Source organism: Methanoculleus sediminis, from assembly GCF_001017125.1.
In the GTDB taxonomy this organism is placed as follows: Archaea; Halobacteriota; Methanomicrobia; order Methanomicrobiales; family Methanoculleaceae; genus Methanoculleus; species Methanoculleus sediminis.
In genome coordinates, this window is the sequence record NZ_JXOJ01000002.1 from 604,279 (window position 1) to 660,482 (window position 56,204).

A 56,204-nucleotide genomic window follows, 5' to 3' on the forward strand; every position below is an offset into this window, starting at 1 on the left:
AGGAAACGCCGGACGGAGAGAGGGGCGCTCGCCCTCGAGACGATCGAGGCCGAACCGCTCGTTGAGGACAACCGGGTCCTGGGCCTCGTCGTCCAGGAGCAGAACCGCGCCCGGTGCCTGATCGAGGAGTTCATGGTCGCGGCGAACGGAACCCTGACGGTGTTCCTGAACGCCGCCGATCTCCCCATGATCCACCGGGTCGTCCGCACCCCGAAGAACTGGGACGGAATCGTTGCCGAGGCGACGGAGCGCGGCGAGACCCTGCCCGCCGAACCGGACGCCGAGGCGCTCACCCGGTTCCTCATCCGGCAGAAAGCAGCCGACCCCGACCGCTTCCCCGACCTCTCGCTGACGGTGGTGAAACTGATGGGGGCGGGCGAGTACGTGGCCTTCCGGCAGGGCGACGAGCCGATCGGCCACTTTGCTCTCGCCGTCACCGACTACACCCACGGCACCGCCCCGAACCGGCGCTACGTCGACCTCATCATCCAGCGGCTGGTGAAATCCGTCTTCGACGGCGAGCGCGACCAGCCCTACACGCCCGCCGAACTCGACGAACTCGCCCGGCAGCTGACCGACCGGGAGAAGGCGTCGCAGAAGGTCGAGCGCTACGTCCGGAAGGCCGCGGCCGCGGTCCTCCTCCAGAAGCGGATCGGCGAGACGTTCGATGCGTTCGTCACCGGCGCCTCGGAGAAGGGGACGTACGTCCGGCTGATCGACCCGCCGGCCGAAGGAAGGATCGTGCTGGGCGAGCAGGGGCTCAGGGTCGGCCAGAGGGTGCGCGTCCGCCTGATGGAGGCGGACCCCTACAAAGGCTTCATCGACTTCGGGCGCACCCGGTGAGGGATACCCCTCTAAAGATCGGCACGAAAAAGAGGAGATTTATCGAACCCGGCCCAGGTGGACGTCCACCTGCGGGAAGGCGATCTCGATTCCGGCCCCCCTGAACGCCCCGACGACGTCGCGGTTCAGGTCCCACTGGACGCCCCAGAAATCCGACGTCTTCGCCCATGCCCGGAGAGCGAGGATCACCGAAGAGTCGGCCAGTTCGGTGACGATGACCACGGGTTCCGGCGACGAAAGCACCCCTGCGTGGGCTGTCATCAGATCGGTGGCGACCCGGATCGCCTTATTCAGGTCGCTGTCGTAGGCGACGGCGACCCTGACCTCGACGCGGCGGGTCTCCATCCTGGTGGAGTTGATCACCGGGCTCCCCCAGACGAGGGCGTTCGGGATGGTGATGTAGGTGTTGTCGGGCTTCAGCAGCTCGGTCGCCATGATACCGACCGAGGTGACCGTCCCGGATATGCCGTTGACCTCGACGAACTCACCCCTGTCGATGGGGCGGAACGCCGCCAGCCAGACCCCGGCGGCGAGGTTGGTGACGGTGTCCTGGAGGCCGAAACCGAGGATGAGCCCGATCACCGCCGAGAGCCCGAGCACCACGGAGGAGACGTCGAACCCGAGCGTCGCGAGGACGACGAGGGCGAGGATCACGTAGAGCAGGACAGAGAAGAACCGGATCAGGAACTCGATGACCAGACCCGGCAGGTTCGAGGCCCGGGAGAGCATCTTCGTGAAGACGGACGTGAGCACCTTCACCACGATCCATCCGATGATCGCGACAAGCACGGCGAGAACAACGCTTTCGAGCGTGATGTCGGAGAGCGGAACGGTGAAATTGAGGATTTCTGCGATCTCCATGCATCAAGATGGCACGGGAGGTCAGATATACCGAACCCTCCGGATGGAGGAAAGGAGGGAGGATGCGGTTTACCCGCACCCCGCAAAAGAGCTGAACCGGGCATAAGCCCGGTGCCCCCGCGCGGGGCGGCCGGATTCAGTACCCGAGCAGCTCCCGGATCAGGACCAGGGTCACCCTCCCGTCGGCATCCTCGCGGTCGAGGATCACGTGCTTGCCGATGTAACTCCCGGTATTGTAGGCGTGCTGCGCACGCTGGTTCTCGAGGGGCAGGCAGTACTCCCGGCACCGCCGGAGGGCATCGTCGACGGTCGGCACGATCTTGTTCGTCCCGGAGACGAGGATGAGGTGCGCCGCCGCGTGAGGCCACGCCCCCATCCGGCTCCCGGTCTTGTCGCACCCGACGATCTCGCCCGAGGCGGCGATCGCCTGCACCCCGGAGAGGAAGTAGTCCGCGGCGACGCTTTTCCGGCGGAGCGCGTGCCGCTTCCCGGTGTCGTTCTCGGCGGTGATGACCGCGTGGTAGTCCCGCCATCCCTTCGGGTTCTCTTTGAGCACCCGGTCAAACCCCATCTCGACCAGGGTCGTCGAGTAGCCGTTCATGACCTCGGCTCCTTCGGGCAGCAGATCGACGACCGTCCGGAGGGCATCTCCCGCCGTATCGACGAGAATCACCCTTACATTCCGGGCCTCGATCGCCTCGACCGTCTTCTTGAGCGTCGCTTCGTCCGGCGTCCGGCTCCACCGCTCCGCATCGACCCCGGCATCGGCCATCAGGTTGGCCGCACTGTATTCCGTGGCCTTCGCCATCTGCTGGGTAACATTCGCCATTCAATCACCTCGCGGTCGGGGGATGCGATCCCACATATACTTCTCGATGAACAGGGCCGTACCGGTTTCACGGCAAGGAAGGTTCCGGCGTGTTTTTTTGGTATTCCATCCCACAAGAGACTATGAAAAGATGTTACCTCGTCGTCATGGCCTTCCTCCTGGTGCTCGCGGCCGGATGCAGCGGTCCTGCCGAAACAGAAGCCGTGGAAGAGAACGTGACCACGGAAGACCTCGCGGGCTTCGTCCGGGAGGCCGCCGACTATGCGGCGAGCGCCGGAGAAGACGCGGCCTTCGCTGAATTCAACAACGAGGCGGGCAGGTTCTCGCGGGGAGCCCTCTACGTATTCGCTTACGATTACAACGGGACGCTCCTTGCCCACCCCTACGAGAAGGATGCGATCGGCACCGACCGCGGAAACTGGATCGACGTCCGGGGGCTGCCGGCGATCCGCATCGGTGCGGCTACGGCGGCAAACGGCGGCGGGTACATCGCCTACCTCTACCCGGCACCCGAGAACGGGTCGATCGACGAGACGGCGGGAGATACCTACATCCCGAAGATCGTCTACGTCGCCCCTGCCGGTGAGACGTGGTGGGTGGCTTCGGGCGTCTACCTCTCCGGCGCGGCCGGGCCCGGAACCGAGCCGTATCCCGAACCTGTCTCCGCGATGGTCGGCCTCGTCGAGCGCGGTGCCGCCTACGGCCGCGAGCAGGGGGCGGAAACGGCGTTTGCCGAGATCTCGAACGCCTCCGGGATGTTTGTCGATCCGGAAGGGCATTACCTCTACGCCTACGACTACAACGGGACGCTCCTTGCCCACCCCCACCTGCAGGACTCGATCGGCACGAGCCTGATCGGGCGGCAGGACCCGTTCGGGATGGAGAACATCCGGGCGCTCAGGGATACCGCAGAGTCGGGAGGAGGGTTCATCGTCTTCGTCTGGCCGAACCCCGAACAGGAGAACCGCGACGAACTCAAGATCGGCTACGTCCTCCCGGTCGACGATACCTGGTGGGTCGGCTCCGGGGTCTACCTAAGCGAGATCACGGGAGAGAGCGCACCCCTCCCCGGCACCCTGAAAGATCAGGGGGCCTGACCGGCCCCCACCTCTTCGCTGTCCCATACGAGGGTGCTCTTCATCTCGGTCATGATCACCCTCGACCCCGGGGGAACCCGGATCGCGTCGCCGATATCCTCGGGCGTTTGTGCCCAGACGACCTGGTGCCTGAAATCTCCGTCGGGCAGCAGCACCACGACGCTGTAGGTGTTCATGTTCTCCTCGGGAGTGCCCTCTTCCTCTCCCGGGGCTACGCGGTAGCACGTAAACGTGACCGGCCCCGATTCTTCCCCCATCTTCTCTTCGACTTCGCCTCTCATACGCGTTCCTCATCACCCGGGTGAGCGCCGGGCTCTCGGGGTTTCGAACGCCCCTCCCCGGACTGCGGGAGACCGCGCCCTCCGCCCGCCGGAAAACCCGCCCCTCTCCCGGGAGCCACCTCCTCTGGTGCCCTCCTGATAATAAGCTTGCCCCGTGCCGCAGCCTTCGCGTGCGGGGGATGGGTGGTGTGCCGGCGGCGTCGAAAAAAAGTATACCAGGGTTCTTACGCTACGTGAAGGAACTCTTCAACCAGTTCCCGGATCGCTTCGTTGTTGCCGTAGAGCCTCTCGCTCAACCCCCGGTCGTCGAACGCCTTCAGGGTAGAGATCCTGCTCTCGATCATGCCCGCCGGGAAGATCCCGTTCTCCTCGAAGACCGCCCGCTTCGCCTCGAGCGCCTCGGCGGACTCGACGCAGGAGGCGGGAAGCTGCCGGAACTCGGCAAGCCGCTCCTTGAACTCGGGGCGGAAGATGTTCCCGCTGACATAGAGTCTCTCGGCCGCCTCGAGCGCGCCGGGCATCTCGATGCCGCGGAGCGCCGCCACGATAAGGCCGGCGACGATCAGGTAGGGATCCGCCGAGCCGTCGGCGACCCGGTACTCGAACGTCTGCTTTGAGGGGCGGTTCGGCGTAAGGCCGTTCTCGCCGGGGTTGGCGTCGCGGGTCATGCCGTCGGCGCCGACCCAGCCGAGAGGCACCCGGACCACGACCGAGCGGTTGCGGTCGCCCCAGCAGACCGTCGTCGGGGCTTCCTGGTGGGGGACGAGACGGAGGTAGGAGGTCGGGATGGTGTTCCCGAAGGCCGTCAGGGCGTCGGAGGCGTCGAGGATACCGGCGATCATCTTCCGGGCGAGCGGGCTCAGTCTGCCCTCCTCGACCAGCAGGTTCCTGCCGTCCTTCTCGACGAGCATGTGGAAGTGCATCCCGCTTCCCGCCTTGCCGACGGTGATCTTCGGGGCGAAGCTGATCTCGACGCCGTACTGGTTGCCGAGCATCCGGAGAACCCACTTCGCGACGATCAACTGTTCGACCGCCTGCTCCACCGGCATCGGCAGGAACTCGATCTCGTGTTGCTCGTAGTAGGCATCGTCGTTATAGAAGCATCCGACCTCGGAGTGGCCGTACTTGATCCTGCCGCCGGCGCGGGCGATCAGCCGCATCGCCTCGTCCCGCAGGTCCGCGAACTTGACGAAGGGTTCGGCCGAGTGGTAGCCCTTCTGGTCGCGGCCGGGGTAGAGATCGTCCCGCGGGCTGATGACGTAGTACTCGAGCTCGCCGAGGGTCTTGAAGGTGTACCCGGTCCGGCGGGTGAACTCCTCGTCCGCCTTTCGGAGCACGTATTCGGGCGCGCTCTCGAGAGGCTTCCCGTCGCTGTCGTAGAACGAGCAGAGGAACTCGAGCGTCGGCACCTCGGCGAACGGGCTTACGAACGCCGTGCGGTACCGGGGGATGACGTAGAGATCGCTGCTCCCCGCCTCGATGAACGAGAAGAGGTTGCTGCCGTCGACGCGTTCGCCGTCCGAGATGATGGTATCGAGATGTTCTTTCGAAGAGATGACGAAATTGAGGGTCTTGAGCTTGCCGTCCTCGGCGGCGTATCGGAAGTTGACCATCTCAATTCCGTTCGCCTCACAAAACCGTATGATGTCCTCTTTCGTAAAATCAGCCGGATCCTTCTTGAGAAAACGTACCAGCTCGTTGGGGTTCATCAGGATCTCAGAATCTTTCATATTTTTTTAACGTTGGCTTCGACCGTATAAAAAAGAGTGTTCTCCTCTCCGCATCCGTTCGGGCGAGGGCATCATGCTCCCGGATATGGGGGGGATGCATCACCGGATCGAAGACAAAAACGACCTCTTGAGGGTTGAAAAAGGCAGCACGATCATCTCACAGTAGCCGCGCGACTGATAACGGCTCCGTTCCATCGCTAGCCCGCCCTGTCCGGCCTTTCGGGGATCTCCCACACCATCATCGGGACTTTCGGGATGGCGGCACCGGCCTCCTCTCCCCGGAACCCGGCCGCCTCCGCGAGCACCGCAAGACCAAGCCGGGCGTTCCTCTCCGCATACCCAAACGAGACACGGTCAATGGTGTCGTCCGGGGTATGGGCCGGGCCGTGCTCCTCGCAGTGGGTTGTCACGGCCGGGTAGCCCCGTTCCCGGAAGGATACGTGGTCCGAAGTGCAGGTATGGACGTTCTCGGTCAGGGTGAAGTTCGTGCCGTAGAGTGTGTTATAGTCGGCCATGAGTGCCGCGATGCCCGCCGATCGCTCGTCGTAGACGATGTCGAGGACCGAACGGTTCAGCGGATCGTAGCAGGACGAGTCGTAATTGAGGTAGAGCACGACCGGAACCGCCGCATCGGCCGCGTAGTCGATGCTGCCGAGTCGTCCGACCTCTTCGGCGTTCCAGAACGCGAACTGGACCGTCCGGTCGAACGAGTGCCCGCTCATCACCCGGGCGAGTTCCAGGACGATCGCGACGCCGCAGCCGTTGTCGGTAGCCCCCGGCGCCCGGGCGGGGTCTGATGACGTGCTGTCGTAATGCGCCCCCACCACCACGACTCCGTCGGAGGAGTCGCCGCTTCCCGGGAGCGTGGCGACGATATTATTGGGTTCGCCGCCCCCGGGCTCCACCTCGAGCCCCGTGATTGCGGCAAGCCTCGCGGAGAGGTACGCACCCGCGTCCCGGTTCCCGTCGGTGCCGTATGCCCGGGTCGAGAAATTCTGCAGGTCGTAGGTCGTGTCCCGGAGTTCGGACTCATCGATCTCTGCGAGCATCGCAGCGAGCCCGGGGTCGTACTCCCCCCCGGGGGTGCCGGTGGCGGCTGCCGGGGCGGCTGCAAGGAGAACCGCTACGCCGGCGAGCAGCAGAACTGAGAACGGCATCCCCGGGGAGCGGGCGTGCCACCGAGTGTATGTCCGGTGCGCTGAATCCCGTTTCATGCATGATCACGCAGAAGACACCGGAAGGAGGGGTAGAGGTATATACTTTCCGCCGGAAGACGAGAGCGTTATGATCCGATAAAGAGGGGCTTCCGGACTCGGGTCGGCGGATTTGCGCCCGGGAACCCGGATATGAAGACGCGCCTCCCGGGGCCAGGTATATATTGCACGGCAACGAGATCAGTCTCTCAACCCGGCCTTAGAAGGATCGCTACAGGAGCAGATATGCCCGACCGACCATCAGCAAGCGACGAGTCGACCCTCTTACGATGGATGCGGCTTGAGATCGGCAGGATCAACGACGGTGTCGTCGCGGAGCGCAAACGCCTCTCCCGGCTCCTCGCGGAAGAACACCCGTCATCCGTCACCAAGGGCGGGAACCGCTACGACTTCGACCGGGACGTCCTTCTTCACCTGGAGCAGGCACTCCCGGGCGAGTTGCAGCGACGGCTCCGGCTTCCGATCCTCTTCTACTTCGACTCCACGGTTCCGGACAGTTTCTTCCTCGCGGACGAGGCCGCCGTGCAGGCTCTCCAGGACCTCGGGGAGATCAGTTCCCTCCGCAGAATGCAGGGCGGGAGGCTCTGGATCGCAAAACCCCTCGCCTACGCCGTCGTGAACAGGTACCCGACGGTCATGCAGATCGTAATGGGGTAGGGGAATAATCCCCCACGGAGAACAGGATGATCATCTCTCCGGCACCCGACAGGGTACCCGCCGCCCGGTGGCCGACGACGGGATACGCGGCCGGCGAGGTGCTTGCCGGCCGGTCATCCACGTGCAGGCCCTCATCCATCGGCGAGACCGCTGGAGACGGCCGATCCTGTGTTCCAACGACGATACAGGCTATTAACCCGCCGACAACCAGTGCCTGAATGGCGACGGTCAATACTGTGGCCATCTTCTGCTGGGAGATTCTATCACCCCGCGTGCCGGTAGCGGGAATCTTATTTAAATTTTGTTAATTTTATACATCCGAATGATATGTAGTGGTACATATATCCCCTTGAGGTAACGGAAGGACGGCAACCGGCGGCCCGGGCTGTCCACGCACGGCGTCAACCGGAACGGCCTGAAAGCGGGTCGGAATCGCTCTTCTTCGCGACCGTCCTCCGGAACCGCTCAAACACCGGGCGGGTGACCTCGTCCATCTGCCGGTCGAAGTAGTCCACCCATTCCGCGACGAGGGCGATCTGCTCCTGCTGCGCGGAGAGGCGCTCCTCGAGGTCGTCGAAGGCCTTCCGGAACCGGCCGGCCTCCTCGACTCTCAGTTCGCGCTCCCGCTCGAGATCCTCTGCCAGGCGGGCGATCCGGCGCTCCTGCCGGGCCAGCGTATCCCGCATCACCTGAAGCTCGATCACCACCTCGGGCGGAAGCGGAGCGGCGGCCCGGTCGATCTCTTCTGCCGGTTCTTCCGGTGCAGCCGACTTCCTGCCGGACTTGACCTCTTCGACGATCTCATCGGACGAGAGCCCTCTCCCGGAGAGTTCCGCGAGTTCCCGGACGATCTTCACCGCCTTCTGCGGAAAGAGCCTGACCCGCCCGATCGTCCGGTAGGTAAAGAGGCTGTCGTAGGTCTGGATGAGTGCCCGAACATCCTGCTCCGAAAGTCCGGTGAGGTGCGCAATATCACCGATCTTCAATTCCTTCTCGTTCATGCTGCCGTCCTCCGCGCCCGCCCGCTTCCCGGGGCGGGAGCCCTACGTAACTCTTTGTCGTCATCAGGTATACGTACGTGCCGGATCACGTTTTTTCCCGCCGGCGTCCCAGTACTGATACATGAACCGGGGAGAGAAGGAGAGCACCGTGGATGGAACGACCGTCATCCGCAAGCCGGTGCGGTCCGCCCGCCTCCAGGTGCGGCCGGACGGAACCCTCCGCGTGGTCGCCCCCCCGGCGTTCGACGTCGAGGGATTCCTGCAGCGCAACGCGGCCTGGATCGAGAAGCGGCGCCGGGAACTGGACCGGCTGGCCGCCGACGGGCGCGGGCGGGAGGACCTGCTCCTCCTGCACGGGCGATTCTGCCGCCTGGTTCCGGCTGCGCGGTTCGCGATCGACGAGACTCGCGGGACCGTCGCCTGCCCGTCCGTCCCCGCTCTCCGGAGAGGGCTCTCCCGGACGCTGAAAGAGGAAGTCCTCGGCCGGCTGGAGGCCTACCCGGATCTCGTCGGCCGTAGAGAGGGACGGATCGCCGTGAAGATGCAGAAGACACGGTGGGGAAGCTGCTCGGCGCTCGGCAACCTCAACATCAACCTGCGCGTCGTAGCTCTCCCGGAGACGCTGCGGGAGTACGTCGTCGTCCACGAAGCCGCCCACCTCCGCGAGCAGAACCACTCCAAACGGTTCTGGCGTCTCGTCGGCGATCGTTACCCCAATTACCAGGCTGCAGAAGCCGAACTGCGCCGCTACTGGATCATCCTCGAGCGGAACCGGATATGGGGGACGCTCCGGGACATGCGGTGAACGGGGTATCAGGAGTACTTCCGCCAGAACATGGAAAGTCTCCTCGACTCACCCCACCGCTCGTCGAGCTGGTCGATGATCCCGTTGATCCGCTGCACCTGCTGGCGGATCTTCTCCGTCGTCTCGGCATCGTCGAGCAGTTCGGCACGCCCCATGATCGCCTGGAGCGGGTTCCTTATGTGGTCGGCGAGGAGAGCGAACTGCTCCATGTTCCGCTCGATCTGAGCGTAGGCTTTCGATTTCAGATCTTCGACCTCCCTCTGGGCGGTGACGTCTCTCGCGACGGTGACGACCCTCGCGACCTCGCCGTGCTCGAATATCGGGATCCGCATCTCCCGCAGAATCATGGTCCGGTCGCCCGATCTGATAGATCGCTCCGATGTCAGCGACCGACCGGTCCGAATGACCCGCTCGTAGAGTTGCCGTGTCGCGGGAGGGAGGAACGGCACGACAGCGAAGAGATCCTTCCCGACAACGTTTGTTTCGAGCCCGAGGTCTTCGCACCAGGCGATGAAGGCGTCGTTCGCGAGAAGAAGGGTGAGACGGGTATCGACAACGGTAACGGTGTCGGTGATGGCGTCGAGGACGATCTGGTAGAGACCCTCCGACTCCCGGAAGACGTACTCTGACTGCTTCCGGTCGATCGCGCCCGCGATGATATGGACGGCCGCAGAAAGAAGCGCCACGTCCTCGTCCGCAAAACGGGCGCCGTCGCCGTCCATATCAAACCCGAAAAAGCCGACGGCCGCTCCGTTCAGCCGGAGCGGGATCATCAGGGCCGCGGTAGCGCCGTGCCGCTCCAGGAACTCGCGCTCTCCCCTCTCCGGCCGCCCGTCTCCGGACACCCCGTTCACGATCACGGTCTCGCCTTCGAGAACCCGCACGACCCACCGGGGCGGATCGCCCTTGAAGAGGTTGCGGGACTCGCCCCGCAACGGAGCCTGACCAGCCCGGCACCATTCGTGCGTCGCGCCAAGCAGCGTCCGCGGGTCGTTGAAGAGAGCGAGATAAACCCTGCACGCCCCGCACGCGCGGCCGAGATCCTCGAGCGAGTCGTCGATCGCCGGATCGATCCCTGCCGTGTCCATGAACCGGGCGGGCATCGCCGCGACGGCCTGCTCGAGGCTGCAGCGGCGGCCGGGTGCATCTTTGCGCTTCGCATCGGCCTCGATACAGGAGAGGAGAAGCCAGACGTCGGCGGTTTCGGGGTCACGGACGGTGCTGAGCGTTATCCGGGAGGGAAATGAGGATGCATCCCTCCGCCGGGCGGCAACCGTCCCGGTCCACTGCCCGGCAAAGAGAGCGCGGTCGATGCAGTCCCGCCCCTCTTCGGGGGAGAGCCAGAGGCGGGTCACCGGTTTTCCGACCACTTCTGATAGGTCGTAGCCCCACATGGCAAGCAGCGAAGCGTTGGCAAAAGCGATACAGCCCTGCCGATCGACGATGCAGATCCCGGAGAGCGAGGTCTCGATAACCTGTTGCAGCATCGCAGCGGTGACGTCGGGCACCGTCTCGGGAGTCCTGCCGGCCTCCAGGCGGCTCGTCGTATTCGAATCCATACTCAGATTGTCCCGGGCGACCGATCAAAGGCGCCCCGGCCGTTCCGGGGAGCATCGGTATGCGACCTCCCCGGATGACCAGGATGATTAATCCCCGGGCCTGGTATTATAACTTTTCGTTTACGCTGCACCGATCCTTCCCCGCAAAAACACCGGGATCAGGCACCGGTTTCAGCCCTTCGCGAGTAACTGCGGTATGTCACGAGAAGTGCAGCGCCGATCAGGAGGAAGACGGCAAGCGAGACCCAGAATCCGGCTCCCGGCGGGATGAGGTTCACGACGTAGTCGATGCCGAGAGCGATGGCAAAACTGCCGATGAAACCGCCGATGGCGATGCAGGAGATGACCTCCGTCTTCGTCATCCCGAGCATTCTCCCGACGACGGAACCGACGATGCTTCCCGACCCATCGAAGGGGAGAGCCACGAAAGCGATGAGGCCGACGAAGTAGAGCCGCTCAAGCCACGGACGCCGGTCGAGGAACGTCCTGCCCGCTTCCGTCAGCCGGCTGACCCAGGGGCCGATGTAGGGGATGCGCAGGACCAGCGGAAAGTTCCAGGCCATGAAAAGCCCGCCGGCGAAGTCCAGGAACGCCAGGGCGAACGCGGCCAGCCACCACGGAATCCCGCAGAGGATGCAGACGGGGATGATCGTCTCCCGGCCGAGCGGCGGGACGATGTAGGCGACCATCATCCCGACGAGCAGGAGCCACTGCTCCGCCGGAAGGAAGAACCATACGACGGCAAGAAAGAGACCGCAGAGCAGGAACGGAACCGTGACCTTCAGCCAGCTCGTCGTATCGCCGTCATCGCCCCACATCTCGATCTGCCGCATGAACCGCCGTCACCTGCGGGTGATTCCCGCGCTTTCCGGGGCCTTCACTCCTCACCGGCAGGGCCGGTGGAACCCGGGGCCCCCCGGGTATTCAGGATACGTTCGATGATCTTCGACGAACTGGCAAGCGAACCGGGATACCCGGGTATCCGGACGACGTCCGCGTCGAGCCCGCGTTCCCGGAGTTTCTGCCGGAGATGCTCCTCGTCGAAATGCTGGTTAAACCCGAGCGTGATGATGTCGGGCCGGATCTCCGCTATCGGCCTGAACATATCGTGGAGGTCGCCGAGGAGCGCGTGGTCGACCGGCCTTAGTGCCCGGACCATCCGGAGCCGCTGGTCTTCCGGGAGGATCGGTCTCGGCTTATGTTTCACGTTCGCGTCCCGCGCCACGATCACGAAGAGCTCGTCGCCGAGCTCCCGCGATTCTTCGAGGTAGTAGAGGTGTCCGGGGTGGAGGATATCGAACGTCCCCGTCGCGACCACGCGGATCACTCGACCACCTCGAGGCGTGTCGCGCTGCCGTCCGCCCGGTAGCACCGCCAGTCCCGCTTCCCGTAGGGGTAGCCGACGATGATATGGTACCGCCCCACCGTGGGGAAGAACCTGAGATCCGCCGCCGACGGGGAGAGGACGCCGTTCGGGTGGCTGTGGGCGCTGCCGGCCTGGTGGGTGTCCAGCGGGAGCATATCGATGAAGAACGAGGCGCTCTCTTCCCCGACGACGGTGCCGGGTACCAGGTCGAGGTCCCGGATAACGCCGTCCCGCTCCCGCAGCACGGCAACGAATTCGTTCGGGTGATGTTCCCGCCCAAGTTCGAAGAGCATCGAAAGCAGATCCCTGCTGATCCCGCATATGGCCATTCTACTGAATGGTAGGGGAGAAGGAAACATAAGCCCTCGCGTCGGGCATGCATGCCCGGGCCTGCGCGAGTCCTGAAAAAAATAGGATAGGTTAAGGGATGACCCGTTGCTCTTCCGCCGGAGCCTCCGGGGTCACGTTCTCCACTGCGGTCTCATTCTCCACGGGAGTCACGTTCTCCGCCGGGGTCACGTTCTCCGGCGGCAGGAGATCCGGCGGCACGAGAACCGTGTCGATGATGTGGACGATGCCGTTCTCGGCCGCAAGATCGGAAGCAACGAGGGTTGCATTCCCTACCGTGAGGACGTCGTCGGCCGCGCTGACGTTGAGGCTGTCTCCGGTAAGGGCCTCAAGAACCGTCTCGTTGGTGGCGTTCGCCTCTTCCATCAGGTCTTCCGCGGTGTAGTTCCCTCTCACCACATGGTGCATGAGCAGGGTGTCAAGCATCTCCGTGTCGTTGAAGAGCGCAGTACGGGTCTCGTTATCGAGTGCCTCGAAAGCGGCGTCGTTCGGAGCAAAGACCGTGTACGGCCCGCCGGCGTTAAGCACCGTCCGCGTGAGTCCGGCTTGCCCGACGGCATCCGCAAAGGAAGTCAGGTTCGCGTCCCCGGCAACCAGGTCGGCCAGCGTCATGTTCGCCGGTTCCCCCTCCCCGGTCTCATTCCCGTTCTCCTCGACCATCATCCCCTCCGGGACGACGATGACGACTCCCTGCATGGGTGTCCGCCGCGTCGAAGCGTTGAGCGTACAGCCGTACGGATAGGTTCCCGTATCGGAGAATGTGTAGTTGAACGTCTCGTTCTGCTCTATCGGCCCGGAGTCGAAGACCCCGCCCGTGCTGGTGACGGTATGGCTCACCTCGTCGTAATTCATCCAGGTTACCGTTGTATTGCCCTCGACCGTGAGCGAGGCGGGGATGTACTCTCCGCCGCGGATATCGACGTCGGCAGTCGCCGCGAGAACCGGCAGGGCAACGAGCCCGAGGGCCAGGACGGCTGCGAGCCCGAGTATGGTTGAATTCATTCTCATGCAGTCTCACCACAGTTAAATGTCCTGGCAGGGAGAACAGCCGGGATCGTCCCGGAATCGAACCGGAACGCTTCGGCACCGCTCGCCGCTGCCATGGGCAGGAAAATAACAGCACAATTATATAAGTATTACTATAAATTTCGGGGATCGGCATCCCCGGCCGTCCCTGCCTGCCCTCGCATGAAGATCTGCGGGAGCGGGCCGCTCAGAACGGCCCGTCCTGTTCGAAACTCCTCTTCATCCTGATGGCGAGTTCCGCCTTGAAGAGTTCTTTTCCGAGGTAGGCGGCGTGGTCGAGCCGGGAGAAGCTTCCGTTTGAAAGAAGGGTGTAAAAGACATCTTCCCACGTTTTCCCGCGCACGGCGCGGTTCCGGTGAACCGCGACGATCCGGTCCCCCTCGATACCGATGCGGATGCACCCCAGGGGATCGTAGACGATCTCGTCGGGCATGGGAAGCGCATCCTCGACGCTCTCGTACTCCAGCGGCGGCTCCCGCCGCCGCCGCTTCTCCTTCAGGATCAGGAGGTCGAGCCCCAGGTCTTTGGGGTACGGGCGATCGGTCGTGAGGAACATCATCTCGGTTGCCCGCCGCATCTCCGCGACCGACCCTCGCGTCTTGTCGCTGTGCTCGCTCGTGAAGACGACGGCGGCCCCGACCTCGTGCGCCATCCCCGCAAGCAGCGCGTTCGCCCCGGGGGAGTCGGCGTCCAGCAGCTCCACGACGTTGCCCGCCCCGAAGAAGAGCGGGCGGGGTGCATCGGAGAACCCGGCGAGCGATTGCGTCAGCCCGGAACCCGCCGGCTGGAGGAGGGGATCGGCGATCAGGCAGTGGATCCCGGCCTCCCCGGCGGCGGCAAGGTTCTCTTCAAGCGTCCGCTCACGCGGCACCACGACCGCGGCCGCCCCGGCCTCCGCGACCGCCCGCCCGACGGCAGGGATATTCCCCTCGTGCAGGGAGAGCACCAGGTCGGCGCGGGAGAGCGCCGCCGCGATGAGGTCGGGGTCCTGCGTATCGACGGCGAGCGGGCCCTCGATATCCGCGAGGGCCGAAAAGCATCGCGCGACGTCGTCCGGGGTCGCGTCGAACCCGAATCCCAGGTCGACGATATCGGCTCCGTCGGCAAAGAACCGCCGGACGTCGGCGGGGAGATCGTCGCGCCTGTGCGCATCCATGATCTCCGCGAGCACCTTCATCCTCGAACCCCCGCCGATCTTTACACCGCGGACGATGAAGTCCGCCTCCGCCGCCGCTTCCCGGAGCGCCACCTGCCGGCAGGCCTCCTCGCGGCGTCTCTCTGCAAGGAACTCGTCGGCGGGGACGGATCTCGAGAGACGGGCGGTATCCAGCACAGAGAGGACCAGCGGGAGATCGGCTGCATGCCGCGGCCCGCGGTAGACCGGGACGCCGGTCTCGCGCTCGACCTCGGCAAACGACGCGGTGCACATCCCGGAGACGATCGCCATGTCGTAGTTGCCGCCGGCAAGCAATCTCCGGAGCTCTTTGGGGGTAAGAAACGATGCAATTTCGCCGGTGACCGCCACGTCTATCTCGTAGCGGTCGCTAAAGCGCCGGGCTGCCGATTTCACGATGCCGACCGTTGCCGATCCGGTCGGGAGGAGAATGTGCATACACTTCACTTATTATTCTGAGGATGACAAATAATCTGATCTCATGCTGCGGTGCGATCTGCATGTCCACACCAGGTTCTCCAAGGACGGAGAGAGCAGTGTGGAGGAAATACTCCGGCGAGCGGAGGCGGTCGGGCTCGACGCCATCGCGATCACCGATCACGACACGGTAGAAGGCGCCCTCTACGCCCTCGAGTGCGACACCCCCGTGACCGTGATCCCGGGCACCGAGGTCTCGACGAAACAGGGCCATCTCCTCGCACTCGGCATCACGGCACCCCTCCCGGACGGTCTCGACTTCTTCGAGACCGTCGCCGTCGCACGTGTCCGGGGCGCTCTCCTGATCCTCCCGCACCCCTACCACCGCTGGCGCCACGGCGTCGGGAGGAGACTCGCGGCCGGTATCGGCGCGGTGGACGCGGTGGAGGTCTTCAACAGCCGCTACATCACCGGCTCGGCGAACCGGAAGGCCGCAGTCATAGCACGGAAGTTCGGGAAGCCCGGCGTTGCCGGGAGCGACGCCCACAACGCCCGTTACGTCGGGTTCGGAGTCACCTACATCACGGCCGAGCCCGATGCGGCCTCCATCCTCACCGCGATCAGGGAAGGGCGAACGATGGCGGGCGGAAGGATGACCCCGCTCCATACCTACACCCGCCAGTCCATCAAGGGCGCTCTCCGTAGAATCCGGCGGACGGTACACCGATGAACCTGGCGTTCCGCTTCTCGTACTTCGGGGACCGGTTCTTCGGTTCGCAGATGCAGCCCGATCTCCGCACCGTGGAAGGCGAGTTCATCGGGGCCTGCAGGCATCTGGGGCTCTTCGGCGACTGGCGGAAGGCGAACTTCGCCACCGCCGGCCGCACCGACCGCGGGGTGCACGCCCGGTGCCAGATCTGTTCGTTCCGGACCGATAAGCCGGAGCGGGCGATTGAAGCGCTGAACCAGGTGCTCCCCTCAGACATCTGGTGCACGGGGTGGGCCGAGGCTCCGGACGGGTTTCACCCCCGGTACAGCGCCGTATCGAGGACCTACCGCTACTACTTCTTCGCCCCCGGTGATGCCGCCGCCATGCACGAGGCGGCGCAGGAGTTTCTCGGGCGCCACGACTTCTCGGCGTTCGCCCGTGCCGGCGACCGGAACCCCGAGCGGAGGATCCTCGCATCACGGGTCTTTATCGACGGGGAGTTCGCCGTATTCGAGGTGACAGGCGAGAGTTTCCTCTGGAACATGGTCAGGTGCATGGCAACGATGCTCGGACGGGTGGGAAGAGGCGAGGCCGGGGCGGGGGAGATCGCACGACTTCTTGCCGGGCCGCCGGAGCAAAGAGTCGTTGCGGCTCCTCCCGACGGGCTGATCCTCTGGGATATCGATTACGGGATTCCCTTCACGCCCCTCCCGATCGGCGCCAGAAGCAGCCGGTATCTGGGCGACCGGCATCGCTACCACGTCCTCATGGCAACGGTCTCCGCACACCTCGCGGCGGATCACCGGCAGCCCGACACACCCGGAATATAATACTTCCCAATGGAGCACTATGGTTCAGAGGGGATCGGGAAACCGACCTCCCTTATTATCGCTGTTTTGAAAGGATCAGACCACAGACAATGGATCTTCCGGAAGCGGTGCGGCAGGGGAAAACAGCCGTTCCACCCATCATCCGGGGCTGCTTCATTTAATCCTTCTTAAAGGCTGCATTCGATAAGACCGGACATAGCAGGAATCGCAGCGTGCGGAACTTCTGCCCACTCCCGGGAAAAGACAGCGGCCATTCTCCCCCGGACCGGAACGTTTATCTGGTCGGATGCGGTTTTAGGAACACCATAGTAAATTAAATTACATTTATTTTTAAGAAAGTTTAGCAGTTAAGTTTAATAATAACCTATTAATATATGCCAGCACAGTCCCGTTTCAGTACGTCAAGAGGGGAAAGTGGATGTACGACAAGGATCCGGTTCGCGCGAGGCCACCCGCTCACCTGGAGGGGTGGTTCGCCGAAGAAACAACTGTGCCGTTGCCGCAGTACATGGATGCAGAGAGAGACAGATGGATCGAACGACATCGCCCCCGGAGCATCGGGCAGGAGAGCGCGACAGGCGTCCCGGCCCTCCGCTGTGAGGTTCAGGAGCAGGTGAACCCTCTGAGGACGCCGGCGGCTCCGGGAAACCGGCGGGCGGTGAACGAAACCGCCGGGACTGCCGCCGTCGTGTCCCGACGGCCGGGCAGGATGCGGACGCTTGCGGCGATCCCCTGTTTCGACGAAGAGGTCGCGATCGGTTCCGTCGTCCTGCGAGCCCGGCAGCATGTCGACGAAGTTCTGGTGATAGACGACGGATGTACGGACAACACCGTGAAGATTGCCCGGGACGCAGGGGCGACCGTCATCTCGCACGGAGTCCGAAGGGGGAAAGGGCAGGGGATCAAGAGCGCTCTACGGTATGCGGTCGATCACGACTACGACTGCCTGGTCTTCATGGACGGCGACGGCCAGCACGACCCCGGGGAGATACCCCTCCTGGTCGAACAGATCCGCGCCGATGCTGCCGATCTCGTCATCGGCTTTCGGACCTTCGACCAGATGCCGTTTTACAGGCGATTCGGCCGGGCAGTGCTCGATATCGTCTCCAGCACCGGAAGTTCGATAACCGACTCGCAGTGCGGCTTTCGGGCGCTGAACAGAAAGACCATGGAATCGATGCTCGGTGCGCTTCGGATGGACGATTTCTCGACGGAATCGGAGATGCTCCGGATCGCCCAGGAGAGACGCTTACGTATCGGGGAGACGCCGATAAACTGCAAATACGGTGATTTCGATACATCCACAAAGAACCCTCTCTCTCACGGGATGGAGGTGCTCGGCTCGATATTCTGGCTTGCCGTGGAGAGAAAGCCACTTCTCCATATCGGCCTGCCCGGGCTTGCCGCGATGCTTGCCGGAGTCTTTTTCTTCCTCCAGTTCCTCCGGGGATTCAGCGAGACCGGCCTCGTCCCGATCGAACAGGGCATGCTTGCATCGCTCTTCCTGATCCCGGGGACCGTCGCACTCATGCTGGGCCTGGCGCTTGCCCTCGTCGCAAGGATGCGGGAGTGAACGATATGATGCAGAGGAGACGTGAAGAATGATTGGCGTAATACTCGGCACGCGGCCGGAGATCATCAAGATGTCCCCCGTCATCAGGGAGTGCGAACGCAGAGGTATCGACTACTTCATCCTTCATACCGGGCAGCACTACTCCTACGAGATGGATCGGCTCTTTTTTGAGGAACTCGAACTCCCCGACCCGGACTACAGCCTCGACGTGGGTTCCGGCACCCATGCCGGCCAGACGGCAAAGATCATGACCGGCGTCGAGGACGTCCTCGTAAAGGAGTCGCCCGACGTCGTCCTGGTGCAGGGGGACACGAACACCGTCATGGCCGCGGCTCTCGCGGCATCGAAGCTGCACATGAAGGTAGGGCATATCGAAGCGGGCCTGCGGAGTTTCAACCGCTGGATGCCGGAAGAGATCAACCGGGTGCTCACCGACCATATCTCGGATTACCTCTTCGCCCCGACGGAGAGCGCGAGAGACAACCTCCTCCGGGAAGGGATCGCCGAGCGGAAGATCTGCGTGACCGGCAACACCGTCGTCGATGCGGTATACCAGAACCTCGGCATAGCGGAGAAAAAGGGCAACGTACTGAAAGAACTCGACCTCGAGCCCCGTGAATACTTCCTCGTCACCGCCCACCGGCAGGAGAACGTGGACAACCGGACGCGCCTCAAAGAGATCCTGAAAGGGCTCGAAGGGGTGCAGAGGGAGTTCTCCCTGCCGGTCGTCTTCCCCGTCCACCCGCGAACCGAGAAACGGATCAAGGAACTCGGGATCGGCGTCGACGGGCTGAACCTCACCAAACCCTTCGGGTTCCTGGAGTTCCTGCAACTGGAGTCGCAGGCGAAACTCGTGCTGACCGATTCCGGCGGCGTCCAGGAAGAGGCCTGTGTTCTCGGCGTCCCCTGCGCCACGATGCGTTACGACACGGAGCGGCCCGAGACGCTGGACGTCGGATCGAACATTCTGGTCGGTGCCGACTCACAAAAGATACTCGAAGCGGTTCGTTCGATAGAATCCTGGAAATCCGGGTGGAAGAACCCCTACGGAGATGGGATCGCCGGAAAAATGATTATCATGGTCTGTGCCGCCGCACGGCCCCCGATGACTGCCCGAGGAGAATGCACATGAAGATCTGTGTACTGGGATTAGGATACATAGGATTGCCGACTGCACTGCTGTTTGCGGCTCACGGATCGGATGTCGTAGGCGTCGACGTGAAGCGGAGCGTGGTGGATTGCCTGAATCGCGGGAACCTGCCGTTCGGGGAGCCGGGACTCGACGACCTTTACGGCGAGGCTAAAAGCCGGTTCCTCGTCAGAACCGAACCGGAGGCCGCGGACGTCTTCCTGATCGCCGTGCCGACGCCCCTGGACCCGGCAACGAAGGTCTCCAACCTCTCCTACGTCAAGAGTGCGGCCGACATGATCGCCCCCCACCTTCGCAGAGGGAACCTGGTCGTTCTCGAATCGACCGTCCCTCCCGGAACCAGCGAACGGGTCGTCATCCCGAGACTCGAGAAGAGCGGCGTTGCCGTCGGAGACTTCCTCTACGCCCACTGCCCCGAGCGGGCGATACCGGGGCGAACCCTGCAGGAGATGCCGGGCAACAACCGCATCATCGGCGGCTACGACCGGGACTCCACCGACCGGGCGACCGCGATCTACCAGACCTTCGTCCGCGGGCAGATATACCAGACCGACACGAGGACGGCGGAGTTCGTCAAGCTGATGGAGAACACCTGCCGCGACGTGAACATCGCGCTCGCAAACGAGTTCGCCCAGCTCGCGGAGGAGTGCGGGATCAACGTCTGGGAGGCCATCACCCTCGCAAACAAGCACCCCCGGGTCACCGTCCTCAACCCGGGCCCGGGTGTCGGAGGGCACTGCATCGCCGTCGATCCCTGGTTCCTGACGGAGAACTCGACCCGGTGCAGGATGGTCTCCACCGCACGGGAGATCAACGACTCCATGCCGAACTACGTGCTGCGTGTCGCACGCGGCCTGCTTGCCGGGGTTCGCGACCCGACGATCAGCATCCTCGGTGTCGCCTACAAGGGCAATGTCGGCGACACCCGGGAGAGCCCGGCATACAAGTTCATCCAGCTCGCCGAGAACGAAGGGTATGCCATCCGGTGCCACGACCCGTATGCGGCGGAGTTCACACACCCCCTCATGAATCTCCCGGAAGCGACTGCAGGGAGCGACTGTATCGTCATCCTCACCGATCACGACTGCTTCCGGAAACTCGACCCGGCAGGGCTCCGGGTGAGGACGAAACTCGTCATAGATGCCCGGAACATCCTCGACCACGAGAAGTGGACCGACCAGGGCTTCGCCGTCCGCGTGCTGGGCGACGGTTCATCGGTGCAGCAGACGGTTCCGGGAGATATCGCGGCCCCCGCAGGCCTGTACCCCGCGGGCGCCGCGAGGTCGATTGCATCCTCATCGCCGCCGTCCATATCCCTGCTCTCTCCGAACGGGCGGGAGGGCTACCTTTAGTCCTCCCGGACGCGGTTTCGCCGGGCAGGAACCGTCGGCCGGCCTTCCACGACCTCATTCAGAGACCACGAGGAGTTGCATGAAACAGGTATGCATCGTATCCCAACACTTTCCGCCGGAGAAATCAGGAAACGCGTCACGAATACACGACACCGCCGTGCACCTTGCAAAACTGGGGATCGGCGTGACCGTGCTTGCGCCGCACCCCACGTTTCCTACCGGCTCGTTCCCCCGTACCTGGAAGCGCTCGGACGTGCAGGAGGTCGACGGGATCCGGGTCGTCCGCCTCTGGACCTGGCAGCCGGGCACCGGCGATCCGGGGTTTGGAAGCAGAATGGCCTACTACCTCATATTCCCGATCCACGCCGCACTCTGGCTCCTCCTCACCCGGAGCCGGTTCGACGCAATCATGACGTCGGCGCCGCCGCTCTTCACCGGGATCCCGGGGTACGTCCTGAAACGGAGATCAAGGGTGAAGTGGATCCTCGATATCCGCGACCTCTGGATCGATGCATCGATAGGCCTCGGTTTCCTCCGGGAGGGGAGCATCTACGAGAAGATGAGCCGGAAGTTTGAGCAGATGTGCCTTTCCCGGGCGGATCTCGTCGGGGTCACGACGGAAGAACTCGGGCGGAGGATCTCGTCGCGCTACCGGGTTACCGCTCCCATGGAACTGATGCCGAACGGCGTCAATACCGAATTTTTTCGTCCCACAGACGGCGGGAAGAAGCGGCAGATCATCTACGCCGGAAACGTCGGGCACGCCCAGGATCTCGATAAAGTGGCTCTCGCCGTCAAGTCGATGAACGGCACCTACAACCTGAAGTTCGTCATCGTCGGCGACGGCGACACCAGGAAGAGCCTTGAGAGGCTGGTGAAGACGGAGAGCCTGACCGACTCCGTCGTCTTCACGGGCACCCTTCCGCGCGAGGAGATCCCGCGGCTCCTCTCTGAATCGCTCGTGGGGGTGGCGCCCTTAAAGAGGCTCGCGAACCTCGAGTACGCCGCCCCCACCAAAGCCTACGAGTACATGGCGTGCGGGATACCCTTCATCGGCTGCGGGAACGGCGAGATCGCCCACCTCGCGAAGGAGTCGGGTGCGGGGGTCATCGCCGACAACACGCCGGAGGCAATCGCCGCGACGCTTTCTGCGCTTCTCGACGATCCGGAGAAGATGGAGGAGATGGGCCGCCGGGGCCGGGAGTATGTCGCGGAACATTACGACCGGCGATCGGTCGCACTGAAACTGAAGCACTACATCGAGAGGATGACATGGACGGGCGTGTAAGATCACTTCTCTCCCGCGTTGCCGGAGAGGTCAGGGGGCTCGCCGTCGTCGACGGCGAGACCGCGTATATCCGCGATCCGGTCTTTGGGGTCGTCCGGAACCGCGTGCACGCCGAGGTCGCGAAGGCGCTGCTCCGGTTAGGCGGCGACCCGCTCGTGGGCCCGATCCTGAACTACGCCGCAGGATGCCAGAACCCGGACGGGTCATGGAACGAGGTTCACGTGAACTACAACGAGCCTTCGGCGCTGATCACGGCGTTTATCGGCGACGCGCTCCTGGAGGCGGCGGACCGGCACCCGCATGATGAGGCGCTCCGAAAAGCCGGGGACTTCGTCCTCGCCGCCGAGAGGAGCCCGGGATGCTTCCTGAAGTCCCGGGGGTACACAGCCGACCACCTGAACGTCGACGCCTCCTGCGGGGCGTTCCTCGCCCGGTATGCCGAGCGTTATGACGATGAGGGGGCCCGTGCGGCGGCGCTGCGGGCGGCGGAGAACGTCGTCCGCCACCAGTGTAAATGCGGCGTCTACCCCTACGCCGTCGATAAGGGGACCTACCCCTACGTCTTCAAGCTCCCCTGCGTGCACTACCAGGGGGTGACGATCTACTACCTCGCAAAGGCAAACGACGTCCTGTGCGACGACCGGATAGACGAGAGCATCGCGATGGGCGTGCGGTGGCTCGCAGATGCCCAGCGTCCCGACGGGCGGTTCGACTGGTCGAGGAGCGGGCTCTCCTTCGCCTACTACCTCTCCGGGGCATACGCGTTCGCCCAGGCCTCCTTTATCTATGCGGCGCGGACGGACGAGCGCTACCGGGAACACGCCGATCTCTGTCTCGATCGGCTTGATAAGTATGTGCAGGGGCTTGCACCCCGGTGGGAACCGGGTTCCTGGCTCGGTCTCGTCCCGTCCGTCGCCACGGCGGCGAAGACGGCATCGCTCGGGCACTATCCGTTGCGGCACCGGGCGTTCCGTTTCGGCTACGGCATGTACCGCGAGATCGCCCGCCGAAGATACGGCGAAACCGCGGAGACACGGTCCTTCGAGGCCCTCTGCCGGCTGCTCGGGATCCGGTCGTCGACCGTGGAACCGTCGAATAACTTCCCCGATCTCTTCATGACTTCAGAGGTGCTCGACTGTCTCAGTCAGTCGGGAATCTGGGGGGAATCCACATGAAACAGGTATTGCTCGATCTGCAGTCAGGGTCCATCCAGGTGGAGAACGTTCCCGTTCCCGCCGTAACGAGGGGGGTCGTCGTCGAGAACGCCTACTCCCTCATCAGCGCCGGCACGGAGTCGTCGCTGATCAATCTCGCACAGCAGTCGCTCGTCGGCAAGGCGAAGGCACGCCCCGACGACGTCAGGAAAGTCCTCCAGAAAGTCGGGACGGACGGCCCCCTCTCGGCCTACCGGCAGGCGATGAGCCGTCTTGCAAAACCCGAACCGCTCGGCTACAGCTCTGCCGGCACGGTGGTGACGACGGCATCCGATGGCTTCGAGGTCGGCGACCGCGTCGCCTGCGCCGGAGCCGGGTATGCGGTGCATGCCGAGTACGTCTCGGTTCCAAAGAACCTCTGCGTCAAAATCCCCGACGATGTCGGATTCCGGGAAGCGGCGTTCACGACCGTGGGAGCGATCGCGATGCACGGCGCGAGAAACGCGAACGTCACCGTGGGCGAGAACGTCGCGGTGATCGGGCTCGGGCTGATCGGACTTCTCACTGTCCAGATCCTCAAAGCCGCGGGGTGCCGGGTGATCGGGATCGATATCGACCCCGAAAAACTCGCGCTCGCCGCGGATCTCGGTGCTGATGTCGTCTCGAACTACGACGGCCTCTTCGAGAGGGCGCGGGGGTTATCGCCGTTCGGGGCGGACGCGGTCATCATCACCGCGGCCACCAGATCGAGCGCACCCATCGAGGCCGCCGGCCGCCTGGTCCGGGATAGGGGCAGGGTCGTGGTCGTCGGGAACGTCGGCATGAACGTGCCCCGGGACGTCTTCTACGAGAAGGAGGCGGAGGTCGTCGTCTCCCGGTCCTACGGCCCCGGGCGATACGACAGGAACTACGAGGAGCGTGGGATCGACTACCCGATCTACGTCCGGTGGACGGAGAAGAGGAACATGGAGGCGTTTCTCGAACTGGTGCGGCAGAAGAAGATCGACCTCGACCGCCTGATCACGCACACCTTCCCGCTCGACGACGCTCCGGGGGCCTACGACCTCATCAATACCGGGAAGGAACGGTTCATCGGGATCCTCCTGCAGTACAGCCCGAACGGTGCGGGGGCCTCCGACACCGTCGTCCACCTCCCGGAGCCGTCGAAGCAGAGGCGCAGGGTTCCGGCCGCGGCCCGGACGCTCGGGTGTATCGGCGCCGGGGTTCACGCCCAGAGCGCCCTCTACCCTCTCCTGCCGAACCTCCCGGTGAACCTCGGGGGGCTTGCGACCGCGACGGGGCTCTCGGCGCAGACGGTCGCGAAGAAGTACGGGTTCGCCTACTGCACCACCGACTACCACAAGATCCTCGACGATCCCGATATCGACGCGGTGATGATCGCGACGAGAAACGACCTGCACGCGCCCATGGCGATAGACGCGCTCCGTGCCGGAAAAGACGTCTTCGTCGAAAAACCGCTCGCGACCGATATCGACAGCCTCCGCCGGATCGTCGAGGCCAGAAACGAGTCCGGGCGGCGGCTGATGGTGGGGTTCAACCGCCGCTACTCCCCGCTTGCGGCGAGGATGAAGGAGTTCTTCGCAAACCGGGCAACCCCCGCCGTCCTGCACTACCGGGTCAACGCCGGGCAGATCCCGCCGGACCACTGGGTGCACGACGACGAGCAGGGCAGCGGGATGCTGATCTCGGAGTGCTGCCACTTCATCGACTTCATGCAGTACATCACCGGGGCACGGCCGGTCCAGGTCTTTGCCCGGGCGATCGAACCGACCGGGACGCTCCAGAAGTACGACAACTTCCAGGCGACCCTGACATTCGACGACGGGTCGCTCGGCACCGTCACCTACACGACGCTCGGCGACCGCTCATACCCCAAAGAGACCGTCGAGGTCTTCGCCGGCAACGCTGTCGGGAGGATCACCGACTTCCGCGACCTCGAACTCCGGCGGGAGGGGAAAGCATCGCGGGAGAAGCGGTGGCTCGCCCAGGAGAAGGGGTTTGCCGAGGAACTCCTGGCGTTCGTGAAGGGCGAGGAGCCGGACTTCGCCGCAAGCGTCGCGACGACCATTGCAACGTTCGCGGCGTGGGAGTCGATCGATACCGGGGCGGCGCGGGAGATCGATCCCGGGCGGGTCGGGTTGTGATGGGGTTTAAGCGTTGAGACCAGGTTTTTTGCCCCGCCACAGCGAGGGCAGTGCGTGGTGACATCACCATCGCGGGGGGCGGCTCGCGGGGAGTGCGAGCGAAGCGAGCTTGAGCACCGATAGGTGCGACGGGGGCACGCCCCCTCCCCTGTCTCAACCCGGTATGCGAACATCTGTAGCCTCCTCCCCCCGAGGGGGCGGAGGCAATGTATAGCCGGTGGAAAGCCGTATCCCCGGGAGCGAGCCGGGACTCCGTTCTTTTCCAGGGTCTCCCGGTACCCGCGGGTGGTGAAATCCAGACGCAATGCCCCACTAACGGTGCTCGAACTCTGTTCCTGCGAAACATCGCAAGTCGCACCTGACGGTGCTCGAACTCCGTTTCTGCGAAACAGCGCAAGTCGCACCTGACGGTGCTCACGCTCCGCTCCTCACGGAGCGTCGCACCTCGCACCTGACGGTGCTCACGCTCCGCTCCTCACGGAGCGCCGCACCTCGCACCTGACGGTGCTCACGCTCCGCTCCTCACGGAGCGTCGCGCAAAAAACACCCGGGGAGTGCCCGGGCCCCCATATTCGGGCCCGATTCACCGCTTACGAAGAAGAAAGCTGGGTACTTCGGATATACGCCAGCTGCTCACGGATCCGCTCCGGGATCGTGCGGGAATCTTCTGCCGTAACGGCCTCCTTCCACTCCTCCCGGCACGGGCCGTCCAGACCGTCGAACTCCGTCGTGTCGAAACGGGAGTTGTATCGCTGGATCGCCTCCGTGATCCCGGCATCGCACTTCCCGCAGTTCCGTGCCCAGTCAAGCGATTCGACCGAATAGTTCCAGGGGCTGACGTAGACACGGGCACGATCCCCGAACCGCTCCCGGCACTGCTGGAGGAGTTCGACAATCGTCCAGAGCCACGGCGGGCGGTAGAGATCGTTCTTCCAGAGTTCGTGCACGACGGTGTTCTTCTCGACCGTCGTCACCTCGAGGTCGACGTAGTCGATCCCGCGCGAGACGCAGTAGGCTATGGTCTGCAGGATATCGTCTATCGCTTCTCCTTCGGTGAGGAACGGCGGTTTCACCAGGAGAAGCGGTTTCGTCAGCACGCCCATCCCCCGCATCCTCGAATGGAAGATATCGAAGTTGTTCGCCGAGAACCCCTTGTTGATGCAGAGGTTCATCACCTGGGCGTTTGCAGACTCGAACCCGAACGCCACCTCGAGCTGCCGCCCGTTCAAGGCCTTCTTCATCTTCGCCACGTGCTCGTCGGGGGAATAATCGATCCTGGACTCGACGACCACCTTCTTGATGTTTTTGTAGCCGTCGATGTACGAGCAGATCTTCTCGATGGCGGCAACCGGCATCTCGCGTTCGTTAAAGATATTGCCGTCGTTGTATATCGAGACGATCGGATAATCCCCGAGATCGACGGCGTCCATCACGTACTCGAACTGCGCGATGTATTCTTCAGCCGATACCTCCCTGCCCCGGGACGTTGCACAGTAAAAACCGCACATGGTGCACCCTCCCGTCTTCTCGACCCATTCGCACCCCGTGGAACGGAGGAAGATGATCAACCGCCTGATGGGCTGATCGTCGAGATGCCCAATCCGCTCCTCCCAGCCGATGGGAACCGTAAAATCGAGGTCGTGCGGAGTGTTTCCATTCCGTTTGCGCAGACCCCCGGCCAGTGCGCGGATCTCGTTTAAAATATCATTCTCCGTTGAGTGACCCGTAAAGGTCTCTGCGCTGCTACTGCTATCAGGTACGGCCCTATCTAGAATAATTATCCCCCCTGTTCCGGGCATGCACCTTCATGCCGAAGGCGCACGTCCCCGGTGACTGTCGCCTTATCTTACCAAGACATACCCCTGATAGGCTTTCGCATATTTATAGTTTATCCAATCTGTCAGGTTATCGGGCCATGTTTTCGAAAAGGTATTCTTTGACGGGAAATCCAGGAAATCAGGCAGTCTGTTGAGAAGAATCGGATCCGCACTCCCGCCGTATTTCCCCCGGTTGGCGATCCGTTCGCCCATAGAACCCTGATCCTGAATGGGGGAGATGACGGCATGCCAATTTTTATATACGTTGTTCAGGGGTATACTATCCCGATGCACCGGCAGGTGGTCGTCCGGGCAATTCGCCCGGAGAAGAGTCGGAAAGGGCCCGGTACAAACCGGAAACCGGTGGGGCGAAGAGGCGGCATCACCGTGCGTTTCCGGCAGCTAGGGCAGAAGAGCGCATGAGAGGGGAACGGATATTATGATTCGTCTGGGAGAGAGGATTTGCGGCAGGGAATCGTTCACTGCAAAAGCTCTCGCGCTCCTCCCGGCTTATAACGTCTATCGAAAGACCTACGCCCTCCTCCGGAAGTCCCAGCAATGGAGCCGGGAAGAACTCGCGGCCCACCAGGCGCAGGCGCTCTCGCGCCTCCTCGACCACGCCTACGAGAACGTCCCCTACTACCGCCGGGTCTTCCGCGAGCGCGGCCTCGTCCCGGAGGACATCCGGACCCCCGACGACCTGGTGCTCCTCCCGTTCCTGACCCGCGAGGACCTCCAGAACAACCTCCCCGACCTGAAGGCACGGAACTACCCCGACTCCGCCTTCGAGTATGTCACCACCGGCGGCTCCACCGGGATCCCGGTCGGCTTCTACTACGAGAAAGGCGTCTCCCGGGCCCGGGAATGGGCGTTCATGAAGACCCAGTGGGACCGCGTCGGCTACCGGTTCACCGACCGCTGCGTCGTCCTCCGGGGCTACATCGTCGGGTCGGCAAGAGACGGCGTCTTCTGGAAGAAGACCCTCTGCGGCCGGTGGCTCTTGATGTCTTCCCACCACATGACCGAGGAGACCCTGCCCGCCTACATCGACCGGATCGAGAGGTTCGAGCCCCGGTTCATCCAGGGATACCCCTCCACGGCCGTGATCCTGGCGCGATACATGCGGGAGCACGGGGTCGAGCCGTTCCCGACCGTCAAAGCCGTCCTCTGCGGGTCGGAGAACCTCTACCCCTGGCAGCGCGACCTGCTCGAGGAGGTGTTCGGGTGCCGGGTCTTCTCCTGGTACGGCAACTCCGAGCAGACGGTGCTTGCCGGCGAGTGCGAGGAGAGCACCCACTACCACATCTTCCCCGAATACGGGATCGTCGAACTGATCGGGCGGGACGGCCGGCCCGTCCGGGGGCCGGGGGCCATGGGCGAGGTGGTCGCGACCAACCTCACCAACTTCGTCTGCCCCCTCATCCGATACCGCACCATGGACCTTGCCACGGCGGCCGGGGGAACCTGTTCCTGCGGGCGGAGCTACCCGATACTCGAGCGGGTCGAGGGGAGAGTCCAGGACTTCATCGTGACGGGGAAAGGCGAACTACTTTCCGGGATCGCCATGAACATCGATACCGATGCGTTCGATAACGTTAAACAGTTTCAGTTCTACCAGGAGAAGGTCGGGGAAGTCATACTGAATATCGTGAGAAAATCAACGTTCAGCAAGCAGGACGCGGAGTACCTCTACCGGGAAGTAAGCCGGAGTTGCGGCGACGACGTACTTATCACCATCAGGTACGTCGACAACATACCGCTCACCGCCCGCGGCAAGCATCGCTACTTCGTTCAGGACCTGCCGATACACTTCAGCGAACGGGAGGGGGGGATTGTCGAGCATGTGTCCTCCGATCTACTCGCCTGAACCGGGAGGTATGCATACGAGGGCAGGTCTTCGTCGATGGGTGTCGCGTGCGAACCCGCTCACCGTAAAGGCACTCAGCCTGGTGCCGTCTTACCGCACCTACCGGCAGATGTACGCGCTCCTCCAGCGGTCACAGTGGTGGAGCCGGGAAGAACTCGCGGCCTATCAAGCGCAGGCGCTCTCGCGCCTCCTCGACCACGCCTACGAGAATGTCCCCTACTACCGCCGGGTCTTCCGTGAGCGCGGTCTCGTCCCGGAGGACATCCGGGGCCCGGGGGATCTCGAACTCCTCCCGTTCCTGACCAAAGAGATCGTCCAGGCCAACCTTCCCGACCTGAAGGCCAGGAACTACCCGGAGTCCGCCTTCGAGTACGTGCGCACGTCCGGCTCCACCGGAACCCCCATGGGGTTCTACTACGAAAAAGGGGCCTCCCGGGCCCGGGAATGGGCGTTCATGAAGACCCAGTGGGACCGCGTCGGCTACCGGTTCGGCGACCGTTGCGTCATACTCCGGGGGCACGTCGTGGACGGGGCCTCCAGCGGCACCTACTGGCGGCGAGCGCTCTTCGGCCGGTGGCTGATCATGTCCTCCCACCAGATGACCGAGGAGACCCTGCCGGGTTATGTATCCTGGATCCGGGCATTCAGGCCCCGGTTCATCCACGCCTACCCCTCCACGGCCGTGATCCTGGCGCGATACATGCGGGAGCACGGGATCGGGCCGTTCCCGACCGTCAAAGCCGTCCTCTGCGGGTCGGAGAACCTCTACCCCTGGCAGCGCGACCTGCTCGAGGAGGTGTTCGGGTGCCGGGTCTTCTCCTGGTACGGCAACTCCGAGCAGACGGTGCTTGCCGGCGAGTGCGAGGAGAGCACCCACTACCACATCTTCCCCGAATACGGGATCGTCGAACTGATCGGGCGGGACGGCCGGCCCGTCCGGGGGCCGGGGGCCATGGGCGAGGTGGTCGCGACCAACCTCACCAACTTCGTCTGCCCCCTAATCCGATACCGCACCATGGACGTCGCGGTCGCCACGGAGAAGCAGTGCTCGTGCGGGAGACAGTATCCCCTGCTCGAGAAGGTGGAGGGGAGGCTCCAGGAGTTCATCGTAACCCGGAGCGGGCACCTGATCTCCGTCACCCCCATCAACTACGAGTCTGAGGCGTTCGAGAACATACGGCAGTTCCAGATGTACCAGGAGGAGGTGGGCGAACTCATCATGAAGATCGTCAGAAAACCGGCCTACACCGAGAAGGATACCCGGCAGCTGACCGACGAACTTCGATGCCAGCTCGGCGACGGGGTGAACGTCCACGTCCACTTCGTCGACGAGATTCCCCGCACCGAAGGCGGCAAGTTCCGGTACCTCATCCAGAAAATTCCCATCTCGATCGGCGACCTCTGACGGGTCTCAGTCGATGTAGTGGACGACCCTGCGCTTCAGCCAGGGATTGTTGAAGACGGAGGTGTACGCCCATTCCGCCAGGGTCCCGACTATATCCTTCCGGCAGACTTCCATATACATGCCGAGAGCCGAACAGAACTTCGACTTGAAGAAGTTGAGGTCGGGCGTGTTCGCCCCGATGTTCTCCAGGTAGGAATACCCGTCGGCCCGTGCACGCTGAACCAGGAGCCACTGGAGATACTCGTTCCCTGCATGAGCACTCTCGATTCGTGGCGTGCCCATCCAGAGCAGGAACCGCTTGTACTCCTGGGTGGCGACGGCTCCCGTGAGCGCGCCTTCCCGGTCATAGAGGTAGTACGCCGCGAGATGATCCGGGTACGCCCGGAAGACATCCTCAAAGTAACGCCTGCTGATCATCGGGATGTTCATATCAGGCTGGCTGAACCGCCCGGCAAGCGCCGTATACAAATCAGAGAGATCGGTGCTCCGCACGAGATCCATCCCGGCCTTCTCGGCTTTCCTGATTTTATTCCGGAGTTTATAGTGGAAATCCCCCCAGATCGTCTCGAGCGGCCGCGTAAGATCGATGACGTAGGTGTAGTGAACCTTTGGAGTATACCCCCTCCAGATGAACTGCCTGACGTCGGTGAGGCCGGGGACGAAGATCAGGGAGAAGTAGTGCGGCGATATCGCATCGATCTCTGCAGAGAGATCCGCCGCAACGAGATCCATGATCGCCTCCTGCTTGCCCAGTTTCAACGCGGCAAAATCCTTCGCCGGGATAAGGCCCTGGTAGGGGATGACCGCCTGCATGGGCGGCGGCGAGAAGAGCGTCTTGACCCCGTGCACGCTCCTGAAGAAGAGCGGAGCGAGGCAGACGAGTTCCTCTCCCTTGTAGATGCCGTACGGGAGGAGCCGGTACCCCGTGTGCCGGGCCGTGATCGTGATGTAGTCCCACCTGTGAAAAAGCAGCCCGTACGGGCTTGCATCGACAAATGAATCCCACGTATCCCTGTCCTTAACAAGTTCGAGCACCATAGAGCCAGACTTCCCGCCAAACGGTCATGCCAGACCGGGCCCGATACAGGATACCTCAAGGGCAATATTTATATCTTTCCCGGTAACCCCGGGGAGCGTGGGGCTGCGCCGATTTAAGCGGACACGAGAGATGCCGGGCCCCGGCGGGCCATCCCGATCACCTGACGTAGGGGACAAACCTCTTCTTGATCAGCGGTCTGTTGACGATGTTGCTGTACGCCCATTCCGCAACCCTGCCCACGCCGTCTTTCCTGCTCACCTCAAAAAAGATCGCAAGATCCGGGTTGTACTTCGCCTTATGCATGTTCAGGTTCGGGTTGTTCGCCCCGGTATTCTCGAACTCCGAAAAACCCTTCGTTTTGGCGTCTCGGATCAGGCACCACTGGAGATACTCGTTTGCCGACGTGCCGTCGATCTTCGGCCCGCCGACCCAGAGGATGTAGCGCCTGTATTCCAGGGTCGTGCCGACCCCCTTGAGGTCGCCGGCCCGGTCGTAGAGGTGGTAGACACGGGCGTGGTCCGGATATGCCCGGAAGATATCCTCGAAGTAGTCGCGGGTGATCATCGGGATCTTCATATCCGGGCGGCTGAACCGCAGGCGCACCGTCTCGTAGAACCGGGTAAGACCGTCGCCCTCCTCCAGGTGGTAGCCTTCCTTCTCGAACCGCCGGAGACTCGTGCGCAGCTTCGCGTTCACGTTCCCCCAGAGGGTCTCGATCGGCGGTGCGAGGTCGATCGTATACGAGTAGTTGATCCCGGTCCGGTAACCGTCCCAGATAAACCGGCGGATGTCGTGAAAGCCCGGGACGAACGTCATCGAGAGGTAGTTCGGCGCGAGATCACGGAGGGCTTCCGTGAGCCCGTCGGCCACCGCCTGCAGCATCGACTCCTTCCTGCTCTGCTTTGCCGCTGCATAATCCCTGGCCATGACCACCCCGAGATACGGTATGACCGCCTGCATGGGCGGCGGCGAGAGCACGACGGTGACGCCGTTCGTCCGCCTGCAGAAGAGCGGGAAGACCGCGAGCAGTTCTTCGCCCTTGTAGATGCCGTAGGGAAGAAACGCATACCCGGTATGCCGTTTCGTGATCGTCAGGAAGTCCCACTTATGAAAGAGGAGGCCCGAGGGGCTCTCGTCGACAAACGCGTCCCAGGCATCTCTGTCCGCGATGATCTCGACCGGCAAACTGTTCTTCCTCCACTCTGCCGGAGAGGGCCGGCAGGACTTTACCTCCTGCGGTCGGCCATATAAATCTAACGGCTGACGGGGTCGTGCCGGGGCATTGAGCCCGACCGGCCACACGAACACGGTATCCATTCCGACGTTTCCGGGCATCAGGAGCCCTGAACCATGATTTTTGAGATAACATATCTCGCCCGGTGCCGTGAGGCACCGGGGAGGAGAGGGGCGGCGGCGAACCCTAAACCCTGCCGGCCGCCATCATCAACCGTTTCATAAAGGAGCGGTATGCCCACTCGGAAAAAGCGCCGAAGGTGTCTTTCTTCTCGATCTCAAAGTACATCGTGAGATCGGGGTTGAACTTCGATTTGAAGAAAGCCAGATCGGGGTTGTTCGCACCCATGTTCTCGAACGTCCGGTAGCCTTCGGCATGTGCACGCCGGATCAGGAGCCACTGGAGATACTCGTTCCCCGCGTGAGCGCTCTCGATCTTCGGCGTTCCCATCCAGAGCAGGAACCGCTTGTACTCCTGAGCGGCCACCACGGCCGCGACCTCGTCCTCTGCATCGTAGAGGGTGTAGACCCCTATCCGGTCCGGGTAGGCGCGCACGAGATCCTCGAGGTAGTCGCGCCTGATCGGCGGGATGTCGAGTGACGGGTCGCGGTAACGATCGGAGATGAGCGCATGGAGCGTGGAGACATCCCCGGATCTCTCCAGCCGGAGACCTGCTTTCTCTTCCTTCTTCAGCTTGCTGCGGAGTTTGTAGTGGAGGTTGTTCCAGATATCCTCGAGCGGCCGCTCCAGATCGATGGTGTAGGTATACCGGACCCGCGCATCGCACCGGTCCCAGAGGTAGTGGCGTATATCGTCGAATCCGGGGACGAAGGCCATCGAGAGGTAGTTCGGTGAGAGATCGAGGAGTTCCCCGCGAATCTCCTCCGCGATCAGCCCGAGAAGGGATTCTTTCTTGCTCCGCTTGAGCGACCCGAACTTCCCGCTCGTCACGCACCCGAGGTGGGGGATCACCGTGAGCGGCGGAGGCGAAAAAACGGCGTTGATGCCGTGCATCCGCCTCCAGAAGAGCGGAAATACACAGAGCGGCTCGTCTCCCTTATAGATCGCGTAGGCAAGGAGAGTGCTCTTCGTATGGTTTGCCGTCAGGTGCAGGTAGTCCCACTTGTGAAAGAGGAGGCCCGAAGGGCTCTCGTCGATGAACGTGTCCCAGGTATCTCCGTCCTCGACTCTGATCGCTGTCATCCCTTCCGTCACTCCGGTGCTGTCATGCAGTCTGCGGCTCGGCGACCTCTAATCATCTCCCGGACTCATATATACCTTTCCAAGGGTCCACCGTATCGCGCAGCCGGTCGCCGCGGGGCCGGGCGCAGTTACCCTGCCCGGGCGGCGAGCCCGGATCCGCGGACAGGAATCATTATATACCGGAACACGTGAGGTAGGGGCATGGTCGCACTCCGCCTCCTCGCCATGGACGACGTTTCATTCCGCTCGTGGGAAGGCAACGGTTCGGGCGCATACGGCGACATCTGGGTGATCATCCCGGAAAAAAATCTCTTCCCGGAGTTCCTTAAACACTTTTACCGCGCATCCGGCCGGGATCTGATCTCGATACCGTACTCCGAGAACTTCTTCTGAACCTGCCGGGGAACCCGGCCGCCTTCATCGTGCTGCCGGTGCTGTCCAGCCATACCGGGAGCAAAACGTTTAATGCAGAGTATAGATATGAGCACCACGATGAGTGTGCGGATGAATCATCGTGAATCGAGAGCTCTCCGGCTTGAGAATTCTGTGACCGCGAGGGCACTCCGCATCCTCCCCGCATACTCTGCTTACATTAAGACCTACGCTCTCCTCCGGGAGTCCCGGCAATGGAGCCGGGAAGAACTCGCGGCTCACCAGGCGCAGGCGCTCTCGCGCCTCCTCGACCACGCCTACGAGAACGTCCCCTACTACCGCCGGGTCTTCCGTGAGCGCGGCCTCGTCCCGGAGGACATCCGGACCCCCGACGACCTGGTGCTCCTCCCGTTCCTGACCCGCGAGGACCTCCAGAACAACCTCCCCGACCTGAAGGCCAGAAATTACCCCGATTCCGCCTTCGAGTACGTCACCACCGGCGGCTCCACCGGGATCCCGGTCGGCTTCTACTACGAAAAAGGCGTCTCCCGGGCCCGGGAATGGGCGTTCATGAAGACCCAGTGGGACCGCGTCGGCTACCGGTTCACCGACCGCTGCGTCGTCCTCCGGGGCTACATCGTCGGGTCGGCAAGAGACGGCGTCTTCTGGAAGAAGACCCTCTGCGGCCGGTGGCTCTTGATGTCTTCCCACCACATGACCGAAGAGACCCTGCCCGCCTACATCGACCGGATCAAGAGGTTCAAACCCCGGTTCATCCAGGCGTATCCCTCGGTGGCGACGATCCTGGCGCGGTACATGCGGGAGCACGGGGTCGAGCCGTTCCCGACCGTCAAAGCCGTCCTCTGCGGGTCGGAGAACCTCTACCCCTGGCAGCGCGACCTGCTCGAGGAGGTGTTCGGGTGCCGGGTCTTCTCCTGGTACGGCAACTCCGAGCAGACGGTGCTTGCCGGCGAGTGCGAGGAGAGCACCCACTACCACATCTTCCCCGAATACGGGATCGTCGAACTGATCGGGCAGGACGGCCGGCCCGTCCGGGGACCGGGGGCCATGGGCGAGGTGGTCACGACAAGCCTCATAAACCCCATCTGCCCCCTCATCCGATACCGCACCATGGACGTCGCGGTTCTCGGGACGGACTCCTGCACCTGCGGGCGGAGCTACCCGATGCTCGAGCGGGTCGAGGGGAGGCTCCAGGAATTCATCGTGACGAAGAACCGCCGGTTCATATCGATGACCGCGGTAAACATGCATTCCGACATCTTCGACAACGTTGCGCAGTTCCAGTTTCACCAGGAGAAAGAGGGAGAGACCCTGCTACGGATCGTGAAAAAACCCGGATACAGCGACCGCGACACGGAGCGCATCCTCAAGGAACTCGACAGAAAATTCGACGGCGACGTGGACGTGACCATCCGCTTCGTCGATGAGATTCCCCGCACCCAGCGCGGTAAATACCAGTTCCTGATACAGGAACTCCCGCTGGGTCACGGGGGCATTTCGGTGTGAGAACCATGCGAAAACTCAGGTTAATTGCAGTAGGAGACATATGGGTTCGGACGGCGAACTATCAATACCCGTTCGGGAGGGTCAGTCATCTTCTCGAGAGTAAGGACGTCCTCTTCGGGAACCTGGAGACCACCCTCTCGGATACGGGAGAACCGGCAGAGAAGCACCACGTGATCTTCACATGCCCGGATTCGGCCCGGCACCTGAAGGAGGCCGGGTTCGACGTCATGAGCGTTGCAAACAACCACTCCGGCGACCTCGGTGTCGAGGGATTCAAGAACACCCTGAACGCACTCGAGAGACGGGGTATTCTCGCCATCGGCGGATCGGCGACCGAAGATCGGCAGGAACCGATCATCCTCGAGAGGAACGGTATCTCGATCGGGTTTGCGGGCTATACGATCGGCAAACTCGCCATATCGCGTGAGGTCTCGGTCAACCGGCTGGTCGAGGAGGACATCCTCAAGGATATCGCATCTCTCAAAGGCCGGTGCGACCATATTGCCGTCTCGCTGCACTGGGGGACGGAGATGGCCTACTACCCGTCTCCCGAGCAGATCGACCTCGCCCACCGGCTCATCGATGCGGGGGCCACCCTGATCCTCGGGCATCACCCCCACACCATGCAGGCGATCGAACGCTACCACGGGGGGCTCATCGCCTATTCGCTCGGCATGTTCCAGTTCGAGCCGCGCTGGCCCCACAACATCTCGCGGGAGGCGATCATGCTCTCGGTCGACCTGCAGAAGAACGGCGTCGTCGGGACGCATGAGACGGCGCCGCTCATCATCGACGACGACTTCATACCCCGTCCCGCAGAGGGTCCGATGGGTGAGGAGATCCTGAACTTTCTATCCGAGATCTCGCGTCCGGTCGCCGAAGGCAGGCTCACCAGGGCAAGGTGGTTTGAGGAGATCGCGCCGGTCTACATGAAGATGAACCTCGAGAGTTACCGTTACCGGATACGCCGCAAAGGTCTCTTCCCGCTCCTGGAGATGGGAGCCTGGTTCTTCACGCCGTTCTGCCTGAAATGCTGCGCCGGCCTGGTACGGCGGTTATTTCGCCCGGAAATGGCGCGCAGGAGGCGTGCCCCCGGACAGAACGCCGGGAACTGAACGAAGGTGAATGCCGGGGCACGCGAGAGTCCGGTTCAACCGGACCCCGTCCCCGGCCCGTTCTTCGACGCATTCTTCATTCCGACCGGCCATTCCCCGGGAAGGCCGCCGGGGGCCCGGGAGCCGGATCGCAAAACCCTCATTACAATTGATGACAAATATAAACGCGAGGAGTGTAACCAATTTGTCAGCGATTCCAAAGGAGGAGTATCTCTATAAGTGCACGTCCGCCTGCGCGGGGTGCAGCTCTTCCCTGTGTCTGCGTTACGTGCTCAAAGCCGCCGGACCCGACTCCGTCCTGGTCGTACCCGCCTGCTGCACCAGCGTTATCCAGGGGATCTACCCCGGCACGGCGATGAACGTGCCCGTCTACAACGTCGCGTTCGCCGCGGCCGCAGCCTGCGCCTCCGGTATGAGCGAGGCGTTTGCGGCACTAGGAAGAGAGACCAACGTCATCGTCTACGCGGGCGACGGCGGAACGGTCGACATCGGGATTCAGGCGCTCTCCGGTGCTTTCGAGCGCGGCACCAATTTCCTGTACATCTGCTACGACAACGAGGCATACGGCAACACCGGCATGCAGCGGTCGGGCGCAACGCCGCTCGGGGCGCGCACCACCACGACCCCCGGCGGCAAGCCCACGACCAAGAAGGATCTCGACCGGATCGTCGAGGCGCACAACCCGCCCTACATGGCGACCGCCTGCAGCGCCTACCCCCTCGATCTCTACAAGAAGGTCCAGAAGGCACTCTCGATCGAGGGGCCCAAGTTCATCCACATCCTCGCACCGTGCCCGCCGGGGTGGCGCTACCCCACGGAGAAGACGGTCGAGATGGGGAAACTCGCCGTGAAGACCGGGACATGGATTCTCTACGAGCGCGAGTTCGGGAAACTCGCGATCAGCGGCCCGTCGAAGGCGGCGATGAAGCGGCCCGCCCCGCTCGAGGACTACATCAGGGGCCAGGGCCGGTTCAAGAACCTGAGCCCCGAGACCCTCGATCTGATGCGCCAGCAGGTGCAGCAGAACATCCAGCGGCTCTCCCGCGAGGAGGCAGGCGTATGCTGACGATCGCGACCGGAAACAGGGCGGTCGCCGATGCGGTGAAGGCCGCGAAACCCGGCGTCATCGCCGCATACCCGATCACCCCCCAGACCGAGATCGTCGAGCAGATCGCCGAATACGTCACCGCCGGCGACCTCGACAGCCGCTACATCCCGGTGGAGAGCGAGCACTCGGCGATGGCGGCCTGCATCGGGGCGAGCGTCGGGGGCGTTCGGACGTTCACGGCGACGAGTTCCCACGGCCTCCTCTACATGCACGAGATGGTCCACTGGGCCGCGGGCGCCCGTCTCCCCATCGTCATGGCGAACGTCAACCGGGCCCTCGGGCCCGGATGGAACACCTGGGCGGAGCATACCGACGCCTTCTCCCAGCGCGACACGGGCTGGCTGCAGGTCTTCGTGGGCACCGTCCAGGAGGCCTACGACGCCACCCTGATGGCGTTCAAGATCGCCGAGGACGAGAGGGTTCTTCTTCCCGTGATGGTCAACCTGGACGGGTTCACGCTCAGCCACATCACGCAGTCGCTCGATACGGTGGAACTCGGCGACTTCCTGCCTCCCTTCCGCCTCCCGCACGCCATCGACACGTCAAACCCCCTCGGCTACGGGCCCATGACCGGCCCGGCCGACTACTTCCGGTTCCGGTGGGACATCGAGCGCTCGATGCGCGACGCCCGGGGCGTGATTACGGAGGTCGAGCGTGAGTTTGCAGAGCGGTTCGGCCGCTCCTACGGCCCCACGGAGGAGTACCGGTGCGAGGACGCCGACGTCGTCGTCGTCGCGATGGGAACCCTCGGCAAGGAGGCGGAGGTGGCGATCGACCGCCTCCGCGACGAAGGGGTCAGGGCCGGTTCCATGCGCCTGCGCTGGTTCCGCCCCTTCCCGGACCTCGACCTCTCCGGGCGGGACGTCGTGGTGATCGACCGCGACTACTCCTTCGGCTTCGGCGGCGTGGTGGCGCATTCCCTCAAATCAAAGACCGGCATCGAGCCTTACAGCGTGATCGCCGGCCTCGGCGGCCAGGAGGTCACCTACAACGATATCGCGGATTTTGTCCGGAACCGCCATCCGGGAAAAGAGATGTGGTTCGGGGTGAGCGACCATGTATGAGATCAGGATCCACTCCCGGGGCGGGCAGGGCGGTGTCACCGCCGCGAAACTCCTCGCCCTCGCGGCGTTCAGGGACGGCAAGCACGCAACCGCCTGCCCGTTCTACGGGGCGGAGCGGCGCGGGGCGCCGGTCGTCTCGTTCGTCCGGATCGACGACGAACCGATCAAGGTGTACAGCCAGATCCATGAGCCGGATCTCGTGATCGTCCTCGATACGAGCATCATGGATGTGGTGGACGTCCTGGACGGCCTCAAGGCCGACGGCACGGTTCTCTTAAACAGCGCACACCCGGTTGCCGGGTGCAACGGAACCTGCCGTCACGTCGACCTGACCGGGATCGCGCTTGCACAGAACCTGGTGGTCGCGGGAAGCCCCATCCTGAACACCCCGGTGCTCGGGGCGCTCGCGAAGGTGGGCATCGTCACCCTCCCGTCGGCACTGCAGGCGATCCGCGAGATGTTTAGCGACGAGCGGAACGTGAAAGCTGCCGAGGCGGCGTACGAGGAGCTGAAAATATGAGAGAGAGACTTGCGCTCAGCAGGCCGAAGGAGGCCGCGTCGGGGAAGACCGGGACGTGGCGGACGTTCCGGCCGGTTGTGGATAAGGAGACGTGCAACGCCTGCGGCCTCTGCGCCCAGTACTGCCCGGACGGGGTCATCGACGAGGAACTGAACATCGACCTCGACTACTGCAAGGGGTGCGGCATCTGCGCGAACGAGTGCCCGAAAGAGGCGATCACCATGGTTCGCGAGGAGCGCTGACCTCCTCGTCGATAGGGCTTTTCGCCATATACTCCAGGTTGAACCGGTAGAAGTGCGCATAACCGCAGTTGCGGCACCGGGTCGTGAAGTGGTTGCACCCGATCGCGAGGTCGTGCGGGCCCGCGACTCCGCAATTTTTGCATCGTCCGTCGGCCTCGAGGGTCCAGAGATCGTAACGCCCGATCGGCGTGCAGGTTCCGACCGCCCCGGTGCTCTCGAACCGCGGGATGAATATCCGGGTCGCCCCGCAGGCAGAGCAGATCACCTGCGCCTGCGCCGAGACCGCTTTTATGATCTGGTCGACATCCTCGCCGCAGTGGTAACAGCGGGTGCGGTGCCGGGTGAAGATGAACCGCTCGCTCATGCATGATACTTGAGGAGCGCAAGATAAAACCTCCGTCCCGGAGTGCGGGCGGCCCTACTCCGGGACGGCAGGTTGGTGCCGCTCCCGGGCCGGGTCACGGGCGGGAGGCAAACGTTAAATAGCACCCCCGCACCTCTGTTGCCGAATAGGAGGTTATGAGATGGCAGCGTTGAGAGTCGCACCCTATGTCTGCGCTTACTCGGATGAGAACGAAGAGAACCTTCACATCGAGATCGAGCTACCCGGGGTCGATAAGAAGGACATCACGTTCAAGATGCAGGAGACCAGTTTCTCCATCGATGCAACCCGCGGCGACGTACGCTACGTCGGCACCTACGCGATCGGCTGTCCGGTCGACACCAACAGGGCGAAGGCGACATTCCGAAACGGCCTGCTGGCCGTGGATGTCCCCTACATGCAGCCGGCCGCGGAGGAGACGAAGGAGATCCCCATCGCGGAGTGAAGGGCCCTTCGAGGCAGATCTCTTTTTTACCGCCGGGTGCCCTGCGCCCCGATAGCGGGAGGGGGCCGTCCGCACCCCGCGACCGCTCCGTCCGCCGGGAGGAGTCACCTTTATTAGCCAGCATCCGCACGTCAGGGATATGAACCCGGCACGCGGATACGACCCGGAAGCACCGGAAGCCCCGGTGCGGGAGGAATCGCCACCGAACCGGCTGATCAACGAACAGAGCCCTTACCTCCTCCAGCACGCCCATAACCCCGTCGACTGGTATCCCTGGGGGGAGGAAGCGTTTTCACGGGCGCGGGAGGAGGGAAAACCGATATTCCTCTCCATCGGCTACTCGGCCTGCCACTGGTGCCACGTCATGGAAGAAGAATCGTTTGCCGACCCGCAGGTCGCGAAACTCTTAAACGACGTCTTCGTCTGTATCAAGGTGGATCGCGAGGAGCGGCCGGATATCGACCAGGTCTACATGGCGGCCGCCCACGCGCTGACCGGTGCCGGAGGATGGCCGCTCACCATTCTGATGACCGCCGACAAAAAACCCTTCTTTGCGGCGAGTTACATCCCCAAGGAGAGCCGCTACGGGATGACCGGCCTTCTGGATCTCATCCCCCGGATCAGTAAGGTCTGGCAGAACCAGCGGCAGGAACTCGAGAACGCCGGCGACCAGGTCATCCAGGCGCTGCAGGGCGCGGCGAGAACCCCGACGGAGGAGGGCGAACCCGGCGAGGCGGTTCTCGACGAGGCCTATAACACCTTCTTCCGGGTCTTCGACGGGGAGAACGGGGGGTTCGGGGATGCGCCCAAGTTCCCGGCCCCGCACAACCTCATATTCCTGCTCCGGTACGGGAACCGGACGGGGAAGGAGCCGGCATACACGATGGTCGAGAAGACGCTCCATGCCATGCGCCGTGGCGGGATCTTCGACCAGATCGGCCACGGGTTCCACCGCTACTCGACGGACGCGGAGTGGTTCGTCCCGCACTTCGAGAAGATGCTCTACGACCAGGCACTCCTCGTCTTGGCATACACGGAGGCTCACCTCGCGACAGGGAGAGAAGAGTTCGCGAGAATCGCCCGGGAGACGATCGCCTACGTCCTGCGGGACATGGCCGATCCGGGCGGAGGCTTCTACTCGGCGGAGGACGCCGACAGCGAGGGGGAGGAGGGGAAGTTCTACCTCTGGACGAAGGACGAGATCCTCGGCGTTCTCGGGGAAGAGGACGGCGAACGGTTTTCGCGGATCTTCAACGTCACGGAGCCCGGGAACTACCGGGAGCAGCCCGGAGGGAAGAGGACGGGCAGAAACGTCCTCCGCCTGCGCCGGCCTCTCGCATCCTGGGCGCACGAGTTCGAAACCTCGGAGGACGATCTGGTGTGGTTCGTGGAGGAGGGGCGGCAGAAACTCCTTGCGGCCCGCGAGCGGCGTGTCCGCCCGGGAAAGGACGACAAGATCCTCGCCGACTGGAACGCCCTCATGATCGCCGCCCTCGCGAGAGCGGCCCGGGTCTTCGACGATCCGGACTACCTGGCGGCGGCGGAGAAGGCGGCCGCGTTCGTCCTCACGAATCTTCGCGGGCAGGACGGGCGGCTCCTCCACCGCTACCGGGGCGGCGAGGCCGGCCTCGCGGCAACCCTCGACGACTACGCGTTCATGATCTGGGCGCTCATCGAGGTCTACGAGGCGTCGTTTGTCCCCGGTCACCTCAAGACCGCCGTCGACCTCTCCCGGGACCTCATCGCCCGTTACTGGGACTGCAACCAGGGGGGGTTCTTCTTCGTGCCGGACGATGCAGACGTCCCCGTCCGACAGAAACCGGTCTACGACGGGGCAATCCCTTCCGGCAACAGCGTGGCCATGTACGCCCTCTTCGTCCTCGGGCGGATGACGGCGAACCTCGAACTCGAGGAGACGGCGGAGCGGATACGACGCGTCTTTGCCGGAACCGTCAGCGAATCTCCTACCGCCTGCTCCCACTTCCTCACCGGTCTCGAGTTCATGCTGGGGCCGAACTTCGAGGTGATCATATCCGGCGTTCCGGGCGCGGAGGATACGAAAGCGATGATCGGCGCCATCCGGTCGCACTACGCGCCCGACGCCGTCATCATCTTCCGTCCTTCCAACGAAGAGGAGCCGGAGATCGTGGAGGTGGCCGGGTTCACCCGCGACATCGTGATGATCGAGGAGAAGGCGACGGCATACGTCTGCACCAACTACGCCTGCGACATCCCGACGACCGATCCCGACGAGATGGTGCGGCTCGTGAGAACGACCGGACGGCCGTCGGAGCCGATCGCCTGACTTCAGGGGGTACACCATGATCGGGCGAAACGGGGTCGATATGGAGCGGGTGAACGCTCTTAAGAAGGTGATGCAGGAGGATCCGGCAGCGGGCAGCAAGACCATTTCCGCCATCACGAGCTGGAACGGCGGTGCCCACTCCACCACGATCGTCCGGAACTTCGCTGTCCCGGCCGACGAACCGGCCGTCCTCGGCGGAACCGACCGCGGGCCAGGCCCGACGGAACTGATGCTGACGGGACTTTCCGCCTGCATCGCGACCGGGATCGCCTACAGCGCGGCGGAAGACGGGATCGAGGTCGATTCGATCGAGATCGATGTTGCGGGCGACCTCGATCTCGGCGGGTTCCTCAATATCGGCGATCTTCGACCGGGACTGGCGGAGATCCGCCTGACCGTCCGGGTGGATGCCGACGCGCCGCGGGAGACGATCGAAGAACTCGTGAACCACGGCTACCGGCGCTCGCCGGTCGCGGCATCGCTCGAGGGCAGGGTGCCGGTCAGGATCTGTATCGGGGGGGAGGAGGCGGCGCTCTCTGAACCCCGATCCGGGGCCTGATCACGTCCCCGCCTCTACACCGGCGGAGAGGCGGAAACAACTCTCTCCTCGTCTTTGACCAGCGGATAGTTCGCCGCCTTCCACCCAATCGTGCCGCCGAGCAGGTTTATGACGTTTCTAAACCCGTGCTTCTCGAGGATGCTCGCCGCAAGGCTCCCCTTGTACCCGGCATCGCAGTGGACGACGACCCGCTTATCCTCCGGGATCTCCTCGATATGCTCCTCGAGATGCCCGACGTAGATGTGATGCGACCCCTGAATGTGACCATCCTCCTCCCGGTGATTGACGTTCCTGACGTCGAGCACCCAGATCGACGGGTCGTCCAGGTTCTCGGCGAGGTCGGGAGGAGACCAGGTGCCGGAGCGCTCGACGATCTCGCCCTGCTTGAACCAGGCCGCAAACCCCCCCGCGAGGTATCCCGAGATGTTGTCGTAGCCGAGCCGCACGAAGTGGCGCACCACGTGATCCAGGTCCAGGTTGAAGTCGTCCACGAGGATGATCGGGCCCTCGTAGTTTAAGTAGTAGCCCATGTAGAGGGGGAGGCCTTCCCGCCAGATGCTGATGGTCCCGGGGATATGCCCGCCGGCGAAACTCGTCGGGGACCGGATATCGACGATCTGCGCCATCTTATCCATGAGCGAACGAATCTCCCGGGCCGAATACGCCCGCAGGTGCGGCAGGTTGTAGATCAGGGGCGGCCCTTCCCGATTGAGTTTTCGCATCATCCTGAAATATTGCGGCTCGTAGAGCCGTTCGCTCACCTTGCGCTCGACGAACTCCTCTTTCGAGAGAGAGAGCAGCCCGTTCGTCGCCTTCTCAAACCCGATGGTCGTGTACTCCCGGTCGCTGATGTTCCCGCCGCAGACGGATCCCGCGCCGTGGGCGGGGCAGACGATCGCGCTGTCCGGGAGGGTGAGGAGTTTCTCGTGCAGGCTCGTATACAGCATCTCCGACATCTCCCGCCGCTTATCCTCGCCGGCGAGATCGGTTCTCCCTACATCCCCGGCGAAGAGCGCGTCGCCGGTAAAGACCATCAGGGGATCCCCGGAGACCGACCGATCGCGGAGCAGGAGCGATATGCTCTCTACGGTATGGCCGGGCGTCTCCAGAACCTCGAGCTCGAGCGGGCCGAGCGAAAACGTCTCCCCTTCACGGACGCCGGTGCCGAACTTGAAATCCTCCCGGGCGCCGTGCAGGATCTCCGCCCCGGTCGGGCGGGCGAGCTCCCGGGAGCCGATGACGTAATCCTCGTTCTTGTGCGTCTCGAAGATCTTCGTGATCTTCATGCCCGCGCGCTCGGCGACGGCCGCGTAGACCAGGCAGTCGCGCCTCGGATCGATGACCGCCGCCTCCCCGCCCGCCCCGACGATGTATGAGTTGTGAGCAAGGATATCGGACTTAATCTTCTCAAACAACATCCGTATTCATCTCCCGGGTGGTGGAACCCGTTCCGATGAGCCGGGATACGGGGCGGATATATAAAAGGTTTCCGTGGGATACGGAGAGAGACCGGGCGTCGCCGGCCGCTCACTCCTGCCGGACGGCCCTCACCTCGAGGATGCCGCCCACCGCCTTGAACGCATCCTCGAGCTCCTCGAAGTTCGGGATCCGGGAGCCCCGGAGGATGCGCAGCCCGCTCCTGATGCTGTCGCCGCCGAGCATGCAGCCCACCACCATCTTCTCCGTGTTCCTGGAGAACCGGACGATCTCGTTCGCGACGTGCGCCGGATCGACGAGTGTGGTCGGCACGGCGATCACGAACGCGATGTCCCAGAAGTCCTGGTGGCGGATCAGTACGTCGAAGAGAGCGGCGAACCGGGTGGCGTCGGCGTCCCCGAGGATATCCATGGGATTCGAGTGGTTCCAGAACGGCGGGAGGAACGCATTGAGCTCGCGGAGCACGTCGTCGGGGAGGTCGACCATATCGACCCCGTACGCCTCGGCGTAGTCGGAGGCGAGGACGGCGAACCCGCCCGCACTGGTGACGGCGATCGCACGTCTCCCTTTCGGGTAGCCCTCGGAGGCCAGGAGTTCCGCGAGGTTGAAGGCGTCCCGCAGGCTCCGGGCCGGGATCACTCCCGCCTGCCGGAACGCCGCGACGTAAACCTCGTAACTCCCGGCAAGCGACCCGGTGTGGGACGACGCCGCGGCCTTGCCCTTCCGGGACGAACCCGACTTCACCGCCACCACCGGCTTTCTTCCGGCGACCTCGCCGACGATCTGCATAAACCCGCGTCCGTCCTGGATCTCCTCGACGTACAGGGTGACCGACCGGGTCTTCTCGTCCCGCTCGGCAAACCGGAGAAAATGCTCGAACCCGAGATCCGCCTGGTTGCCGACGCTGATGACGGTCGAGAACCCGAACTCCTCGGGAAGGCTCCAGTCGACGACGGTGGTGATGATCGCGCCGCTCTGGGAGATGAAGGCGACGTCCCCCGCCCTCGGGGAGACGGGGTCGAACGTTGCGTTGATCCCCATGTGAGGCATCATGATCCCGAGACAGTTCGGGCCGATGATCCTGATGGAGTGCCGCTTTGCAATCGCCGTGACCTCCTCTTCGAGAACCGCGCCTTCACCGCCGATCTCGCGGAACCCGGCGGTGACGATGACCGCGAGACGGACGCCTTTCTTCCCGCACTCCTCCATCACCTCCGGGACGATCCGGGCGGGCACGGCGACGACCGCCCAGTCGACCGGGCCCGGGATATCCAGAACGGTGGGGTAGGTCTTCCGCCCGAAGAGTTCGCTTCTCGATGGGTTGACCGGATAGAGGTTCCCGGGGAACGAGAGCAGGTTCCGGAGGACGGAGTAGCCCACCTTGTTCGGGCTTGCGGAGGCGCCGATCACGGCAATGGATTCCGGGTAGAAGATGTCCGGGGGTGCCCGAACCCTGAGCCGGGCGGCCGCGCCCCCGGCGGTATCCCCGACGATGATCCTCGCATCGACGACGCTGACGCCGTTCTCGTAGACGATGACGGGGTTCAGGTCGAACTCCCGGATCCGGGGGTCTTCGATGAAAGCCTGTGCCATCGCGGCGATGACGCGGACGAGCGCCTCCTCGTCCTTCGGGGGCTCTCCCCGGTATCCCCGGATGAGCCGGTAGCCTTCAATCTCACGGATCATGGCACGAATCTCGGCGTCGGTGACGGGCAGCACGCGGATGGAGACATCTTCGAGGAGTTCCACCAGTTTCCCCCCGAGACCGAACGTGATGACCTTCCCGAACGACGGGTCGGTCTTCCCGCCGATCAGCACCTCGAGCCCCGCGGGCATCTCTCTCTCGACGATGATCCCGATGACCGTCGCCTCCGGGGCACGGGCGGCGGCGTTCTGCATGATTGTTCGGAACGCCTCTTCGGCCCCATCGGGGCTCTCGATCCCGGTGATGACTCCGCCGACGTCGCTTTTGTGGACGATCTCCGGGGAGATGACCTTCATGACGACGGGATAGCCTATTCGCCCGGCGGCCACCCGTGCATCCCCGGCACTGGCGGCGAGATGATGGGGCGGCACCGGTATCCCGCACGATTCGAGAAGGCGGTAGCCCTCAGATTCGGTTAACATCCTCTCCGGCATGGGTATTCCTCGCGGTAGGCCGATCCTGTCAGGCACGATCGGCGCCCTGTTGCACGGATTGGTCGGATCGCTCATAATAATTATCCGTCCCGGAGGATTGAGACGGGTTTCCACAAAAAAAATTGCAGAACCGGTATGCAGCGGACCGGACTCCATGAAACGGCAGAGGGTGGCCGGGAACGGAGTGCGAACCCGGGGGGGTGCCGTGATCGCACCAGTAAAACTCCTGTAAATTTAATCTCACCGAATAAACCAAATTTAGAAAGATATAATAAATAGTGCTACAATCATTTTTGATCGTATGATTATGCCAAAATACACCGGAATGCTCACGGCCGCAGTACTTGCGGCCCTCGTTCTTGTCATGCTCGCCGCAGGGTGCACCGGCACCGGAACCGTCCAGGGCGGCGCCGGCGAGACCGTCACGGTCACCGACGGCTTCGGCCGGGCGGTCGCCGTCCCGTCGCCCCCGGAGAGCGTCGTCTGCTCGGGGTCCGGGTGCCTGCGCTATCTCGTCTACCTGCAGAGCCAGGATCTCGCCGTCGGCGTCGACGATATCGAGAAGGAGGGGCGGGCAATCGAAGGCCGGCCCTACGCCCTCGCTTACGGGGCGCAATTCAAGGATCTCCCCCTGATCGGCGAGTTCCGCGGCAAGGACGACCCGGAGAAGATCCTCGGAATAGGCCCGCAGGTCATCCTCAAGACCGGCTCCACCGGAACGGCATACGCGACCAGTGCCGGCGACGCAGATAAGCTCGAGGCAAAGACCGGCATCCCGGTCGTGGCGTTCCCCTACGGATCGCTCAGGAACGACGCCGAAAAAGCCGAGATGTACACCGGGCTCCGCGTGATGGGGGAGGTCCTCGACAAGCAGGACCGTGCCGAAGAGGTGATCGCCTACATCGAGGCGACGATCGCCGACCTCGAAGCCCGGACCGCCGACATCCCCGAGAGCGAGCAGAAGACGGCCTACATCGGCGGCGTCTCCTCGGCGGGCGCCCACGGCATCATCTCCACCGAGCCCGCCTACCCGCCCTTCCTCTGGGTGAATGCCAAGAACGCCGCCGCAGGACTCGGCACCGCCCACGCCGACGTCGCGAAAGAGGCGCTCGTCGACTGGAACCCCGGATACGTCTTCATCGATGTCGGCACGATCCAGATGGAGAACGACGGGGCGATCGGGGAACTGAAGTCCGACCCCGCGCTCCAGGGCCTCTCCGCCGCGAAGGAAGGCCGTGTTTACGGTGTACTCCCGTACAACTTCTACAGCACGAACTACGAGACCGTGCTCGCCGACGCCTACTTCGTCGGCAAGACCCTCTACCCCGACCGGTTCGCCGACATCGACCCCGGGGAGAAGGCGGACGAGATCTACACCTTCTTCATCGGGAAACCGGTCTTCTCCGACCTGAACAGCCAGTACAGGAATCTTGGATTCACGGAGATCCCGCTGTAACGGAAGAACGCTCGGGCGGACAGGACGGAAGAGAAGGTATCTACTGCAGAGAGCATCCTTCTCTTCCCGGCCGGCACGGCCGGAGCGCGCGGTGTGGCGCCCTGCTCTCATGCTCTCCGGGCATGCGGTCAGGAAGGGCTCCCGAACCCTGAGGAACTACACCGGTTCGGCCGATTATCGGCGCAGGTATTACGAATCTAAATCGAGTCACACCTGATAGGTGGCGATTCGATAACTATAATAAACAATGTTACTACTACAGATATTAGTATGCCACCGTTCCGATACAGAGGAGTCCTCACGGCCGCAACGCTTGCGGCCCTCGTTCTTGTCATGCTCGCCGCAGGGTGCACCGGCACCGGAACCGTCCAGGGCGGCGCCGGCGAGACCGTCACGGTCACCGACGGCTTCGGCCGGGCGGTCGCCGTCCCGTCGCCGCCGGAGACCGTCGTCTGCTCGGGGTCCGGGTGCCTCCGCTACCTCGTCTACCTGCAGAGCCAGGACCTCGCCGTCGGCGTCGACGACCAGGAGAAGAAGGACCAGCCGATGGAAGGCCGTCCTTACGCCCTCGCCTACGGGGCGCAGTTCAAAGACCTCCCCCTGATCGGTGAGTTCCGCGGCAAGGACGACCCGGAGAAGATCCTCGGAATAGGCCCCGCGGTCATCTTCAAGACCGGCTCCACCGGAACGGCGTACAGCACCAGCGGCCCCGAGGCCGACAAACTTCAGGAGAGAACCGGCATCCCGGTCGTGGCGTTCCCTTACGGATCGCTCAGGAACGACGCCGAAAAAGCCGAGATGTATGCCGGGCTCCGCACGATGGGCGAGGTCCTCGATAAGCAGGACCGTGCCGAAGAGGTGATCGCCTACATCGAGGCGACGATCGCCGACCTCGAAGCCCGGACCGCCGACATCCCCGAGAGCGAGCAAAAAACGGCCTACATCGGCGGCGTCTCTTCGGCGGGCGCCCACGGCATCATCTCCACCGAGCCCGCCTACCCGCCCTTCCTCTGGGTGAATGCCAAGAACGCCGCCGCAGGACTCGGCACCGCCCACGCCGACGTCGCGAAAGAGGCGCTCGTCGACTGGGACCCGGAGTACATCTTCGTCGACCTCGGGACGACCCAGCTCGAGAACGACGGGGCGATCGGGGAACTGAAGACCGATCCCGCGCTCAAGGGCCTCTCCGCCGCGAAGGAAGGCCGTGTTTACGGTGTACTCCCGTACAACTTCTACAGCGTGAACTACGAGACCATCCTTGCCGACGCCTACTTCATCGGCAAGACCCTCTACCCCGACCGGTTCGCCGACATCGACCCCGGGGAGAAGGCGGACGAGATCTACACCTTCTTCGTCGGGAAACCGGTCTTCGACGAGCACAACAACGAGTACCGGAACCTCGGCTTTCAGGAGATCCCGCTCTGATGCCGGACTTTGAGAGGAGGAGATAACGAGATGCACTTTGCAGACGGGGCCATCCCCGCCGACTACATGGGCTACGTGCGCCGAAAGCACCTCTGGATACTCGGGGGCGTGGTCCTCCTCTTTCTCCTCCTGATCGTATCCATATCGGTCGGCGCGGTGAGCATTCCCCCGTACGAAGTCTTCCTCTCCATCGTGAACGGTATCGTCGATCGGATTAACCTGCTTCTCAACCCCGGCACCGCTCTCAACCCATCCAGCACCGACCGGATCGTCTGGAACATCCGCCTCCCGCAGGCGCTTGCCGCGATCGTCGCCGGGGTGGGGCTCTCGGTGGCCGGGGTCGCCATGCAGTCGATCCTTCGTAACCCGCTCGGGTCGCCGTTCACGCTCGGCATCTCGAACGCCGGCGCCTTCGGGGCGGCCGTCTCGGTCATCGTCCTCGGCACCGGACAGATGCATTCCACGGTCGCCGACGCCGTCACCTTAAACAACCCCTACGTGACGACGCTGGTGGCGTTCATCTTCTGTCTCCTTGCGACGGCCGTGATCCTGCTTATCTCCCGGATACGCGGGGCCTCCCCCGAGGTGATGGTCCTCGCCGGCGTCGCCCTCTCCTCGCTCTTCACGGCGGGGACGATGTTCCTGCAGTATTTCGCCGACGACACCCAGCTCGCCGCCGTCGTCTTCTGGACGTTCGGCGACGTCGGACGGGCCAGCTGGCAGGAACTCGGGATCATGGCCTTCGTCACGATAGCGGCCTCGCTCTACTTCATCGCGAACCGCTGGAACTACAACGCGATCGACGCCGGCGACGAGACCGCAAAGGGCCTCGGCGTCAGCGTTGAGCGGGTTCGCGACGTCGGGATGGTCGTCGCGGCGCTCGTCTCCGCCGTGATCGTCTCGTTCCTCGGGGTCATCGGCTTCGTGGGGCTCGTCTGCCCGCACATGGTAAGACGGCTCATCGGCGACGACCAGCGCTACCTGATCCCCGGTTCATGCGTCATGGGCGGGATCCTCCTCCTGGCCTCGGACACGGTCGCCCGGATCATCGTGGCTCCCTACATCCTCCCCGTCGCCGTGCTCACGGCATTTTTAGGCGCACCGGTCTTCATCTACCTGCTGCTTAGGGGGTACCGGCGATGATCCTCGACGTCGACGGCGTGGCGTTCAACTACCGGAGCGCTCCGGTCATCCGGGATATCACGTTCGATCTCCGGCCCCATCAGATTCTCGCGATCCTGGGGCCGAACGGTGTCGGGAAGACGACGCTCTTGAAGTGCATGAACGCGATCCTGCGGCCGAGGGCCGGATCCGTCCTCATCGAGGGGGCGGACCTCCTCACCGCCGACAGGATGGAGATCGCCCGGAAAGTCGGCTACGTCCCGCAACGGTGCGAGGCGGCCCGATTGACCGTCTTCGACGCCGTCCTCCTCGGCCGCCGGCCGCATATCGGGTGGGACGTGACGGAGAAGGACATCCGGATCGTCGAGGCGGCGATACGGATGCTCAGTCTCGAGAACCTGACGCTCCGATACATCGACGAGATGAGCGGCGGGGAACTCCAGAAAGTGAGCATCGCGAGAGCGCTCGTGCAGGAGCCCCGGGTGCTGCTCCTCGACGAACCGACGAGCAGCCTCGACCTCAAGAACCAGATCGAGATCCTCGGGATCGTCAGGCACGTGACGGCAGAGCACGACGTCGCCGCGGTGATGACGATGCACGACCTGAACATGGCGCTTCGCTACGCCGACCGGTTCATTCTCTTAAAGGACGGCGTCATCCATGCCGCAGGGGGTTCCGACGTGGTGACGCCGGAGATCATTGAGGCGGTCTACGGCGTCCCCGTAACGGTCGAACGATACAACGGGTACCGCTTCGTCGTGCCCCTGGAACCGGAGAGCGCCTGAGATCCAGCCCTTCCAGGCTCATGAAGAGTAACGTATAAGCCCGCCGTCGCCGATATGCCCGGCCGGGGGCATATGATACTCGAGACGTTCATCGGAATCGCCGAGATAGTCCTCGGGACGTTCGGGGCGCTCTTTATCGTCTACGGAGCGGCGATCGCGATCATCGAGCTCCTGGCGCGGGAGACACGCCTCCGAAAGCAGAGTTACCACGACATCAGGTGGTTCTTCACCACGCGCATCCTGATCGGTCTCGAGTTCTTCGTTGCCGCCGATGTCTTAAAGACGATCCTCGAACCGACACTCGAGGATCTGACCATCCTCGGGGCGCTCGTCGCCATCAGGACCGTCGTAAGTTACTTCCTTGGACAGGAGGTGAAAGAACTTCCCGAGGAGAGAAAGTTGTAAAAGGGGGTTTGGCGGGGCTTTCAGTCACTCGCTCTTCCGGCCCTGCAGTGCCGTTAAGTGCTCGTGCGCCCCTTCGACGACTCTTCTCGAGTTCGCGAAGGTGATCGTCTGCAGCGCCTCGTCGTAGGGGAGCCACCGGTAGTCGATGTGCTCGTCCGAGAGCGTCACCTTCTCCTCCGGGGTCTCGATGAGGTAGTAGACGACCTCCTTGTAGACCGTATGCGCCCGACGCTGGAAGAAGTAGTGAACCTCCTCGCGGAACCCGGGGACGAACCCTGCGCGGGTGATCCCGGTCTCCTCCTCAAGTTCGCGGAGCACCGTCTCTTCCTCGCTCTCGCCGCGTATACCGTGCCCCTTCACCAGATCCCAGTGACCGGCCCCGTACTTCAGGATGAGGTACTGGAGATCCGCATCCCGTCGGACGACGACTGCCCCGCATGAACGCTCTTTTGCCATGATCTCTTCAATCCTGTCTCGTGGAGTTTCCGGCCGCCGCGAGTTCGCGCCCGATGATCCGGAAGTCCTCTTCCAGGGACTCCCGGTACCCCGGGTTATAGAGCGCGGCGGCAGGGTGGAGGGTGGGGATGAGGCGGACCGGGTGACCGAAGAGGAGGGCGGGGTAGACCGTCCCCCGGATCTCCGTGATCCGGTCGAACTCGACCGGCAGGAACGAGAGGATATACCTGCTCGAGTGCCGGCCCAGCATCACGATCACCTTCGGCCTGATGATCCTGATCTGCTCCTCGAGGTACGGGGTGCAGGCCAGGATCTCCTCGTCCCGGGGGTCGCGGTTCCCGGGCGGCCGGTGCTTGACGATGTTCGCGATGAAGACGTCGTCACGGGTCAGGCCGATACCCGATAGAAGGCCTTCGAGGAGTTTTCCCGCCCGGCCGACGAACGGCCTCCCGGTGAGGTCTTCCTGCTTTCCCGGTGCTTCGCCGATGAGCATGAGGCCAGCCCGGGGGTTCCCTTCTCCCGGGACTGCATGGTGGGTGTTCTCCCAGAGGGGGCATTTCCGGCATTCGCCGATGACGGCGGCAAGGTTCTCTATCGCTACGTTGCTCTCCGTCTCCTCTGCCATGCCCACACTATTGACAATAACTCGTATAACCTTCTTATGCATTGTGTTTTGGCGCCGGATTCTATCCTACCCGCCCGGGATCGGTCCGGGAGGGAGAGGGGCGGTGCCGGCCGTTCGGCTACGGTTCCCACCAGCCGGCGCGGCACCGTCTTCGTGCTTATAGAGGCCGGTCTCCGGGGAGGTGGTCCGGCACGGGTCTGACGAGTAGATGCGTGACACAGAAATCGTTTATAGAGGGATGCCGAGTCTCAATCATGACGTACAGCCTCCGGCAGCCGCCCCCGCCCGGATCGGGTACTACCGACGGGCGGGAACCGGCCAGAACCCCTCACGGGCACGACTCCACACCCGCGGAGAGAGCCGGATGAGACAGACTCTCGCTCTTCTCGCTGCGCTGCTGCTCCTGGCATTCGGGGCCGGATGCACCAGCACACCGGAAAACGTCACACCCGCCCCGGTCCTCCACTACGAGCGGGGGGACGTCTTGATCCCGATCAACACATCCAAGATTCCAGTGCGGGGATTCGACGCCAATGTCACGGAGGTTATCGAGACCCTCCTCGCCGACCAGCGGGCCGGGGCCCTGCTTGAGGGCGGGTGGAAGATAGTCTCGGTTCGGACAGGTTTTGATTACGACTTGAAGACGCATGTCGACGTAGAGTTCCGGAGCGATGAACCGTCACCGTCGTTCTTCATCGAAGTGGACGAACAGAAGGGGCACACCGGCTGGGGGCGCTGCAACGTCCCGCGCTGGCTTGGAGGCCCATTTGCAGGCCCCTACCCTGAGAACTATCACCAGAACTGGACGCCCAGAAGGGGCGTTGACTGGATCTATGTCTTCGATCACCACAACGATCGGGTAGTGATGGTCTACAACGAAACGACGATCTTCTACCTCTACCCCTCGTACGGGAGAGAGTGGTATGAAAGCGTGGAGGCGTCAGGATGAAGCGGATCTTCATTCTCTCCCTTACGCTGCTGCTCCTGGCGCTCGGGGCCGGGTGCATCGACTTCCCCGGGGCGAACGCCACGGAAAACGCTACCTCTCCCCCGGTCCTTCACTACGAGCGGGAAAACGTCTCGATCCCGATCAACACATCCGAGATCCCGGTGAGAACGTTCGATGTCAACGCAACAGAGGTGATCGAGATCGTCCTCGCCGACCAGCGGGCCGGGATTCTGTTTGAGGGCGGATGGCAGATCACCTCGATCCGGACGGGCTTTGAGGGGGAGGACCCGAACCGGGAGCACATCGACGTGGAGTTCAGGAACGATGAACTGTCGCTGTCGTTCTTCATCGAAGTGGACGAATGGGAGAGGCAGACCGGCAGAGGACGTTGCAGCGCCACGATCTGGAGGGGGCACCCGTGGACGTCAGAACCCTTCCCCGAGGAGGAAGACTATCACCAGGTGGTAAACCCGTATATGGGCCTGTTTGTGGTCGTCGATCATCACAACGAGAGGGTGTTGATGGCCTATGACGATACGACGATCTTCTACCTCTACCCCTCGTACGGGGATGCGACTGAATGGGAGTGACCGAAGCGGAACCGACGCCCCTCTCCCCTCTCTCATGGAACAGGGTGATGTGAAAGCGTAGGGGAGGGCGATGCGGGAAAATGCAGGTTGCCGGAACGAGCATGGAACCACCATAGAAGGGAAACAAAATGAACAGAAAAGTGGGAATGCGGGCGCAAATCGTACCTGCAACCGGCGAGAGCCGGTTAAGTGAAGCAGATCTTCATTCTTTCCTTTGCACTGCTACTCCGGGGCGCGCTGTCTCTCCTGCACGGATCTGGCCCTGCGGCCAGTCCGCCACTCGCACCTGCAGGGCCGCGGACAGCCCTGCGGCCAGCCCGCCACTCAAAATTAATACCCCCGAAGGTGAACACTATATAGAATTTCCCGGCGAGCGTGCGGCCCGGTCTCGTCGGAGCGGCGGCGAACAGGGATATCCAACCCGAGGCGAGGCTGCAGGACGAATGGAGCGATTTGTACAATGAGCGATATGGATCACACCTGTTTTGACACGGCAAAGATCGACAAGATACAGGAACTGCGCGAACGCGGGGTGACGATCTACCCCTACACCTTCGACCGCAGGGATACCGTCACCGGGATCAAAGAGCGGTTCTCCACGATCGAGCACGAGAAGAGCGAGGAGGAGGTCAGCACCGCAGGGCGGGTCTACATCGTCCGCCAGCACGGCAAGACAATCTTCGCCGATATCGGAGACTCCGGGGGCCGGATACAGCTCTACCTGCGGAAGAACGACCTCGGCGAGGAGCAGTTCGAGCTTTTCAAGCAGTACGTCGACGCCGGGGACATCATCGGCGTCGTCGGCCACGTCTTCCGGACGAAGATGGGCGAGATCACCGTCTGGGTCGACCGGTTCGAACTCCTCACGAAATCGGTCTGCCCGCTTCCCGAGAAGTTCCACGGGCTCAAGAACGTCGAGATTCGCTACCGGCAGCGCTATCTCGACCTGATCATGAACGAAGAGAGCCGCGAGACCTTCCGGACGCGGAGCAGGATCATATCCCTTCTGCGGCAGTTCCTCTTCGAGCGGGACTACCTGGAGTTCGAGACGCCCACCCTGCAGCCGATCTACGGCGGCGCGAACGCCCGGCCGTTCACCACCCACCACAACGCCCTCGACCAGAAACTCTACCTCCGGATCGCCCCGGAACTCTACCTCAAACGCCTGGTCGTCGGCGGGTT

54 protein-coding genes (2 of these 54 only partly in view) are annotated in these 56,204 nt (G+C 63.3%); 32 read left to right on the forward strand and 22 right to left on the reverse strand.

Annotated features, from left to right (window positions below):
• Positions 1–843, forward strand: the 3' portion of a protein-coding gene (locus SZ63_RS05775; RefSeq protein ID WP_048182501.1) for an RNB domain-containing ribonuclease. Its footprint begins 627 nt before the window's first position; only the last 843 of its 1,470 coding nucleotides appear in the window; its start codon lies off the left edge, out of view; it ends in the stop codon at positions 841–843.
• A gap of 39 nt (positions 844–882) precedes the next feature.
• Here SZ63_RS05775 and SZ63_RS05780 read toward each other — a convergent pair whose 3' ends face one another.
• Both SZ63_RS05780 and SZ63_RS05785 read right to left on the reverse strand, forming a co-directional pair.
• Positions 883–1,704 (reverse strand): mechanosensitive ion channel family protein, encoded by an 822-nt coding sequence (locus tag SZ63_RS05780; RefSeq protein ID WP_048182504.1) that lies wholly within the window; start codon positions 1,702–1,704, stop codon positions 883–885.
• A gap of 136 nt (positions 1,705–1,840) precedes the next feature.
• Entirely contained in the window at positions 1,841–2,533 is a 693-nt protein-coding gene (locus tag SZ63_RS05785; protein ID WP_241481254.1) for a lactate utilization protein, read from the reverse strand.
• Between the two features lie 122 nt (positions 2,534–2,655).
• Here SZ63_RS05785 and SZ63_RS05790 point away from each other — a divergent pair, with 122 nt between their 5' ends.
• The gene (locus SZ63_RS05790; RefSeq protein ID WP_048182507.1) at positions 2,656–3,630 is read left to right on the forward strand and encodes a cache domain-containing protein; all 975 of its coding nucleotides are present in this window, start codon (positions 2,656–2,658) and stop codon (positions 3,628–3,630) included.
• Here SZ63_RS05790 and SZ63_RS05795 read toward each other — a convergent pair.
• The 3 genes from SZ63_RS05795 to SZ63_RS05805 form a co-directional block, all read right to left on the reverse strand.
• Positions 3,618–3,911 carry a hypothetical protein gene (locus SZ63_RS05795; protein WP_048182511.1) on the reverse strand — a complete coding sequence of 98 codons (294 nt, stop codon included), beginning with the start codon at positions 3,909–3,911 and terminating at the stop codon, positions 3,618–3,620. The two genes, SZ63_RS05790 and SZ63_RS05795, sit on opposite strands and share 13 nt — an antisense overlap.
• Before the next feature lie 224 nt (positions 3,912–4,135).
• The gene (locus SZ63_RS05800) at positions 4,136–5,641 is read right to left on the reverse strand and encodes a glutamine synthetase family protein (RefSeq protein WP_048182515.1); all 1,506 of its coding nucleotides are present in this window, start codon (positions 5,639–5,641) and stop codon (positions 4,136–4,138) included.
• 197 nt (positions 5,642–5,838) lie between these two features.
• A complete protein-coding gene (locus SZ63_RS05805) occupies positions 5,839–6,798 on the reverse strand; it encodes a M28 family metallopeptidase (protein ID WP_241481255.1) in 960 nt (319 codons plus the stop codon).
• A gap of 282 nt (positions 6,799–7,080) precedes the next feature.
• Here SZ63_RS05805 and SZ63_RS05810 point away from each other — a divergent pair, with 282 nt between their 5' ends.
• Entirely contained in the window at positions 7,081–7,512 is a 432-nt protein-coding gene (locus SZ63_RS05810) for a DUF61 family protein (RefSeq protein ID WP_048182521.1), read from the forward strand.
• Here SZ63_RS05810 and SZ63_RS12930 read toward each other — a convergent pair.
• A complete protein-coding gene (locus tag SZ63_RS12930) occupies positions 7,490–7,756 on the reverse strand; it encodes a hypothetical protein (protein ID WP_156168401.1) in 267 nt (88 codons plus the stop codon). The two genes, SZ63_RS05810 and SZ63_RS12930, sit on opposite strands and share 23 nt — an antisense overlap.
• A 157-nt stretch (positions 7,757–7,913) precedes the next feature.
• On the reverse strand, positions 7,914–8,513 hold the full coding sequence (locus SZ63_RS05815) for a MerR family transcriptional regulator (protein ID WP_048182525.1): 600 nt from the start codon (positions 8,511–8,513) through the stop codon (positions 7,914–7,916).
• A 121-nt stretch (positions 8,514–8,634) separates the two neighbouring features.
• Between SZ63_RS05815 and SZ63_RS05820 the strand changes: the two genes are divergently transcribed.
• The gene (locus SZ63_RS05820; protein ID WP_048182528.1) at positions 8,635–9,318 is read left to right on the forward strand and encodes a M48 family metallopeptidase; all 684 of its coding nucleotides are present in this window, start codon (positions 8,635–8,637) and stop codon (positions 9,316–9,318) included.
• A gap of 8 nt (positions 9,319–9,326) precedes the next feature.
• On the opposite strand, the gene SZ63_RS05825 is transcribed toward SZ63_RS05820, so the two are convergent.
• From SZ63_RS05825 to SZ63_RS05850, 6 genes are all read right to left on the reverse strand, one after another.
• Positions 9,327–10,877 carry a PAS domain-containing protein gene (locus tag SZ63_RS05825; RefSeq protein ID WP_048182531.1) on the reverse strand — a complete coding sequence of 517 codons (1,551 nt, stop codon included), beginning with the start codon at positions 10,875–10,877 and terminating at the stop codon, positions 9,327–9,329.
• A 158-nt stretch (positions 10,878–11,035) separates the two neighbouring features.
• Entirely contained in the window at positions 11,036–11,710 is a 675-nt protein-coding gene (locus SZ63_RS05830; RefSeq protein WP_048182534.1) for a small multi-drug export protein, read from the reverse strand.
• A gap of 44 nt (positions 11,711–11,754) precedes the next feature.
• A complete protein-coding gene (locus tag SZ63_RS05835; protein WP_048182537.1) occupies positions 11,755–12,204 on the reverse strand; it encodes an adenylyltransferase/cytidyltransferase family protein in 450 nt (149 codons plus the stop codon).
• Positions 12,201–12,572 carry a Mov34/MPN/PAD-1 family protein gene (locus SZ63_RS05840; RefSeq protein ID WP_048182539.1) on the reverse strand — a complete coding sequence of 124 codons (372 nt, stop codon included), beginning with the start codon at positions 12,570–12,572 and terminating at the stop codon, positions 12,201–12,203. The genes SZ63_RS05835 and SZ63_RS05840 overlap by 4 nt, the downstream gene beginning before the upstream one ends.
• A gap of 91 nt (positions 12,573–12,663) precedes the next feature.
• Complete coding sequence (locus SZ63_RS05845) at positions 12,664–13,599, reverse strand: fasciclin domain-containing protein (RefSeq protein WP_241481256.1); 936 nt, start codon at positions 13,597–13,599, stop codon at positions 12,664–12,666.
• A gap of 205 nt (positions 13,600–13,804) precedes the next feature.
• A complete protein-coding gene (locus SZ63_RS05850; protein ID WP_048182544.1) occupies positions 13,805–15,229 on the reverse strand; it encodes a dihydropteroate synthase-like protein in 1,425 nt (474 codons plus the stop codon).
• A 43-nt stretch (positions 15,230–15,272) separates the two neighbouring features.
• Between SZ63_RS05850 and SZ63_RS05855 the strand changes: the two genes are divergently transcribed.
• The 8 genes from SZ63_RS05855 to SZ63_RS05890 all read left to right on the forward strand — a co-directional run bounded on the left by SZ63_RS05855 (position 15,273) and on the right by SZ63_RS05890 (position 25,429).
• Positions 15,273–15,938, forward strand: a complete 666-nt coding sequence (locus SZ63_RS05855) for a CehA/McbA family metallohydrolase (protein WP_048182547.1) — start codon at positions 15,273–15,275, stop codon at positions 15,936–15,938.
• The gene (gene truA / locus SZ63_RS05860; RefSeq protein WP_048182549.1) at positions 15,935–16,747 is read left to right on the forward strand and encodes a tRNA pseudouridine(38-40) synthase TruA; all 813 of its coding nucleotides are present in this window, start codon (positions 15,935–15,937) and stop codon (positions 16,745–16,747) included. Before SZ63_RS05855 ends, truA begins: the two co-directional genes overlap by 4 nt.
• 418 nt (positions 16,748–17,165) lie before the next feature.
• Positions 17,166–18,320, forward strand: a complete 1,155-nt coding sequence (locus tag SZ63_RS05865) for a glycosyltransferase family 2 protein (protein ID WP_241481257.1) — start codon at positions 17,166–17,168, stop codon at positions 18,318–18,320.
• A gap of 28 nt (positions 18,321–18,348) precedes the next feature.
• Positions 18,349–19,452, forward strand: coding sequence for a non-hydrolyzing UDP-N-acetylglucosamine 2-epimerase (gene wecB, locus SZ63_RS05870; RefSeq protein ID WP_048182553.1), 1,104 nt, complete (start codon positions 18,349–18,351; stop codon positions 19,450–19,452).
• On the forward strand, positions 19,449–20,822 hold the full coding sequence (locus tag SZ63_RS05875; protein ID WP_048182556.1) for a nucleotide sugar dehydrogenase: 1,374 nt from the start codon (positions 19,449–19,451) through the stop codon (positions 20,820–20,822). Before wecB ends, SZ63_RS05875 begins: the two co-directional genes overlap by 4 nt.
• 79 nt (positions 20,823–20,901) lie before the next feature.
• Positions 20,902–22,110 carry a glycosyltransferase family 4 protein gene (locus tag SZ63_RS05880; RefSeq protein ID WP_048182559.1) on the forward strand — a complete coding sequence of 403 codons (1,209 nt, stop codon included), beginning with the start codon at positions 20,902–20,904 and terminating at the stop codon, positions 22,108–22,110.
• Entirely contained in the window at positions 22,095–23,285 is a 1,191-nt protein-coding gene (locus tag SZ63_RS05885) for a prenyltransferase/squalene oxidase repeat-containing protein (RefSeq protein ID WP_048182560.1), read from the forward strand. The genes SZ63_RS05880 and SZ63_RS05885 overlap by 16 nt, the downstream gene beginning before the upstream one ends.
• Entirely contained in the window at positions 23,282–25,429 is a 2,148-nt protein-coding gene (locus SZ63_RS05890; RefSeq protein WP_048182563.1) for a bi-domain-containing oxidoreductase, read from the forward strand. Before SZ63_RS05885 ends, SZ63_RS05890 begins: the two co-directional genes overlap by 4 nt.
• 590 nt (positions 25,430–26,019) lie before the next feature.
• Here SZ63_RS05890 and SZ63_RS05895 read toward each other — a convergent pair.
• Complete coding sequence (locus SZ63_RS05895) at positions 26,020–27,228, reverse strand: archaeosine biosynthesis radical SAM protein RaSEA (protein ID WP_156168403.1); 1,209 nt, start codon at positions 27,226–27,228, stop codon at positions 26,020–26,022.
• 457 nt (positions 27,229–27,685) lie between these two features.
• Between SZ63_RS05895 and SZ63_RS05905 the strand changes: the two genes are divergently transcribed.
• Positions 27,686–29,113 (forward strand): phenylacetate--CoA ligase family protein, encoded by a 1,428-nt coding sequence (locus SZ63_RS05905; protein WP_048182572.1) that lies wholly within the window; start codon positions 27,686–27,688, stop codon positions 29,111–29,113.
• Positions 29,114–29,123: 10 nt separating this feature from the next.
• Positions 29,124–30,518, forward strand: coding sequence for a phenylacetate--CoA ligase family protein (locus SZ63_RS05910; protein WP_052959072.1), 1,395 nt, complete (start codon positions 29,124–29,126; stop codon positions 30,516–30,518).
• Positions 30,519–30,524: 6 nt separating this feature from the next.
• On the opposite strand, the gene SZ63_RS05915 is transcribed toward SZ63_RS05910, so the two are convergent.
• The 3 genes from SZ63_RS05915 to SZ63_RS05925 all read right to left on the reverse strand — a co-directional run bounded on the left by SZ63_RS05915 (position 30,525) and on the right by SZ63_RS05925 (position 33,994).
• The gene (locus tag SZ63_RS05915; protein ID WP_048182578.1) at positions 30,525–31,556 is read right to left on the reverse strand and encodes a GNAT family N-acetyltransferase; all 1,032 of its coding nucleotides are present in this window, start codon (positions 31,554–31,556) and stop codon (positions 30,525–30,527) included.
• 157 nt (positions 31,557–31,713) lie between these two features.
• Entirely contained in the window at positions 31,714–32,742 is a 1,029-nt protein-coding gene (locus SZ63_RS05920; protein ID WP_048182580.1) for a GNAT family N-acetyltransferase, read from the reverse strand.
• A 235-nt stretch (positions 32,743–32,977) separates the two neighbouring features.
• The gene (locus SZ63_RS05925; RefSeq protein ID WP_048182583.1) at positions 32,978–33,994 is read right to left on the reverse strand and encodes a GNAT family N-acetyltransferase; all 1,017 of its coding nucleotides are present in this window, start codon (positions 33,992–33,994) and stop codon (positions 32,978–32,980) included.
• A 201-nt stretch (positions 33,995–34,195) separates the two neighbouring features.
• Here SZ63_RS05925 and SZ63_RS05930 point away from each other — a divergent pair, with 201 nt between their 5' ends.
• The 7 genes from SZ63_RS05930 (at position 34,196) to SZ63_RS05960 (ending at position 39,942) form a co-directional block, all read left to right on the forward strand.
• Positions 34,196–34,387, forward strand: coding sequence for a hypothetical protein (locus SZ63_RS05930; RefSeq protein WP_048182586.1), 192 nt, complete (start codon positions 34,196–34,198; stop codon positions 34,385–34,387).
• Between the two features lie 72 nt (positions 34,388–34,459).
• Positions 34,460–35,893 (forward strand): phenylacetate--CoA ligase family protein, encoded by a 1,434-nt coding sequence (locus SZ63_RS05935; protein WP_241481259.1) that lies wholly within the window; start codon positions 34,460–34,462, stop codon positions 35,891–35,893.
• Positions 35,894–35,898: 5 nt separating this feature from the next.
• Positions 35,899–37,008 carry a CapA family protein gene (locus SZ63_RS05940; protein WP_048183724.1) on the forward strand — a complete coding sequence of 370 codons (1,110 nt, stop codon included), beginning with the start codon at positions 35,899–35,901 and terminating at the stop codon, positions 37,006–37,008.
• 151 nt (positions 37,009–37,159) lie between these two features.
• A complete protein-coding gene (locus SZ63_RS05945) occupies positions 37,160–38,074 on the forward strand; it encodes a thiamine pyrophosphate-dependent enzyme (protein WP_048182589.1) in 915 nt (304 codons plus the stop codon).
• A complete protein-coding gene (locus tag SZ63_RS05950) occupies positions 38,068–39,180 on the forward strand; it encodes a transketolase C-terminal domain-containing protein (RefSeq protein ID WP_048182592.1) in 1,113 nt (370 codons plus the stop codon). The genes SZ63_RS05945 and SZ63_RS05950 overlap by 7 nt, the downstream gene beginning before the upstream one ends.
• Positions 39,173–39,700 carry a 2-oxoacid:acceptor oxidoreductase family protein gene (locus tag SZ63_RS05955; protein WP_048182594.1) on the forward strand — a complete coding sequence of 176 codons (528 nt, stop codon included), beginning with the start codon at positions 39,173–39,175 and terminating at the stop codon, positions 39,698–39,700. Before SZ63_RS05950 ends, SZ63_RS05955 begins: the two co-directional genes overlap by 8 nt.
• A complete protein-coding gene (locus tag SZ63_RS05960) occupies positions 39,697–39,942 on the forward strand; it encodes a 4Fe-4S binding protein (RefSeq protein ID WP_048182597.1) in 246 nt (81 codons plus the stop codon). The genes SZ63_RS05955 and SZ63_RS05960 overlap by 4 nt, the downstream gene beginning before the upstream one ends.
• Here SZ63_RS05960 and SZ63_RS05965 read toward each other — a convergent pair.
• On the reverse strand, positions 39,917–40,306 hold the full coding sequence (locus SZ63_RS05965; RefSeq protein WP_048182599.1) for a hypothetical protein: 390 nt from the start codon (positions 40,304–40,306) through the stop codon (positions 39,917–39,919). The two genes, SZ63_RS05960 and SZ63_RS05965, sit on opposite strands and share 26 nt — an antisense overlap.
• Positions 40,307–40,466: 160 nt before the next feature.
• On the opposite strand from SZ63_RS05965, the gene SZ63_RS05970 reads away from it, so the two are divergent.
• The 3 genes from SZ63_RS05970 to SZ63_RS05980 all read left to right on the forward strand — a co-directional run bounded on the left by SZ63_RS05970 (position 40,467) and on the right by SZ63_RS05980 (position 43,633).
• Positions 40,467–40,769, forward strand: a complete 303-nt coding sequence (locus SZ63_RS05970) for an Hsp20/alpha crystallin family protein (RefSeq protein ID WP_048182603.1) — start codon at positions 40,467–40,469, stop codon at positions 40,767–40,769.
• Between the two features lie 139 nt (positions 40,770–40,908).
• Positions 40,909–43,074: a thioredoxin domain-containing protein gene (locus SZ63_RS05975; protein ID WP_048182606.1), complete on the forward strand. Its 2,166-nt coding sequence runs from the start codon at positions 40,909–40,911 to the stop codon at positions 43,072–43,074.
• 16 nt (positions 43,075–43,090) lie between these two features.
• On the forward strand, positions 43,091–43,633 hold the full coding sequence (locus tag SZ63_RS05980) for an OsmC family protein (protein ID WP_048182609.1): 543 nt from the start codon (positions 43,091–43,093) through the stop codon (positions 43,631–43,633).
• Between the two features lie 14 nt (positions 43,634–43,647).
• Here SZ63_RS05980 and SZ63_RS05985 read toward each other — a convergent pair whose 3' ends face one another.
• Positions 43,648–45,051: an MBL fold metallo-hydrolase gene (locus SZ63_RS05985; protein WP_048182612.1), complete on the reverse strand. Its 1,404-nt coding sequence runs from the start codon at positions 45,049–45,051 to the stop codon at positions 43,648–43,650.
• Positions 45,052–45,160: 109 nt separating this feature from the next.
• On the reverse strand, positions 45,161–47,197 hold the full coding sequence (locus tag SZ63_RS05990) for an acetate--CoA ligase family protein (RefSeq protein ID WP_338151814.1): 2,037 nt from the start codon (positions 47,195–47,197) through the stop codon (positions 45,161–45,163).
• A 313-nt stretch (positions 47,198–47,510) separates the two neighbouring features.
• Between SZ63_RS05990 and SZ63_RS05995 the strand changes: the two genes are divergently transcribed.
• From SZ63_RS05995 to SZ63_RS06015, 5 genes are all read left to right on the forward strand, one after another.
• Positions 47,511–48,665 (forward strand): iron ABC transporter substrate-binding protein, encoded by a 1,155-nt coding sequence (locus tag SZ63_RS05995; protein WP_048182618.1) that lies wholly within the window; start codon positions 47,511–47,513, stop codon positions 48,663–48,665.
• A gap of 270 nt (positions 48,666–48,935) precedes the next feature.
• Positions 48,936–50,090, forward strand: coding sequence for an iron ABC transporter substrate-binding protein (locus tag SZ63_RS06000; protein ID WP_048182620.1), 1,155 nt, complete (start codon positions 48,936–48,938; stop codon positions 50,088–50,090).
• 30 nt (positions 50,091–50,120) lie between these two features.
• A complete protein-coding gene (locus SZ63_RS06005; RefSeq protein ID WP_048182623.1) occupies positions 50,121–51,233 on the forward strand; it encodes a FecCD family ABC transporter permease in 1,113 nt (370 codons plus the stop codon).
• A complete protein-coding gene (locus tag SZ63_RS06010) occupies positions 51,230–51,997 on the forward strand; it encodes an ABC transporter ATP-binding protein (protein ID WP_048182626.1) in 768 nt (255 codons plus the stop codon). The genes SZ63_RS06005 and SZ63_RS06010 overlap by 4 nt, the downstream gene beginning before the upstream one ends.
• 72 nt (positions 51,998–52,069) lie before the next feature.
• Positions 52,070–52,402, forward strand: coding sequence for a DUF1622 domain-containing protein (locus SZ63_RS06015; protein WP_048183726.1), 333 nt, complete (start codon positions 52,070–52,072; stop codon positions 52,400–52,402).
• Positions 52,403–52,426: 24 nt separating this feature from the next.
• Here the strand turns inward: SZ63_RS06015 and SZ63_RS06020 are convergent, their stop codons facing one another.
• A complete protein-coding gene (locus tag SZ63_RS06020; protein ID WP_048182629.1) occupies positions 52,427–52,858 on the reverse strand; it encodes a bis(5'-nucleosyl)-tetraphosphatase in 432 nt (143 codons plus the stop codon).
• 7 nt (positions 52,859–52,865) lie between these two features.
• A complete protein-coding gene (udg, locus tag SZ63_RS06025; RefSeq protein WP_048182631.1) occupies positions 52,866–53,483 on the reverse strand; it encodes a type-4 uracil-DNA glycosylase in 618 nt (205 codons plus the stop codon).
• Positions 53,484–53,721: 238 nt separating this feature from the next.
• Here udg and SZ63_RS06030 point away from each other — a divergent pair, with 238 nt between their 5' ends.
• From SZ63_RS06030 to lysS, 3 genes are all read left to right on the forward strand, one after another.
• Entirely contained in the window at positions 53,722–54,432 is a 711-nt protein-coding gene (locus SZ63_RS06030) for a hypothetical protein (protein WP_241481260.1), read from the forward strand.
• A complete protein-coding gene (locus tag SZ63_RS06035; RefSeq protein ID WP_048182637.1) occupies positions 54,429–55,022 on the forward strand; it encodes a hypothetical protein in 594 nt (197 codons plus the stop codon). Before SZ63_RS06030 ends, SZ63_RS06035 begins: the two co-directional genes overlap by 4 nt.
• Before the next feature lie 460 nt (positions 55,023–55,482).
• Positions 55,483–56,204: the 5' portion of a lysine--tRNA ligase gene (gene lysS / locus SZ63_RS06040; protein WP_048182640.1), read on the forward strand. Its footprint extends 805 nt past the window's final position; the window shows 722 of its 1,527 coding nt (coding positions 1–722); the start codon lies at positions 55,483–55,485; its stop codon lies beyond the right edge, outside the window.

What these genes read in the sequence shown, in the direction of transcription:
- SZ63_RS05780 (WP_048182504.1), bottom strand. Translation starts at nt 1,704, where the DNA reads ATGGAGATCGCAGAAATCCTCAATTTCACCGTTCCGCTCTCCGACATC.
- SZ63_RS05785 (WP_241481254.1), bottom strand. Translation starts at nt 2,533, where the DNA reads ATGGCGAATGTTACCCAGCAGATGGCGAAGGCCACGGAATACAGTGCG.
- SZ63_RS05790 (WP_048182507.1), top strand. Translation starts at nt 2,656, where the DNA reads ATGAAAAGATGTTACCTCGTCGTCATGGCCTTCCTCCTGGTGCTCGCG.
- SZ63_RS05795 (WP_048182511.1), bottom strand. Translation starts at nt 3,911, where the DNA reads ATGAGAGGCGAAGTCGAAGAGAAGATGGGGGAAGAATCGGGGCCGGTC.
- SZ63_RS05800 (WP_048182515.1), bottom strand. Translation starts at nt 5,641, where the DNA reads ATGAAAGATTCTGAGATCCTGATGAACCCCAACGAGCTGGTACGTTTT.
- SZ63_RS05805 (WP_241481255.1), bottom strand. Translation starts at nt 6,798, where the DNA reads ATGCCGTTCTCAGTTCTGCTGCTCGCCGGCGTAGCGGTTCTCCTTGCA.
- SZ63_RS05810 (WP_048182521.1), top strand. Translation starts at nt 7,081, where the DNA reads ATGCCCGACCGACCATCAGCAAGCGACGAGTCGACCCTCTTACGATGG.
- SZ63_RS12930 (WP_156168401.1), bottom strand. Translation starts at nt 7,756, where the DNA reads ATGGCCACAGTATTGACCGTCGCCATTCAGGCACTGGTTGTCGGCGGG.
- SZ63_RS05815 (WP_048182525.1), bottom strand. Translation starts at nt 8,513, where the DNA reads ATGAACGAGAAGGAATTGAAGATCGGTGATATTGCGCACCTCACCGGA.
- SZ63_RS05820 (WP_048182528.1), top strand. Translation starts at nt 8,635, where the DNA reads ATGAACCGGGGAGAGAAGGAGAGCACCGTGGATGGAACGACCGTCATC.
- SZ63_RS05825 (WP_048182531.1), bottom strand. Translation starts at nt 10,877, where the DNA reads ATGGATTCGAATACGACGAGCCGCCTGGAGGCCGGCAGGACTCCCGAG.
- SZ63_RS05830 (WP_048182534.1), bottom strand. Translation starts at nt 11,710, where the DNA reads ATGCGGCAGATCGAGATGTGGGGCGATGACGGCGATACGACGAGCTGG.
- SZ63_RS05840 (WP_048182539.1), bottom strand. Translation starts at nt 12,572, where the DNA reads ATGGCCATATGCGGGATCAGCAGGGATCTGCTTTCGATGCTCTTCGAA.
- SZ63_RS05845 (WP_241481256.1), bottom strand. Translation starts at nt 13,599, where the DNA reads ATGAGAATGAATTCAACCATACTCGGGCTCGCAGCCGTCCTGGCCCTC.
- SZ63_RS05850 (WP_048182544.1), bottom strand. Translation starts at nt 15,229, where the DNA reads ATGCACATTCTCCTCCCGACCGGATCGGCAACGGTCGGCATCGTGAAA.
- SZ63_RS05855 (WP_048182547.1), top strand. Translation starts at nt 15,273, where the DNA reads ATGCTGCGGTGCGATCTGCATGTCCACACCAGGTTCTCCAAGGACGGA.
- truA (WP_048182549.1), top strand. Translation starts at nt 15,935, where the DNA reads ATGAACCTGGCGTTCCGCTTCTCGTACTTCGGGGACCGGTTCTTCGGT.
- SZ63_RS05865 (WP_241481257.1), top strand. Translation starts at nt 17,166, where the DNA reads ATGTACGACAAGGATCCGGTTCGCGCGAGGCCACCCGCTCACCTGGAG.
- wecB (WP_048182553.1), top strand. Translation starts at nt 18,349, where the DNA reads ATGATTGGCGTAATACTCGGCACGCGGCCGGAGATCATCAAGATGTCC.
- SZ63_RS05875 (WP_048182556.1), top strand. Translation starts at nt 19,449, where the DNA reads ATGAAGATCTGTGTACTGGGATTAGGATACATAGGATTGCCGACTGCA.
- SZ63_RS05880 (WP_048182559.1), top strand. Translation starts at nt 20,902, where the DNA reads ATGAAACAGGTATGCATCGTATCCCAACACTTTCCGCCGGAGAAATCA.
- SZ63_RS05885 (WP_048182560.1), top strand. Translation starts at nt 22,095, where the DNA reads ATGGACGGGCGTGTAAGATCACTTCTCTCCCGCGTTGCCGGAGAGGTC.
- SZ63_RS05890 (WP_048182563.1), top strand. Translation starts at nt 23,282, where the DNA reads ATGAAACAGGTATTGCTCGATCTGCAGTCAGGGTCCATCCAGGTGGAG.
- SZ63_RS05895 (WP_156168403.1), bottom strand. Translation starts at nt 27,228, where the DNA reads ATGCCCGGAACAGGGGGGATAATTATTCTAGATAGGGCCGTACCTGAT.
- SZ63_RS05905 (WP_048182572.1), top strand. Translation starts at nt 27,686, where the DNA reads ATGATTCGTCTGGGAGAGAGGATTTGCGGCAGGGAATCGTTCACTGCA.
- SZ63_RS05910 (WP_052959072.1), top strand. Translation starts at nt 29,124, where the DNA reads ATGCATACGAGGGCAGGTCTTCGTCGATGGGTGTCGCGTGCGAACCCG.
- SZ63_RS05915 (WP_048182578.1), bottom strand. Translation starts at nt 31,556, where the DNA reads ATGGTGCTCGAACTTGTTAAGGACAGGGATACGTGGGATTCATTTGTC.
- SZ63_RS05925 (WP_048182583.1), bottom strand. Translation starts at nt 33,994, where the DNA reads ATGACAGCGATCAGAGTCGAGGACGGAGATACCTGGGACACGTTCATC.
- SZ63_RS05930 (WP_048182586.1), top strand. Translation starts at nt 34,196, where the DNA reads ATGGTCGCACTCCGCCTCCTCGCCATGGACGACGTTTCATTCCGCTCG.
- SZ63_RS05935 (WP_241481259.1), top strand. Translation starts at nt 34,460, where the DNA reads ATGCAGAGTATAGATATGAGCACCACGATGAGTGTGCGGATGAATCAT.
- SZ63_RS05940 (WP_048183724.1), top strand. Translation starts at nt 35,899, where the DNA reads ATGCGAAAACTCAGGTTAATTGCAGTAGGAGACATATGGGTTCGGACG.
- SZ63_RS05945 (WP_048182589.1), top strand. Translation starts at nt 37,160, where the DNA reads ATGACAAATATAAACGCGAGGAGTGTAACCAATTTGTCAGCGATTCCA.
- SZ63_RS05950 (WP_048182592.1), top strand. Translation starts at nt 38,068, where the DNA reads ATGCTGACGATCGCGACCGGAAACAGGGCGGTCGCCGATGCGGTGAAG.
- SZ63_RS05955 (WP_048182594.1), top strand. Translation starts at nt 39,173, where the DNA reads ATGTATGAGATCAGGATCCACTCCCGGGGCGGGCAGGGCGGTGTCACC.
- SZ63_RS05960 (WP_048182597.1), top strand. Translation starts at nt 39,697, where the DNA reads ATGAGAGAGAGACTTGCGCTCAGCAGGCCGAAGGAGGCCGCGTCGGGG.
- SZ63_RS05965 (WP_048182599.1), bottom strand. Translation starts at nt 40,306, where the DNA reads ATGAGCGAGCGGTTCATCTTCACCCGGCACCGCACCCGCTGTTACCAC.
- SZ63_RS05970 (WP_048182603.1), top strand. Translation starts at nt 40,467, where the DNA reads ATGGCAGCGTTGAGAGTCGCACCCTATGTCTGCGCTTACTCGGATGAG.
- SZ63_RS05975 (WP_048182606.1), top strand. Translation starts at nt 40,909, where the DNA reads ATGAACCCGGCACGCGGATACGACCCGGAAGCACCGGAAGCCCCGGTG.
- SZ63_RS05980 (WP_048182609.1), top strand. Translation starts at nt 43,091, where the DNA reads ATGATCGGGCGAAACGGGGTCGATATGGAGCGGGTGAACGCTCTTAAG.
- SZ63_RS05985 (WP_048182612.1), bottom strand. Translation starts at nt 45,051, where the DNA reads ATGTTGTTTGAGAAGATTAAGTCCGATATCCTTGCTCACAACTCATAC.
- SZ63_RS05990 (WP_338151814.1), bottom strand. Translation starts at nt 47,197, where the DNA reads ATGTTAACCGAATCTGAGGGCTACCGCCTTCTCGAATCGTGCGGGATA.
- SZ63_RS05995 (WP_048182618.1), top strand. Translation starts at nt 47,511, where the DNA reads ATGATTATGCCAAAATACACCGGAATGCTCACGGCCGCAGTACTTGCG.
- SZ63_RS06000 (WP_048182620.1), top strand. Translation starts at nt 48,936, where the DNA reads ATGCCACCGTTCCGATACAGAGGAGTCCTCACGGCCGCAACGCTTGCG.
- SZ63_RS06005 (WP_048182623.1), top strand. Translation starts at nt 50,121, where the DNA reads ATGCACTTTGCAGACGGGGCCATCCCCGCCGACTACATGGGCTACGTG.
- SZ63_RS06010 (WP_048182626.1), top strand. Translation starts at nt 51,230, where the DNA reads ATGATCCTCGACGTCGACGGCGTGGCGTTCAACTACCGGAGCGCTCCG.
- SZ63_RS06015 (WP_048183726.1), top strand. Translation starts at nt 52,070, where the DNA reads ATGATACTCGAGACGTTCATCGGAATCGCCGAGATAGTCCTCGGGACG.
- SZ63_RS06020 (WP_048182629.1), bottom strand. Translation starts at nt 52,858, where the DNA reads ATGGCAAAAGAGCGTTCATGCGGGGCAGTCGTCGTCCGACGGGATGCG.
- udg (WP_048182631.1), bottom strand. Translation starts at nt 53,483, where the DNA reads ATGGCAGAGGAGACGGAGAGCAACGTAGCGATAGAGAACCTTGCCGCC.
- SZ63_RS06030 (WP_241481260.1), top strand. Translation starts at nt 53,722, where the DNA reads ATGCCGAGTCTCAATCATGACGTACAGCCTCCGGCAGCCGCCCCCGCC.
- SZ63_RS06035 (WP_048182637.1), top strand. Translation starts at nt 54,429, where the DNA reads ATGAAGCGGATCTTCATTCTCTCCCTTACGCTGCTGCTCCTGGCGCTC.